Origin of the sequence: Mastigocoleus testarum BC008 (assembly GCF_001456025.1) — a bacterium.
GTDB lineage: Bacteria > Cyanobacteriota > Cyanobacteriia > Cyanobacteriales > Nostocaceae > Mastigocoleus > Mastigocoleus testarum.
In genome coordinates, this window is the sequence record NZ_LMTZ01000094.1 from 57672 (window position 1) to 115342 (window position 57671).

The window sequence follows — 57671 nt, forward strand, 5'->3', positions numbered from 1 at the left end:
GTGCTGTACCTCCACCTTCCTTGCTCAAATCTGATAGAGTACTAGTCTTACGCTTGCATTTCAACTCACTATCGTTTAACAGCTGCAACACGAGTATAGCTAGATTTAATTGAAGATGACTCCGCATATCCAAAAGTTTTAAATTTGAAATCTTGAATTTGAAATCCTGAATTCGAAATATCCAAGTCAAAAATATGAACTTGGAATTGTGAACTTTAAAGCAATAACTTGAAATCGCGAACCTTACGAACTTGAAACTATCGATTTGACAGTGTGAACTTTAATTTTGCCCTTGGAATATTACAGCAGATTAAATGTGATTAGTACGACACAATTAAGCTTTGCTGCATCCAATCTCATTTCAAACTCCAAACAGATTCACTTCTTAGAGGCATAAGCCTCACTTAGAACTAACCCCAAAGATTTAATTTACTACTATTTAAGCATTATGCAGATAAAATTTTGGATAATCTATTAGGACAATCTATTAGTTTTATCAAAGTTTTGCATGTAGGAGTAATTCCTTACTTCTATCTAGGGGTTCCTTCAATCATCTCTCACGATCGCAAATAAGAGAGAATTTTTAAATTTTTTATTATTTTTATTTTGTTTGACTCGATCTGTTAGTAAAGTCATGGCTAGCTTTAGAGACAATAAATTCCCGAACTAAGTTTGTCTTCATTGTTCGAGTTTAATTATTTTACTCAAAACCTGTTAAAGAATGCCATCGAGTTTATTAGTTTAAATTACACTACTGCTTTTTCTTTTCAATTTAAATGTGTAACATCTTACATATAATAAAATTAATCTTAAAATATACAACTTAGCTGGTTTTTATTAATAGCTGATACACAAATATTTTCCTATAAGGAGTCCAAGGAAGGTATTCAGTTTTGAATAAATCTTAACTTCATTGAAATTTACGCGTATTTTTACTGATAAATTTAAGTCATAAAAGAAAATAAAAAATACTATTTTATCCCCAAAAAAGACCAAACGATTAAAGAAATATTATTAAATAGCAATGTAGTAGGCTGGCAATTAAATAGAATTTAAAAGAGCTGCCTCAACGATCGTAATTTGTTGGGCAACTCTTATGAATATGTACGACATCAAAAGCAGAGATACATTACTCCATAGCACAGGGCATCTTTGCTTAAGAATGTCACTTTTTTTTCAGATATCAATTGTACTGCTGAACTGCTAGCAAAATCATGTAATATGGTCTGTTTTGAGTTAAAAATGACTAATTTGGTCAAAAGTAAAACACAGATGCAATGGTATTTTTTCTTGAGCCTAAACAAATCATTTATAGTTAATTTACTGGCTATCTACAGAAAACAAGAAACAGCAAGCTGTACATAAAGGTAGATATTAGATATTAGGTATTAGGCAATAGCCAACAGACAAAAAGTCTATTGACCATCGATTTATAACTAATGACTAATAACAGAATCGCATTTAGCGTAATGTACCGTAGGTATTGCTTGGCGTTAGCCATTAAATAATAAATATTTTATGCTGTAGCTTCCATTGCTTCGCCAACTTCGCTATCATCTGAGTCCACTTGTCTCAAACGAATGTGTTTTTTACCTAGGGTGATTATAAATTCATCTCCAGGTTTGAGATTCATTTGTTTTGTATAAGCCGAACCTATTAATAAATTGCCATTAGACTGAACGCTAATTCTATAGCTAGCACTACGTCCCCCACGTCCATTAGCGCCAGCAGAAGTATCTAATTGAATACCTTCAGCATCAATTAGAGCATTTAAGAATTTCATCATATTGACGCGTTCTATACCATTTTTAGTAACGGTATAGTAGCCACACTCTTTAGCTTTTTCTTCTTTACTTAGGTTTTCTAGTTCTTTGACTTTCTTGAGAAGTTCTTCACCAACTAGAGGTTCAATCTTTTTCTGTTTAGCCATCAACTTAGGTCGAAAATGAATTGTTTAACCGGTGGAATCGATTTTATTTTAGCTGACATTTTGCTTTGCGGGAACAATATCCTTTAACTTTTTATATCAGCTTAGCCAAGTATATTACATTCATCGATGTAAATGTTGCATAATTATTAATATTCACCTTAAAAATCTATTTTATATGCTCTCAATCACAATAAATATATATAGTTTGTAAATTACTAGCGGATTGTTATTGTTTAAGATTCCTAAAGTAACTGATTATAGCTAACTCGCATATATTTAATAGTTAAGAGATTATGAATGGTTTTTATATGCTTATTCCAAACTAATAGTAGTAATTGACATAAAGAAAAACAAAGCTTGCCCCAATGAAACTTACCACTAAAGGACACTACAGTGTCAAAGCATTGTTAGATTTAAGCTTGCAGCCAGATAATCGTCTAGTATCTACTAGAGAAATTGCTAAACGACAAGATATTCCTGCTCCATATCTGGAAAAATTATTAATAGAAATGCGTCGTGCGGGTTTAGTTAAATCTATTCGTGGAGCCCATGGTGGATATCAATTAGCACGACAACCAGCAAAAATATCATTGGGGGAAATTTTAGAAGCGGTGGGTGAAACCGTAGAACCTCTACCTAATCATCAAGCTTCTCCCGGACAACCGGAAGATTGGGTAACATTTAGTCTTTGGCAAAGATTGCATGAAAAACTCAAAGAAGCTCTATATAGTATTACCCTTGCTGACCTTTATTACGATGCTCGTAGTTGGCAAGCTTCCCTGGGTGAAGAAGCTAGTTTTGTGGTTTAGTTATTTGTAATTTGTCATTAGTCATTCATCACTATTGATTATGAGATGACAATAAAAAACTATCTTCGTAGCTTCTGCTAGGAAGGTAGATAAAACCAAGGGCAAAATACAAATGACTTCTATTCCTGTTTTAATTTTTGCTGCTAGCTTAGATTACTTAATTGGCGATCCCGAAAGTTGGCTACACCCAGTACAAGTTATCGGATGGCTAATTTCCTACTTGACTAAATTTTCCTTAAAAATATCTTGCGATCGCTCTGCAATCCAGCGTTTATTAGGAAGTATCCTTGGCATTATTATTATTTTCGGTAGTGGTATTATTTCCTGGTTAGTAATTGAAACTGCAGCTTCAATACATCTACTTTTAGGAATAACTTTACAAATTATTCTCCTTGCTAGTTGTTTTGCTCTTAAAAGTTTAAGAGCTGCTTGTGATAATGTTGTTCAACCTTTAATAATTGGAAACATTTCTCAAGCTCGCTCAAACTTGAGCAAGTATGTTGGTAGGGACACAGACAATCTTAGTGAATCAGAAATTTTACGTGCCGTCTTAGAAACAGTAACAGAAAATGCTACCGATGGAGTAATGGCTCCGTTATTTTATGCAATTATTGGTTGTTTTGTACCATTTATCGGTCCAGTTCCTTTTGCTGTAGCATATAAAGCCAGCAGTACCCTGGATTCAATGGTGGGTTATCGGGAAGCCCCATATACTCATATCGGATGGTTCAGTGCCCGTTTGGAAGATTATCTCACCTGGATTCCTTGTCGGTTAACGGTAATCACCTTAGCTTTACTTTCACGCAAGCCTCAAAGGGTCTGGCAAATTTGTTGTCAAGATGCAGTTAAAGACCCCAGCCCTAACTCGGGTTGGAGTGAGTGTGCTTATGCTGCGATTTTAGGGGTGCAAATGGGTGGGACAAATTGGTACCGTGGTGTAGCCAAGCATAAACCACTTTTAGGAAAATCAATTTATCCAATCACGACTGATTCTTTGGCTCAAGCTCTACAAATTACTCGTTTTTGCTTTTTGCTTTGGTTGGGGGGAGGGACATCTCTACTCTTTTTTGCTCTAGGTAAGTAATGATTAAAGTAAAAACTAGGAGTTACTGATTTTACTAAGAAAGAAAAACTCAGAATAAATAGCTTATACCAGCAATAAAGGAAGATATCGGCTTCTTAAAGCCATTAGGAATATAATATGGTATCTCCGGTAAATTACAGATGAGAAATAGGATTACATTACGCTGTTCCTAATCTCTTCCAATTAAGGGAAGACGAACCTAAAGCTGTAATAGGAGAATTAGGGGTAATTGAGCATAATTCATATAAATTTAAACTCATTTTTATATTCCAACCCACTTTGCTTTGATTCCCAATTTGAAAATCTGTATAATTAATGACTCAGTGGTATCGGCCTATGGATACGTCAGTTAAAGTTGTAGAAATTCTTTCCGCCGAAGAAGTTCGTCGTACCCTAACACGTTTAGCGTCTGAAGTTGTAGAAAGAACGCGCGATCTATCGCAACTTGTATTGCTTGGTATTCACTCTAGAGGCGTTCCCCTGGCGCGAGCTTTAGCAAGAAATATAGAGGTGCTTGAAGGAGTTGCACCCTATGTTGGAGCGATAGATATTACTTTTTATCGGGATGACCTTGACAAAATTAGTTTGCGAACACCAGCAAAAACTAATATTCCCATCGATTTGACAGGGAAAACGGTTCTGCTGGTAGACGATGTAATTTTCAAAGGTAGAACAGCCCGAGCAGCCTTAAATGCAGTTAATGAATATGGTAGACCGGAAACGATTAGATTAGCAGTTTTGGTAGACCGGGGTCATCGAGAAGTTCCAATTCATCCGGACTTTATTGGCAAACAACTACCCACAGCAAAAGAAGAAATCGTCAAAGTTTACTTGCAAGATTACGATGGACGCGATGCTGTAGAGTTGATGGAAGATTGAATTAAATTCAGTTAACAGTTGATGGTTAGTGAGTTTGTAGAGACGCGTTAACGCAGTGTGACCGTAAGGTCATAATATCGCGTCTTTAGCTGTATGGTAACTATCACTTACATGACAATATAAGAATTTTGAACTGTAATCTTTTTGATAATCGATAACCCATTCCTTAGTATGCTGTTAGTGTCAGCATATAAAAATACGTTGCAAATTTAATAAAAGCTGTAGCTATCCATTATTGGGTATAAACGCTGTGTTCGACCTTCAGTCTATCCGGCAATTTTATCAACTCCACAAGGAATTCATTGATAATCTAATCTCCGGTGCTTTGCCTGCGATCACACCCTTGATTATTGGTTTTATATGGTGGTTGAAATGGCGACACCGCCAGCGTCGTATTCCTCCGGATATTTTTGCATTTGAAGTAATTAAACCCAAAAGTCCAGATCTGAAAAAGCGAATTTTGGGTGGTGATGATAAAGATGTTTTAGCCGACCGTAACATCCCCTATCAACAAAGGGTAGCAAATTGCAACGTTCGTAGAGAATTACAGCAGCAGCTAGAAGAGCATCGCTGGGTATTAATTTTAGGACGTACCGGAATCGGTAAAACACGGGAAGCAATAGAGTTAGCAAATAATCTTAACCAATTAGGTTGGACGGTACTTTACCTTAAGCCAGGTGAATGGCTAGATATTCCGGCGCGGATGCCCACAGAAATTGGCACTGATCGCAAGTTACTGTTTATACTTGACGATCTAAACCGGAAAATGCATCGCAGTCACCAAGAAATATCCCCAGAAGCAGAGAAAAGTCCGGTAGAAAAGTTTTATGTACCGTTACAAGAACGATTGCTACAAGCTTTGAAAAAATATGAGAGTTTCTGCGGTCAAGAAGAAGTAAGGGTAATTGCTACAGCACGAAATGAGAAACAGTCACAGTTTAAGGAAGAAGCAAGTCCTTGGGAACAACTGCAATGGGATAAATACCCTAAACTCTGGCAACGGTTTAAAAGTTATGAATTACCAATTCCAGAAGATGATGCCATTATTGGGGTGCTTGCAGATGTAGTTAACAATATAGACATTTCTGCAAAACCTGAACAGTATCCTGAATTAGCAAAGCGTAACGATGCCACTTTCAGAAATGTAGTGGAAAATTTGCGTAGGTTAAAAAGCGATCGTTTACCTTTGAATCCAAACACTTACCGAGAAAGCTTAGGAAAGACTTGGGAAAAACGTTATCAGGAAGCAGTGAGGAGGTACCCCGCTAGTCACCATATTTATGATGCGGTGGACTTGATACAGCAATTTGGCATTTTACTAGAACGTTTTACCGTAGGACCGACTGCACAAATGTTAGCGGGTGGAAATTTTTGGCAGAGGTTGCGGCGTTTGTGGCGAATTCGCCAAGCAATTAATTTTTTGGTTGATGCTGAACGTATTCTCACACCCCGTGAGGGACAAATTGAAGGAAAGGGTAAGCAAATAGAAGTAGGGGAATATATTCAGTTTTTACTGAATTTTTTATTGAAACTAACAAAAAGACCATCAGTTTCAGGGGACATACTAATTTCGTTATATAGTTTTGGTAGTAAACTTTCGGAATCAAATCGCCACAAAGAAGCCCTAATTTGTTTCAATAGACTGATAGATTTTAGACCAGAACTAGATTTTATTTGGGTAGATCGAGGAAATGAGTTGGCTGAACTGAAACGATATGAAGAAGCTATTGTTTCATTCGAAAAAGCCATAGAAATTAAACCTGATTACTATTTCGCTTGGTTGAAGCGGGGTTATACGCTGTTTTGGCTAGAAAAATACGAAGATGCCGTTGTTTCCTATGAAAAAGCTTTAGAAATAGATCCTGAGGGAATTTTAGCCTGGTTTCCCAGGGGTGTAGCATTAGCACAATTAGGGCAATATGCAGATGCTATTGCTTCGTTTGATAAAACCATAGAAATCAAATCCGACTACTTAATCTGGTATTTTCGGGGTTCGGCATTGTTAAATCTGGGAAAATATCATCAAGCAGTTGTTTCATTTGACGAAGCCTTAAAATTACAATCAGAGGACAAAAATACTTGGTATTTACGGGGTAAGGCACTGTTAAATTTAGAACATTGTCATGACGCAATTATTTCATTTGACGAAGTCCTAAAATTGCAATCAGATCACGCAAGTGCTTGGTATTTTCGGGGTAAGGCACTGTTAAATTTAGAACATTATCATGACGCAATTATCTCATTTGACGAAGTTCTAAAATTACAGTCAGACGACGAAAATACTTGGTGTTTGAGGAGTTTGGCACTATTTAATTTAGAAAGATATGATGAAGCGGTTGCTTCTTTTGACAAAACCTTAGAAATCAAATCCAGCTTCTCAAGCTGGTATTTTCGGGGTTCAGCACTGTTACATTTGAGAAGATATCATCAAGCGGTTGCTTCATTTGACGAAGCCCTAAAATTAAAGTTAGATGACGGAAATACCTGGTATTCCCGGAGTTTGGCACTATTTAATTTAGAAAGATATGATGAAGCTGTTGCTTCCTTCGATAAAACCATAGAAATAAAATCCGACTTCTCAAGCTGGTATTTTCGGGGTTCAGCGCTGTTAAGTTTGGAAAAATACGAGCAAGCGGTTGCTTCATTTGACGAAGCCCTAAAATTACAACCTAGTGAAGAAGGCGCTTGGTACTTGCGCGGTAAAGCACTATCAAATTTAGAACAATATGACAAAGCATTTGCATCCTTTAATAAAGCCATAGAAATTAACCCTGATAATGCAGAAACCTGGTATTTGCAAGGGGTAACATTGGGTATGTTGGGGAGATTAGATGAAGCGATCGCATCTTTCGATAAAGTCATAGAAATAAACCCTGATAATACACAAATCTGGTTCTTTCGAGGTGTATTCCTGTACGACTTAGCAAAATATGAACAAGCAATTGCTTCCTTTGACAAAGCCATAGAAACCAGTCCTGATAATGGGGAAGTTTGGCATTTACGGGGTAAAGCATTTAGTCGTTTGGAGAAATACAAAGACGCTATCGCCTCGTTAGACAAAACCATAGAAATTGAACCCAATAACCCAGAATTCTGGTATGACCGAAGTGCGACCTTGGGTAACTTAGCAAGATATGGTGAAGCGATCGCATCTTGCGATCGAGCATTAGAAATACAGCCCGATAATGCGCAATTCTGGTACTACCAAGGTGCGTTGCTATACGGTTTGGCAAGATATGAACAGGCTAATACTTCCTTTGATAAAGGTCTAGAAATTAACCCTCACAGTGCAGAAGTTTGGCATCTACGAGGTAAAACGCTGATTATTTTGCAAAAATACGATCTGGCGATTAGTTCATTTGAAAAAGCTGTAGAAATTAATCCCGATGATGCAGATTCTTGGTATTTTCGGGGTTTGGTAATGAGTCTTTTGGAAAAATATGAAGATGCTATAGCTTCTTTTAACAAAGCCATAAAAATCAAACCTGACAAACAAGAATTCTTATATTGCCGGGGTGTCGCGCTGCACAATTCATCAAAATATGAACAAGCAATAGTTTCATTTGACAAAGTGATTGAAATTAATCCAGATAATCCAGGTGCTTGGTATTTCCGATGTGAGGCTTTGGTCTGTTTAGAAAGACATGAAGAAGCGATCGCATCTTGCAAACGAGCTTTAGAAATCCAGCCTGATGATGCATTGCTATGGTACTATCAGGCTTTCTTATTTTATGAGTTGATAAAATATGATGAAGCCGTCACATCTTGTGATCGAGCAATAGAAATCAATTCAAATTGTGCAGAAGTTTGGCAATTGCGGGGTGACGCACTCAGTAATTTGGAAAGATACGAACTAGCGATCGCTTCCTTTGAGAAAGCAATAGAAATTAACCCTGATGATGCAGAAACTTGGAACAGTCGAGGTAATGCACTTTATGATTTAGGAAAATTAGATGATGCAGTTGCTTCGTACAATAAAACTTTAAAAATTCAATATGATTTTTATGAAGCCTGGTATAATCGGGGTCTTGCGCTACAAAATTTAGGCAAATTAGAAGAAGCAGTTTTTTCCTTCGATAAAGTGCTTCAATTCATACTTGATGATTCCGAAATTTGGTATAACCGGGGGGTTGCACTCCAAAAGTTAGCAAAATTAGATCCTGCAATTGCCTGTTACGACAAAGCTATTCAAATAACACCTGATTTCTATGAAGCTTGGTACAATCGTGGTGTTGCATTACACAGTTTGGCCAAATTAGATCCCGCAATTGCTTCCTATTACAGAACTGTTCAAATAAAACCAGATTTTCAAGATGCTTGGTACAACCGTGGTCATGCACTACATAGTTTGGGAAGATTAAATGGTGCAATTGCCTCTTTCGACAAAGCCATTGAAATTCAATCTAATGACCATAAAACTTGGTATAACCGGGGTCTTGCACTACAAAATCTATCTGTCTCATTATTTTTCCAAATTGGTATAAGTAAGCAATTTCCAGTGAGATGGCTTCTCAGAAGAAGAGAATTTTACAAGTAGAGAAAAGGACGTTCTTCACGCCCTTTGCGAACAAACGGATATAAACAAATACTATTCGCCAGCACAGGATAAACTTTATCCTTCGTTAGTACAGCAACTCAAAGCGCGATCGTGACTTTGTCCTGCATCGTTGTCAAGCACAACAAAGACCTCCCACTTGTTCCCATCAGGGTCTTTCACCCACATTTTGTCCTGTACCGCATAGCAACAAGTTGTCTGTTTTTCTACCTTAGTCTCTAATCCAATTCGATCGAAACGGCGAATAGCTTCATCTACTGCTGCTTTTGATTTTACTTGAATCCCAAAATGCTCAACAGCAAGTCGTTCTTGGGAAATATTTTTGACCCTGTTCAATGTCAGATTAACTGATGGTTCTGAAGGTTCAAATTTCACATAATTGGAACGTATTTTGCTGGGATTGACACCTAAAAGAGTTTGGTAAAAAAGCTGGGACCGTTCAAGGTCGGTAACAGCAATACCAATATGAATGCGACGCTCACCTAAAAAGTTAACAGCAGATTGATTATTCATCATTTGGCTCCATTGGTTGATGTTTTTTTATTTCAACCCTATGGACGGAGAGTTTATTGAAAAGACGCAAACAAGAAAATCAAAACATACCATTGAATCAACAACTGGAGCAATTAGCCGACTTAGATTCGAAATCAACTAGATTACCTCGAACATCGAGTTGATAATGGCAACATTCTTGAAATAGTTCTCTGAGCATATGTCGAGCGCGTTGTACTCGTGATTTGATCGCTGAATGAGATAATTGCAGTTCAACAGCTAGTGCTTTTTGAGACATACCTTGTAAATCAACAGCTTCTATTGCATCTCGATACTTGGGAGGAAGCTGTTGGAGAAAAGGATGAATACACTTAGTCAATTCCCTTCTGACTTGTTCATACTGCTCTGATTCTTCATCCGTAAATATAGCTTTTTCTACAATTTCCTGATGTGAAGTATCTCTATGGGACTTGCGATAGTAATCAGTTAATGTGTTACGTGCTATTTGAAATAGCCATGCTGAAAATTTGTCTGCTTCTTTTAAAGTATTTAGCTTTTGATAAGTTTTAATTAAAATTTCTTGAAGTAAATCATCTACATCAGAAGGATTCTTTACTTTCGAAAGTAAGAAATTACGCAGCTGATGGCGGTATTCTTGCCAAAGTTGTTTAAATTCCATAACCGCTACTAAAAATCAAATCTATTTCAGATATTTCTTCCCTTAATTTTATTTACCTAAATTTTCTAGTCGATCGCCAAATATTCAACGTACTACCGGGCTAGCATGGTGATGCACCAAATACCACTTACCACCGAGTAGTTCAAATACATTGGTTGCTAGTGATTTAGCTTCCATTTTTTTTCCATTTACTACCTGCATAACATTCTCAGTGAGAACAATATAAGCAATGTTTTCTCGAACTTCTGTTGAATGAATATCCGTATTTATCTCAATATATGCAGTATTTTGAAATATTTTCTCCCAAGATTTACTAATATCCTTCCATCCTCGCAACACATTCCAACCTGGATGAACACAAATACTCCCAGTACCCTGGGACCAAACCGAACTCATGGTCTTAATATCTTTTTTCTCAAATGCTCGATAAAAAGCTGTATTTGTAGCGAACAATTCAGAATGGTCGGTCATAATTTTTGATGGGGATTGGGGATAGCACTGCGTGCCGCCGCAAGCGGCATATGGGGACTGGGTAATAATTATCCAAAACTGATAACTGTTAACTGTTAACTGTTAACTGTTAACTGTTAACTGATAACTAACCCATTTTCACGTTACCAATAGTTTGCAACAATTGTTTAGCGGTGTAAGGTTTGGCAAGAAAAGCTTGGACGCCGATATCAGTTACAGCATTGAGTTTTTCGGTTGTAGCCAGTCCGCTAACAGCAATGATTTTGACCGTGGGATTAATTTTTTGCAAAGTACGAATAGTTGTAATTCCATCCATTGACGGCATAATCATATCAGTAAGAACAATTGAAATTTCATCGCGATGTTCTGCATACAACGCAATAGCTTCAATTCCATCTTTAGCAGTAATGGCTTTATAGTTGTGAGTTTCCAAAGATGTTTTGGTCACATTACGAATTGAATCTTCATCATCAACAACTAAAATTAACTCGCCATTACCATGGGGAAATTCCAAGTCTGCTTCTTCCTGATACTCCTTAATTTGCTGCGCTGGTAAATATATTTTAAATTGACTCCCGCGACCAACCTCACTAAATACTTGGATAAAACCTCCATGGCTTTTGACTATACCAAGTACAGTAGAAAGTCCAAGCCCCGTACCTTTACCCAATTCTTTTGTAGTGAAAAATGGTTCAAATATGCGATCGAGAATTTCTGAACGAATACCTACTCCAGTATCAGTAATATTAATTACTATATAGCTGCCTTCGCGGGCATCAAGATCCATGTGAGCATAGTTTTCATCAACAACCATATTTTCGGCTGCGATACTCAATTTACCACCATTGGGCATGGCATCGCGGGCATTAACACACAAGTTCATTAGTACTTGATGTAGTTGGGTTGTATCGCCAGAAACCGTCCACAAATTTTGTGGAATGTAAGTGGAAACTTCTATTGATTTGGGAAAAGTTTCTCTGACCACTTGTTTAATTTCCCAAATTAAATGTCTGATTTGTAAGATTCTGCGATCGCCTTCAATTCCCCGAGTAAATGAAAGCACTTGTTTAACTAAGTTAGCACCGCGTTTGGAATTATTAATTAGTATTGGTAATAGCTTTTTACTGCGTTCGTCTTTAAGTTGTAATTCTAGTAACTGAGCAGTCATTAAAATCGGCGCTAGAACGTTATTTAAATCGTGAGCAATACCGCTAGCCAAGGTGCCAATACTTTCCAGTCTTTGAGCACGTAAAAATTGTGATTCTAGTAACTTTTTCTGGGTGACATCGGTATTTACAACTAGGATAGTTTGTGATTCATGGTCGAATTCTCTGACTAAAGTCCAACGACTTTCAACAATAAGATTTTTACCAGATTTTGTTGTTTGGTGTAATTCCCCTTCCCAAGCACCTTTTTCAATTAAAGTATTTTGGGCTGCTTCGATTTGCTGTAAATTTTTTTCATGCCACAACTGCGATATCGTTTTCCCAATTGCTTTTTCTCTCGAATATCCATAAAGATACTCTGCTGCTTTGTTCCAAAATAAAATTTTACGTTCCAGATCGCAAACAAAAATTGCATCGGTTGCTATATCTAGCAATGCTGCTTGGGCGCGGATTTTTTGCTCAGTTTGCTTGCGTTCGATCGCATAACGTATAGAACGTTCTAATAAGGGTGCATTTATCTGGCTTTTTTCCAAGTAATCTGCCGCACCGGCTTTCATCGCTTCAATATCTATTTCTCGATCGCCTTTACCTGTAAGTAAAATAATAGGAGCACTACAACCCATCTCTTGGGCTTCGCGCAATAGGTCTAGCCCGTTGCTAGTACCCAAGCGATAATCTATAAGGTAAACATCAAATTCGTTATTTTTTATAGCAGTTTTAGCAGCTTGATAATTGTCAACCCATTCCACAGAACAATAATCTGACTGGAATTCGCCAAACCAGTCACGAATTAAAATGTAATCGTCCTCATCATCATCTAATAATAGAACTTTGATCGGGGTGTTGTTCATATTGTTCGTCTCTCACTGCTTATAGTGGCAGTTTTACAGTTTCAAACCAGTACTTCCCTATAGTTTTCATTACTTCGACTAAAGAAGAAAAAGTCATCGGCTTGATAATAAACGAATTAGCACCCAAATCATAACTCCGATGGATATCTTCTTCAGCTTTTGACGTGGTTAGAACAATAATGGGGATTGAGCGTAACTGGGAATCTGCTTTGATTTCTCGCAATGCTTCTCGACCATCTTTTTTCGGCATATTTAAATCCAGAAAAATTAAATCTGGACGAGGTGCAAGTTTTTTATCAGTATATTGACCCCGATTATACAAATAGTCCATTAGCTCTTCACCATCTTTCACTATACGTGCTGCATTTGCTAGTCGGCTTTCTGCTAATGCTTCTTGCGTCAACATACAATCATCGTCATCATCATCAGCGATCAAAATTATGAAGCTTGTTTGCCGACCCTTCACTCTGCATTTTCTCCTTTAGATTATGTCTGTAATTAATAAATTATTAAATTGCAACAAAAAAAGACAATGAAAAACTTCCCCAAGGGCTGGGGTATGAGAGGATTTTTGATAAATATAAAATTAAGCTTAAATATTGAAGGGCTAACAGTAGCAATTAATTAACCAGAAGTTATTTAACAATATCAGTCAGTTTAATGATATCAAGCAAATGTTAAATAATATCAACGACTATCGATAACCATATAAAAATATCCATACCAGAAAGACAAAGCAGGTATATTTTAGCTGAAAGTCGTTGCCATATCGTAAAAGCAAAAGGTTATTGGGAGTAGTCTGTTATTTTCAGTTAACCCTCTACTTTTATTGTAGCTTCAATACACTTAGTAATTTAAACTACTAAACAATGTCATTGTAAGTGCTTGTACTAATGCCGAAAATGAGTAATCTTGATTCTTTCGGTCTGTTTATTATCTCTCCCTAGGCAGAATTAAATTACCATTTTTTTATGTCATTTTAAAAGTCATCGGAGATATTAAGAGTAGCTTTTCACTCTATCAAAGTTCTATGCAAACCGTAAAAAAGATTGATTTTTTCATTTTTTTTGCTGCTTTGTGTTTAGATAACTTTCACGAACTTAAACAAGGAAATTATTAATATTTTTTCTTAGTTTGTGCAGACATATTTAAAAATATGAAAAAATGAAAATTTTTTAGTACTTTAGTTTTATTCGCCATCGTTGAAAAAGAAGAAGAGGAGCAGTTTTGATGTTAAATAGAAAGAATTATTTGCGACAGTTTACCGTACCCACGAGCGTTTGTGCGGTTGCACTCTCCGCTTTACTTATCGGAGCTTGTAATAATACTAACCCCGAAGCTAACGCGCCGAATGAAACAACTGCATCTGAGCAAACTAATACTACGGCGTCTGAGGTTGTCAATAAAACCGATGAGTTGATAGGCAAAACTGTAACCATTCGTAGCGAACCTGTAAAGAAAATTTCCCCAGCCACATTTACAGTTTCTGACAACCAGTTTTTTAGCGGCGAAACAATATTAGTCGTCAATGCTTCTGGAGAGACTGCAACTCTCCCAGAAGATACTGAACTTCAGATTACCGGCGAGGTTGGGAAATTTGTAGCTGCTGATATTGAAAGAAAATATAACCTGAAGTTAGATCCGCAACTTTACGTGGACTACGAAAGTAAGCCAGCAATAATTGCCCAGTCAATCGCACAAGCTCCTAAACCAGGTGAGATTACCAATAATCCAAGTCAGTATTATAACAAAATACTTGCTGTCCCCGGCGAAATCGAGGATGTGAAAAGTGATAATACTTTTACTTTAGATGAGGATCGCTTGATTGGTGGTAGCGACTTGCTGGTTCTAGTTGCCGATTCGAAGAAAGCTACAGTTAAAGATGGGGAAACAGTAGTCGCGACAGGGGTTTTGCGTCCGTTTATAGTTGCAGAGTTAGAGAAAGAGTACGAATTTACTTGGGATGCTGGTTTAAAGCAAAAATTAGAAGCAGAATTTAGAGATAAACCAGTACTAGTTGCGACATCCGTATACCCTTCAGCTCTACCCGAGGAGAAAAAATAAGCGAAGTAAATACTATTTGTCCATTGGCTAAGTCTGTTCTTTAAAACTTATGGGTTCCCACTAGAGGAACCCTATTTAGTTAGCTGTTATGTTTATACCCATTTAGCAAACGATCTTAAATTTAAAGAAAAAATTACTAACGAAACAATTAATAGGAACATTAAAAATTATTAGATAACTGGCTTTAAAAATAAGCTCAAATCCTCGATTACGACGGTTAATTAATTACCGTATTTACCAACATATTTATGTTATTTCAGCTACTGATGGGTAACTAAAATTATTTAACCCAAGCTGGAGTTATATAAATTACCTTCAAATTTTGAATAAATTTAAATCAGGAGAGAAAATGTCAATCCCTTTGAAATCAGCTTCTCCCCCCAGCAAACAAAAATTTGCCGGTGTATTTCGCATGCTCGGTCGAATTAGTTTTTGGGCTCATATACTTCTTGGTGGTGCTGCTGGAATTATTATTTTGCTAGTGATGTTGAGTCGTAATTTCAGCAACGCAAACAATTCTTATATTGGGTTCGGAATATTTCTGGCAATTTGTAGTATTTTGGCTGTCGGTTTTCGGATTTATTGGGCTTATCGCTATACACGTTTGGCTAGACTTCTGGAGTCGTCCGATAGGAGTGTTCATCCTCAAAAAGCAGAGGTGATCGAAGTTCTCAGAATTGGTTTATACGTCAGTCTAGCGGGACTCTTTATTGCTTTTTTAGCTACCGAACAAACTGTAATTGCTGTTTTGGCTAAATCTCTGGCTCGACCTGAAGGAGTCACAATTTACGAAGCAAGAATTGGTGTCAGACCGATAGATTTATTTCTTATACTTGCAAACGTCAATATTATGGGAGCTCATTTTCTTGGAAGCGTTAACTCTTTAGGATTACTTGATTGGTTAGATTCTTAAACTATTCAAACAGAGTATAAAGACTTTAGCAACCGCCATTAGCAGGAAACTGGATAGCACAAAAATGTTAAACTGTAGAGCAATTTACTTGAGTTAGATTGTAATTTTTACTGCATTTTCCTACTAAGAAACGGTTACTTTTGTTTGAATATTATGAAAACAGATGAAAATTTAGCAACAACCAACGACGCATCTATTAGAGAAGATTTATCTTTAACAAAAGAGCAGTATCGTAAAAAGATGCAACGTCGCAAAGAAGTACAAGACCAGCGTATGGCGCAAGCTGTACCTGAAAAAGGATTAATTATTGTTAATACCGGCAACGGAAAAGGCAAAACTACAGCAGCTTTAGGAATGATACTACGTTCCCTAGGCCATGGTTACAAAGTAGCCATTATTCAATTTATTAAAGGGGGTTGGGAGCCAGCGGAGAAGAAAGTATTCGGTCCTTGGGAAGAACAAATTCGATTCCACGCGATGGGAGAAGGTTTTACTTGGGAAACTCAAGATCGCGACCGCGACATCGAAAAAGCCCTTGCTGCTTGGCAAAAAGCAAGGGAATATATCCGCAATCCGGAATTCAAATTGGTGTTGTTGGACGAAATTAATATTGCTATTAAACTTGGTTATTTGAGAGTTGATGAAATTTTAACGGGATTAGAAGAAAAGCCAGATAACAGTCATGTAATTTTAACCGGTAGGGGAGCCCCACAAGCCTTAATCGAACGCGCCGATTTAGTAACGGAAATGAATTTAATTAAACACCCATTCCGAGACCAGGGCGTAAAAGCCCAACCTGGGATTGAATATTAGATGGTGACGGGTAATGGGTAGTGGGTACTTTTTAGATAATTCAATATAAAAATATTAGAAAATTTGTTCAATAATCCCATTCCATTACCATTGATTTTTGATTTATGTGAAAAAGGGTCTAAAAAAAGGACTTAAAAAAATAGAGTTGGAAATAATGAGGAATTGACAAAATATTAAAGCGAAATCTCAAAGATTTAGAAAAGAGAAGAGGCAACAATTTTTTTGGTTCATCCCCAAACTGCAATACAAACTAACTAATATTTGGAAAATAACAGCAAATTCGAATAACAGTATTGTTGGCGATTTGCCCACTGATACTTATCTCATAACTTTTACAATCGGAATAAATTAGAAGCATTTGTCATCCCTAATCAGGGAGATACTGGAGTTGGTTTGAGGTTTCTCGCCCTGTAAAATGTTTCTAAACTATCGCGATCACCGACAAAACGCCAATGCCAAGGTTCATAACTTACACCTTGTGAATTATTCAGAGGAAAAGATAACTCAAAATTATATTTTGCTGCGTTGGCTTCTAACCATTTATAAGCTCTAGTATTTTCAAACTTAGTACTGAGATTAGTTGCTGGAACAGCTCCATCCCCGATATCAATCGCATAACCAGTATGATGTTCGCTATGTCCAGGAGGAGCGCTTACAGCAGCCCGTTCAGACGGAGTTTGATTGCGACGCGCCGCAGTACCGAAGAATAGGGGATCTTGATCTTTTTCGGAGCGAAAACCAGAAAGTGGAGCTAAAATCACCCCTTGAGCCCGGGCTGCAGCTGCCATTTCTTTAAATCTCTTAGCAGCAGATGTGCGCATTTTAATTCGTCCGTCGGCAGAAATTGGCATCAATTCCGACGGTGGTGCTTCTGGGTAAGAAAAATGTCCTAGAATCGCATCACTATTTGTTTCGTCTTCGGGATTTTCATCCTCAACAGGTGGAGTAACTTCGGATTCTACAACTGTTTGAGGATTTCTGTTATTTTCTACGAGAAAAAACCAGACACCACTAACGGTAGCCAGCAGCAAAAAACCCACAAACGAACTGATTATCAAAAACGGCGTGAGACGTATTTTTGAAGTCTGCTCTGGATTATCGCGCAATGCTGCCGGAATATCCCCGTCCATTCCAAGCGATGAATTTTCTGGCTCTTCTGGAAACCCAGCATTATTCAAGGGTCTACTCCTGCTTTTAAGTATCTTCATAAAAGATTGTAAACTTGAGAGTAAGAGACACAATAGGTGCCATTTTACATCTTGACTCCCAGAAATACTGATTTTGAATAATCTCCTAGTACTATACTTTAGGCTAATAATATTAGTCCTCGTAGGATTTACCTTAGGACGTAAACTTCCAGTTAAAGTTACGAGGTATTTGGGTCAAGTACTCTTCTGGGTAGGTGTACCTATAAGTATTGTAGCTTTTTTGAGAAAAGCAGAATTATCTGGAGAAGTATGGATTGCCCCGATAATTGCCTATTTAGCTGTTTTTTTGGGGATAATCTTAGTTTTAATTGCTCTAAAAACAAAAAAATGTTTCACTCAAACTCCTCTACAGAAATCAACTGTTGGGAGCTTTATATTAACTAGTATAGTTGGAAACACCGGTTACTTAGGATTTCCAGTGACTTTAAGTTTAGTTGGTGATTCTTACTTTGCCTGGGCATTATTTTATGATTTGCTAGGAAATTTCTTTGCTGCTTACGGTTTGGGAGTACTAATTGGGGCCCGTTTTAGCGATCGTATTCAAGAAAATTGGCAGATTGTAAAGGCAATATTAATTAATCCTGCTTTGTGGAGTTTTGGTTTTGGTTTAGCGTTTCGAGAGTTAGCAATTCCTGACTTTTTTGCCGCCCTTCTAGACATATCAGCTATGATTGCCATAAGTTTATCTCTAGTATTAATTGGAATGCGACTAAGTCAGTTAAATTCCTGGGATAATCTACCTTTGGTTACCACGAGCTTAACTATCAAAATGCTGCTAATACCTTTAATCTTAGGTAGCGCCTTACCAATATTTGGTATTAGCGGTCAAGCAGCAAAAGTGATAGTTTTGCAAATGGCAATGCCACCAGCTTTTGCAACATTGGTAATAGCTGAAACTTTTAATCTCGATCCCAATCTCTGCGTAAGTACGTTAACATTAGGGTCTATATTGTTGTTGGTAACCTTACCAATGTGGTTGTGGCTATTTTGAGTAAATGGGTATTGCTTGGCAATATTTCCCGTTTAGGGTTTGGGAACAAGGATTTCTCCCGGTTTTGAGTTAGTTTTTTCAACTAATTCTGCCGGATTTATAAATTCATAACCCTCAAAAGGTTGATGAATCCAAGGATTATCTAAGAGATAATCAACGTAGTAGTCAGGCGTGAAAACCGAGCAATCTTTATACCAAATTACGGCTGTTCGAATTTCTACAATCGGAGATTCACTATTACTATGCAGCCAGGGTATAGTTTCTCGGAGCGTAACTCCGGAATCTACTAGATCGTCGACCAATAATATTTGGGAACCCAACTCTTTACTAGCCATAGTTAAATGGTTAGAAAATATCAGTTGACCCCTTTGTTGTTTGCCACAATCACTATAGGAAGATGTTGCCAATATTGCCAATGGTTGTTGGTATATACGGGAGAGAATATCTCCAACTCTTAGTCCCCCCCTAGCGAGGCAGACAATTTGATTGAATTTCCAACCGGACTGGTAAATTTGAACAGCTAGTTGTTCAATTTTTTGATGGTAATCTGACCAAGATACGTAAAGGTCTGACATGGGGAGAAAATCAAAAATTACAAGTTCAGAAACTACAAGTTAAAAACTAAAAGTTCAACAATTAAAAATTAAAAAAGCCGAACAAAACTATACATCTTAATATGAGCGTACGACATTATGAGCTATTATGCTTCTGATAGTTTTATTGAAAATGATTCTGAACCAGAGAGTAAGATAAATTTCGCGACAAAATTAGCCTTTGGTACCGGAGATTTAGGAACAGCCATTACAAGCATGATTTTGATTTCCTATTTGTCTCCATTTTTGACAGATGTTGCTGGTTTAAATCCCATACTTGCAGGTCGAACCCAACTGGTGGGTAAAATTTGGGATGCAGTGAATGACCCGATGGTGGGTTTTGCTAGCGATCGCACTCAAAGTAAGGAGGGAAGGCGCTACCCGTGGATGATTTGGGGAGCAATTCCTTTTGGAGTATTCTTTTTTCTGCAGTGGATAGTACCCGATCTTAATCAGTGGGGTTTATTTTGGTACTACACTATAATTTCAATTTTATTTAACGCTTTCTACACAATTGTCAACTTGCCTTACACTGCTTTAACAGCAGAATTGACTGAAGACTATAACGAACGGACTAGCCTCAATAGCTTCCGATTTGCTTTCTCTATTGGTGGCAGTATCGTAGCTCTAGTAATCGCTTTAATTCTGTCTGGTATTTTTCCCAATAACAGTAATCAACAATACATGTTTTTGGGCGGTATTTGCGCATTGTTATCTATAATACCACTATATTTGTGCGTTTGGGGAACAAAAAAACAAGCTCAACGTATTGCCAAACAAAATGCCAATTTAGAAAAGCCAGTTTCCCTGTCTTTTGGAGAACAAATAAAAATAGTTTTACACAATCGCCCCTTCTTATTCGTACTAGGTATTTATTTATGTTCTTGGATGGCAGTACAGTTGACTGCTAGTATTATCCCCTACTTTGTCAGCAACTGGATGCGTCTGGAGAAAATTCATGTAACCTTAGTGCTGCTAGCAGTGCAAGGAACAGCTATGGTTATGCTGTTTTTTTGGAGTTCCATTAGTCAACGTATTGGCAAAAAAGCAGTTTATTTTCTGGGAACTATTTTCTGGATAATTGCCCAAATTGGATTATTTTTTCTTCAACCCGGTCAAGTTGGATTGATGTACGCTCTAGCCGTAATTGCTGGGTTAGGAATTTCTGTAGCTTATTTAATCCCATGGTCAATGCTACCAGATGTAATTGAACTGGACGAATTGAGAACGGGACAACGGCGAGAAGGAGTTTTTTATAGTTTTGTTGTCTTTGTACAAAAAATTTGTTTGGGTATTGCCATTAGTGTTGTTTTACAAAGATTGGGGACAGCAGGTTATATTAAACCCACTTTAGATGTACCTTTACCAATTCAACCTGATTCCGTATTAGAGGTAATTCGTGTATCCATAGGACCTCTACCAGCAATAGTGTTAGTTGCTGGCTTGATATTAGCTTATTTTTACCCTATTACTCGTGAGAAACACGCCCAAATGTTACTGGAATTACGAGAACGGAGAATTAGAAAAAGAAATGCTAACGTCTAGTTCATGGGAATGCATTTTTGAGATCTAGTTTTTGTTACTTGAAAACAATTTTAGTGCCTATTTCATAAATTCATGACATTGACTGACAATCCGGACTATTGGGAAAATCGTTATCAAGAAAACAATACACCTTGGGATTTAGGACAAGCCGCTCCAGCTTTTATAAGTCTGCTCCACTCTGAAAATCCACCAGAACCAGGACGTGCAGCAGTTTTAGGTTGTGGGCGGGGGTACGACGTTTTAATATTTGCCGAGCGCGGCTTTGATGTGATTGGATTTGATTTTTCTGCTTCAGCGATTGAGGATGCCCAAATAATCGCTGATACAGCAGGTACTTCAGCAAGGTTTATGCAAAGAGATATATTCGACCTGTCTGCAGAGTTTGAAAATTATTTTGACTATGTCATAGAACATACCTGCTTTTGTGCGATCAACCCTCAAAAGCGTTTCGATTACGTAAACGTTGTCAATTCTATTTTGAAGCCAGAAGGGGAAATGATAGCGGTGTTTTTTACCCACAATCGCCCCGGAGGACCGCCCTATGGAATTGCTCCTGCTCAAATCAAGCAATACATGCATCGCAGTTTTGAAACTATTTCTTTGCGTCCGGTAATTAATTCTGTTCCCAAGCGGATTGATGAAGAATATCTCGGTAGATTTCGACCGATCCAGTCAAGTGAAACATTTGGGGAAAATTAGAATACGTGTAACAAAATTCATTAGCGGTCACATTTGCAGATAGTAGTTTTGGCTAGTGTAATGATAGTGGACAAATAATTTTTTGTGTAATATCTTGCTTTATTCTAAAATCATCTTTTGAATTACGATAAAGCAAATTAACTGCACAAGTATTGCATAACTTTAACGTAAATATAGTCAAATATAGACATATATCACATAGTTTTTGACTGATTGGCTAAAAATGATCATATCCTCATACAAATAGCTATAATGTTTATTGTCAAATATCCTTTCCCCGATGCTAAGCAAAGACAGGAAATTTGGCGGCGCATTTTCCCCAAGATATACCAACTCAAGATCTGAATTTTGCCAAACTGGCAAGATTAAATGTGGCTGGTGGTAATATTCGCAACATTGCTTTGAATGCAGCTTTTATTGCCGCTGATTTTGGCGAGCCAGTGATGATGAAGCATATTAAGATTGCAACTCAAAGTGAGTGAGTACGTACGCAAAATTAGAAATGACCCTTACAGATTCAGAAATCAAAGGCTGGGTATGAGCAAAAAAATGTAATCGAATAATGGGTTTTCTTTTTTCTTCTCGACCGCTATAAACGATCGTCAACACCTACAACGCGATGTTCATATAAAGTAAAGATAAGTATCAAAAATTAAAAATAAAATGACATCTTTAAGTTTAGAAGAAATTTCTGCTCAATTGGAAAGCTCCAATTTACGCGATCGTATGGTAGCACTGGCAAACTTGCGCGACGTACCAGCAGAAGATGCTGTACCTTTAATTAAAAAGGTTTTGGACGATGAATCGATTCAAGTAAGAGCAATGGCTGTATTTGCTTTGGGTTTGAAACCCACTGACGAATCCTATGATATGCTGATCGAAGTTTTGTCATCCGAAGCAGATTATAGTGTCCGTGCAGATGCTGCAGGAGCATTAGGGTATCTAGGTGATATTAGAGCATTCGAACATCTATCCCGCGTGTTTTATGAAGACACCAATTGGTTAGTACGCTTCAGCGCAGCAGTTTCCTTAGGAAATTTAAAAGATATTCGTGCTCGCGAACTACTCATTCAAGCATTAGATAGCGATCGAGTCGTCATGCAACAAGCAGCGATCGCAGCTTTGGGGGAAATTAAAGCGGTAGATGCTTTGGAGCACATTCTTCGTTTTGCTCAGTCAGAAGATTGGTTAGTAAGACAGCGTTTAGCAGAAGCTTTGGGTCATTTACCTTCTCCCAAAAGTGTGTCTGCTTTGAAATACTTAGAAAAAGATAGTCATCCTCATGTCAGAGAAGCTGCGGCAATTTCCCTGAAACTATTAGAAGAAGCAGATAAATCTGGAGAAAGCACAAGTCACAATTAAGACTTAACAAGGAACAAAATTTAGAAGAAACTCTTGATTTTGAAAGAAATTCTTTCTTTTCTTTCCAAGTCTGATATGGCGTAAGTACAATTTTTTGTCTGATTCACAAACAATATAGGATTTACCCACAGAGCTATATTTTCTCGATTTTTATTTGCTAGCCAGAAATTTTTCCCATTGTGACTATGTAAAAAAATACTCCTACTAAATTATTGGATTGATAGAGTGGTATTTTTGGGAGAAAATTAATTAATCTTCCTTCTGTAGGCAATTATTCAGTTAATTATCGAGTTTAAATATCCTGTATCAAAGCAGTTCGCATAAGGTGATTGGTTCATGAATATTGAAGAATTTTTTGATTTAAGTGTTGGTAAATGGTTTGCTCATCGCAGCAGTCACAATTTAAATGCTCAGGAATCCCAAGATGGTAAATCTGATGTTTTTATTGAAAAGCTAGCGACATCAGATCCAGAAGTTATAAGATTATGCGAACAACATCAAGTTTTATCTAGTCCTAATACTTTTGGCGTCAAAATTAACTGGAACGATACCACTAAATTAAATCAAAAAGATACTGGTTCTACAATTTTGGCATTTGTACCCGATGAGAAGAATAACAGTGAAGGAAAATTATTAAGTCACTCTAAAACTGGGGATAGACCGGTAGTTGGACGTTACCTTATGGGTAGTGATGAAGCTTTAAGTTTAACTATCCACAATGGAGCAATTTCAACTGAAGAGCGAATTTGGTTTGTCCATAAAAACGTCCGAATGCGCGTAAGTAGAGTACAAAATTCCCTAGGTTTAAATATCGCTACCTTCACTTCAGAAATTCGTATGGGTGGTACTCCCCCAGATGCAGAAATCTCTCAAAAGGCAAAGTTAGCATTTTCATAGACTAAAAGAAATATCCTACTCTGCATCATAAGTATTTATATCCCTATGAAATCATCGGAAAGGGTTTAATTTGGACGGTTAAAACCGTCCATTAGCAAAGACTGAAAGTTAATCTGCTGTTTTATAAACACTTAAAACAGATATCGATAAGATTAATCTACTTGGTTGGTCCCATTCCTTTTTTAGTACTCTTTGTCCTTGTTTTCTTTGCATCTAGCAACTTTTTGATTCTAGTTTCTATCTCATTTGCTGTAGTTTGTACTAAAGCTTCGATCTGAGATTGATAATTTTCAATTTCTGTTAACTTATCGCTCAATGTCTGCAAATTTTGCAGTGTTTCATCCGGAATGCTATGGGTATTTTGACTACCCAAGTTTGCAATCATCTCCTGGGAATTATGACTAGTTTCCTGTAGTTTCGCCAACATATTTTCCAGTTCGGAATTTTTTCCCTCAAGAGCTTCTACCTGGCTAACTAATTTGGTGACAGTTTCTAGCCTTTCTTCTAACAATTGTAGTTTTTCTGATTGTCCTTCAATGTTACTTTTCAGGATATTACTGATCACTTCTTCTCGGTCAGAGTTAGCACTAATGGAAGCTTGATGAGCAACTTGTAAGTTGTCGAATTCTGATTTCAAACTTGTATTACTTTGAATTAAAGCCTCAATTTGGGTTTTCAAACTTTCATAGGATGAGTTTAAACTTGTATTTGCTTGGGTAATTTCTCGTTCTAATTTTTGACTTGATTCATTTAGAACTGTAATTTTTTCAAGTAATTTACTGTTTTCAATTTTATCTTTATTGATATTTTTTTGAATTCTTGTTAACAGAACCAAAATTACTACGATTATTAATCCTAAAACTCCAGTAGAAATTAGTGGTAAAATCTCTCTTACTTCATAACCAGAAAAAATACTTAAGTATTCTTGCATAATCACCAATATTAATACTTAAAACAAGTATCATAGTAGCGCGTACAAATTAATCTGTAGAGGTAAAACTTTACTATTTCAATAGAACTTATAATCTTAGCAAAATATTTTGAAAACCTAATATTTTAATATTTAGTATCATAAAATTCAATTTTTTCTTATTCAGAAAGCCCTGAATAAATATTATTAGGACTTACGCACTCGTTACTTTAGGGCTCAGCAAAGCGCACCATAGGTATTGCGAGTCCCTTCGGGGCTTACTTCCATTTATTTGGGATGGACCGCACCTACCGTGAATACTATTTCAGAGCCGGAAACGTTTTACTAAGCTCGCGTTAAAATGAATGTAATTACGTTGTCATTACGTAATTCCTGATTATGTTCTCAAATTACTTTTAGTTTTTATTTAATGATTGGAAAAATATGATTTGCTTTTATAGTTATTTATTATTAGTTTGCTTTTATCATTGAAAGGCTTGATATTTGCTGTTTTTCTCAAGCCACACCATGGTCTAAATTTGACAGTCTAAATTTGCAAATAATTTGCTAGAAATTGGGGAAATGGTAAAACAATTAAAATTAGTAATACTAATGTTAGTAATCCCCAAAAATCACGCATGTTATCCAAATCAGTTACATCATCCAAAGCAGGCTCTTCAATTAAAGGCATAAATAGCAAAATTAATGCCCATAAGAAAAATTCTGGTTGTCTCCAAGCCAAGGAGCGAAGAATAAGTAATAAACGGGCAAATTGACCTATAACTATTGATGTTCGTTGTCCAAAAATGGCATGAGCGATGTGACCTCCATCCAACTGTCCTACTGGAATTAAATTTAGTGCTGTAACAATCAATCCTAAAAATCCTGCAACAGCTATGGGGTGTAAATCTATCGCTGATGTTATTGTTAGGCTGCTTCCTAAAGCTAACTTAGCAAATAATCCCAATAAGATTGAATCGCGGGGGTTCAGAGCATCAAAATTAAAAAGTCCAGCATTTTCCCCAAAAGGAACTACCGAAGAATTCACTAATCCCCACAAAAGTATGGGAATAGTTACAATAAATCCAGCAATAGGTCCAGCAATACTTACATCAAATAAAGCTTTGCGGTTGGGAACTGGACCGCGCATTTGAATGAATGCCCCAAAAGTTCCTAAGAAAAGAGGCATCGGGATAAAGTAAGGTAAAGTAGTACGAATTTTGTACCAACGAGCAGCGAAATAGTGACCTAGTTCGTGAGTACCCAAAATAGTCATTAACCCCAAAGCATAAGGTAATCCTCCAAATAAAGTGGGTTCGCCGGCAATTCTTCCTCCCACTAAATTAGTAGTCACTAAAGTCGCCAAGAGCAATAACAGAGCCATCCCCGGTCTAGTCAATTTTTCCGGTTTGCCAGAAACATTTTTAGCAGCTTGAGTGTTGGGGACTAAAACAAAGATTGGTTTACCGTTAAGACCTTCTTGGAAAATCAGCAAGAAGCGATCATCAAATTCAGCTTCGATTTTAGCTTTTATCTGTTGGTAAGCCTTAGTTGGATCGGTTCTCAACTGACCCCGACAAATAATTGCTTGGGGTCGATACTCAATATTTTGAACGTAGTATATAGACCAGGGAAAACATTTCCGCAACTGGGTCTCTTCTAATCTCTCAATAGGACGCACTGGTGTTATTTGGGCGGTAGAGTTTGTTGCTACTCGTTTTTCTGCTGATTCCTGAGATTGATTTTGGTCATTGCTCGGAGGTATACGCCCCCACCGAAATAAAAGCCAGTATAACAAAGTACTGACAACGAAATAACAAACTAATATTTCTGGCAGCGATGTATTTGTTGTTGTTGATATTGCACTTAAAATTACTGCGGGTAACATTAATGCCACCCATAATAGCCAGACCGGTGTTCTGGTTACCCTAGCAACACTTTGTCGCATCACCAGATAAGTAAATAATCCGAATAAAAACAGAAATAAGATAAACGAAAATGTCATTTGAAATTGGGTTGTTTTGAAAAGGTGATAAAGAAAAAAATTTTGACTAATAAAATCTATCTGTAGTAAAAGGTTTACTATCGACAGAAACACAAACCTCTATTTTCTTTTGTTCGATCTTTAATGGCAGCATCAATTGATATTTAGATTGATATTTTAAAAGTTATGATGTATTGCTACCAGCAAATTTGTTTGCAATTTAATTCCACAAGTTGAACTTTACCAGTTAATTTTTTTCACAATTCAATCTTTTTCACAAGTTAATTTTACTTATGCCTCCCTTATCTCAAGAGTCCAGTCAAATCTCAAAATCACCACAAGCTGTTTTCGACAACATTTTTGCTTTTTCACCTAACAGGGACACTTTGGGTGGGACTTCTTATCTCATTTTAGAAAAAGGCGGCAATATTCTTGTCGATTGTCCCGCAGCAGATAAGGGGAATGAAGATTTTTTACGTTCTCATGGAGGTATCCGCTGGTTTTTTATCACTCATCGCGGTGCAATTGGTAAAGCTGCTCAAATTCAATCAAATTTTGAGTGCGAGGTGATTATTCAAGAACAAGAGGCTTATTTACTACCATCTGTGAATTTAACTACATTTTCTCAAGAATTAACGATTAATTCCCAGGTTAGGATAATTTGGACCCCAGGTCATTCTCCAGGTTCTTCTTGCCTGTATTATAAAGACTTTGGTGGCGTACTGTTTTCCGGGCGTCATTTACTCCCCAACCAGCAAGGAAAACCAGTTCCCTTGCGTAATAGCAAAACTTTTCATTGGCCCAGACAGTTAAAAAGCGTTCAAGCCCTACAAACAAGTTTTACATCTTCTACTCTTCAATATATCTTGCCGGGCGCGAATACTGGTTATCTTCGAGGTAAGCGAATTATAGGTAATGCTTACCCCGAATTAGCGAACTTGGATATTTCTGACTTGCTTTTAAAGCAGGCGGTTGTATAAAAACTTATTTTTACCGGGAGACAAATGATTTTCCCCAAAAAATAATTCTTCCCCTAGTAAAACTTAGTGGTTTCCTAAGTGTAGAAGGGAAGAATTGTGGTAGATTGAATCGAATTTTTTATTGAACCTAAGACAACTCTCAAAGAGTTAGAATACTTGCTGCATGTTATCAAAGCCAAAATATTAATTGGCAGATAACCAGAATAACCCCGTTTCTCACTTTAAAATTTTTACTCGCTAAAAATTTTGATTAAATCTAAGCTGCTCCTGCGATCGTTAACTGTTTAGTCAATAATTTTACTGCTGCTTGATATTGAACATCTGCTGGGGTTCCTACTTGTTCGCGAGAGATTTGCTTTGACTCAATTTTTTCATCCGGCTCGATTCCAAGCTTGTTAATATCCCGATGATTGGGGGTTTCATATTTGGCGATTGTTACCGCCATACCCGAACCATCAGATAATTCAAATAAAGATTGAATTAAACCTTTACCAAAAGTGGTTTCGCCGACTAATTGAGCACGACCATTATCTTGAAGCGCACCTGCTAAAATTTCGCTTGCACTTGCAGTTCCTTTATTTACTAGAACTACTAAGGGGTCATCAGTTAATGCTGGTCCAAAAGCATCAAAGCTACCCAAAATTCCTTGTCGATTGACTGTGTAAACAATTGTACCAGAATCTAACCACTCACGAGCTACATCAATACCGGCTTGTAACAATCCTCCAGGGTTATTCCGTAAGTCGAGGATATAGGCATCGGCTCCCTCATTTTCCAAACTAGAAATAGCTGTAGCGAGTTCAGCAGAAGCATTAGCATTAAATTGAGTGAGACGAATATAACCGATTGGCAATCCATCAGGTGATGATTTTAATTTTGCGATGACTGGATTGAGTTCGATGCGATCGCGCACCAAACTAATTTCTTGGGCTTGTTCCCCATCTCTCTCCACTAATAAAGTTACTACCGAGCCAATGGGACCGCGCATCTTGGCAGCAGCTTCATCTAAAGTCAAGTCTTTTGTTGACATTCCTTCAATTTCGAGGATGCGGTCGCGAGATTTAATCCCGGCTTTATCTGCGGGCGAATCAGCGATAGGAGCAACAACCTCGATCTCCCCAGTATCAGGATGTAGGGCAATTTGCAGTCCTACACCAGTCAACTCCCCAGAAGTGTTATATATCATACTTCGATATTGCGCTGGGTTTAAAAAACGGGTAAAAGGATCGTTAAGACTCGCTAACATTTGCCCGATTGTCTGATAAACTTCTTCTCGATCTGGAAAAGATTTGTGAAGAGCTTTTCTTCTTACCGATGCCCAATTTTGATGATTGAATGTATGGTCCAAGTAAGATCTATTTACTATCCGCCAAGCTTCTGATACTAATCTTTGTTCCTCGCTTAAAGCTGTCGCTGGTTGACAAAAGCTACAAAAAGCGAGCAAAAACGCCAACAGCAGCGATAATCCAGCCCGAAAAACTTGTTTGTGCATGAACCCCATTTTTCTTACAACTCTTAACCCAATTTTGACCCATTAAAAGGGTAAACACCTTTTTGTGATGCAATCTATCTCTCGATTATGTTACTTTTTTTATAGAAATGACGCATAATTTTTAATTAAGTTGTTTCTTCAACTAGTTGACAATTTGCATTGTTCTCTGAAAATTTCAGGCTTTGCCCATAACGTTGCCAGTTCTGGCTGCTGGTGCGAAGTCAGCAATAAATTCTCTTTTTATGTAAGTATGAGAGTGTGAAAGAATTCTTAATACTTTCACATTTTCTCAGCCAATCAGTCAAAAAACTGATAACTAAAATCCCAATAAACTTAAATATTGGGAGATCTATCAACCGCATTTTTATTTCGGGAAACCAAGATTGTATGGCCAACGTTTACGACTGGTTTGAAGAGCGCTTAGAAATTCAAGCGCTTGCTGATGATGTAACCAGCAAATATGTACCTCCCCACGTCAATATTTTTTATTGTCTAGGTGGAATTACCTTAACGTGTTTTTTAATCCAGTTTGCCACTGGATTTGCAATGACTTTCTATTACAAGCCAACTGTGACAGAAGCCTATACTTCCGTACAGTACATCATGACGGACGTTAATTTTGGTTGGCTAATCCGCTCCATCCACCGCTGGTCTGCCAGCATGATGGTGTTGATGATGATTTTGCACGTATTTCGTGTTTATCTGACTGGTGGTTTCAAAAAGCCCCGTGAATTAACTTGGGTAAGTGGTGTAGTCCTAGCCGTAATCACCGTTTCTTTTGGTGTTACCGGTTATTCACTACCTTGGGACCAAGTTGGCTACTGGGCGGTGAAGATTGTAAGTGGCGTACCAGAAGCTATTCCCGTAGTAGGAACTCTAATTGCTGACCTGTTACGTGGTGGTTCTAGTGTTGGTCAAGCAACTCTAACCCGTTACTATAGTGCCCATACCTTTGTACTGCCCTGGCTGATTGCAGTATTTATGCTGATCCACTTCTTAATGATCCGCAAACAAGGTATCTCTGGTCCTTTGTAATTTTCACTTTCAGCGGTTCGGTAACATTTAGCAATAATTTTCAGTTTCAATCAAAAGACAATTGTTTTACACTTGTGACAACAAACTCTCACAACAGTAATAACCTTTGTCCACAGTCAAACTGTAGATGTCACCGAAAATTTGGCGAAAATCATCCAAGGTACTACTGAGTACTTTGAAATGTTAGCGAAGTTTGCGAATGAAGTTTCTCCCCAACATCATTGATGAGGAAAATAACTTTATCCGGATGCTTCTTTACGCCAAGGCTGTGGTGAAAGCTAACGAACCGAGACTTCTGTGACTAAACCTTAGTAGGAGAGCACGTTACTAAAGATGGCAACTGTAAAAAAACCCGATCTGAGCGATCCTAGTTTAAGAGCCAAACTGGCGAAAGGCATGGGCCATAATTACTATGGCGAACCTGCATGGCCGAACGATCTACTATATGTGTTTCCCATAGTAATTATGGGTTCTTTTGCCTGTGTAGTAGCTTTGGCAGTACTAGACCCAGCAATGACAGGAGAGCCAGCAAATCCTTTCGCTACACCTTTGGAAATTTTACCGGAATGGTATTTATACCCGGTATTCCAAATTTTGCGCTCCGTTCCTAACAAACTTTTAGGAGTACTGTTGATGGCTGCGGTACCCTTAGGTCTAATTCTCGTTCCATTTATTGAGGGCGTGAATAAGTTCCAAAATCCATTCCGTCGCCCAGTAGCAACCACAGTGTTCCTATTTGGAACCCTAGTTACTCTGTGGTTAGGTATTGGCGCAACCTTCCCAATTGATAAATCTTTCACCTTTGGGCTGTTCTAAATTCAGTCTTTATGGTATAAAAGTTTGACGCCTGTAAGTTTCAAAAGCATATACAAAATACACATATGCTTTTGAAACATTTTAACAGGCGTCAATTTTAATAATTTAGGATGCATTTATTCTGAATTTAGATTTTGGATTTAAATAACTTTCCAAAATATGAAATCGATAGGTTAAAACAGGATCAAACCTTCTTTACCATTTATATTTTAATTGCGGTCAATGCTTAGCATAGTGCAGCAAGACCATCTAACTGTAAAAAGTGAACTTAAGTATCTCAACCAAGTACAACAATGGTTTGAAGATTTTTGTTTGCAAAATCTATTAAAACTTGGTTGGTCAGAAAGCCAGTTGTATCGCCTTAATCTTGCTTTAGCAGAAGGCTTTACTAATGCAGTTCGTCATGCCCATCATGCCTTACCACCAGAAACAAAAATTGATATCGATCTTTGCTTATGGGCCGATAGGTTGGAGATCAAAATATGGGATCACGGAAAACCTTTTAATCCAGATGCTATTGCCGAACCAGAACCTGGCACTTTACAGGTGGGTGGGTATGGTTGGTTCCTTCTTAGACGCTTAGTGGATCGCGTTGCATACGAACGCGGTACAGATGGCAGAAATTGCTTGCTAATCGTCAAGTATGGTTTAGCGGAATGATATTGTGTCTAAATTACAATGCCAAATAACCGTGTAATTAGAATTAGATCGGAGTCAATAAATTAATTTGTCATCGCTTAGCATGAATGATGATAAGAATGAGTACTTGCCTAAAGTAAGTTGCAAGAAATTAAAATTAAACTTACTGAATTATTAATCTACAAACTATAGCACTGCGCAATTAGGTTGGACATTCATAAATGCTCAAACCGATAGTAATCCTATTTGACTTGCGAACAGATAAATTATCTAGAGATATGCGACGTGTTCCCCTACGGTAATGTTAACGGGACTTAAACAAAAAACAGGCAGGAGAAAGCCTCAAATCCAGTCATGACAAAAGATTAACTTCAAAGCCCTTGCGTATCACTCTTAGCGTGGCGTGGCGCTGGCTAAAAGCAAATATATTAAGAAAGCAACTGATTGGCGTAAAAACATTGATTTATAAGGCTTTGAGGATGTTTTTCGAGCAAAAAAACGTCTAAGTCCCGTTAGTGTTTTATTATCGGTTGCTATATTTTCTTTTTATACATAATCCGCAATGAAAGGCTGGAGAATAGCTATCAATATTTTCTTTGTCTTTTTCTCATAATCAAAAACTAAGACCGCAATAATACTATTACTTAAGTGTATTAAAAAAAAAACTTAATCTAGTGAAGTCAGCATTCGAGTTCAATATTTGTTCTTGTTAAAATTTGGCATTAGCAATTGGATACTTCAATTATTTGAAGTTATTTTGAAAAAATAAATTGCAAAAACCTCAAAATTATAGGTTTTGGAATTTAGCAATGTCCTGACCTTATCACCTAGTAGAACATATTTACTATCAATTAAATCCACAGGAAAGTACTAAAACTGATTTGGAAATTAATATAAAAAACTGTAATGACACCAGTGTAGAGAATATAAAAAGATATGTTAGCTAGTAAAGTAGAAAAAACTTTAAGAAATTATCGAAAGCAAGCTGCTAAATTTACTAACTCCGACCCCAAACATTTATTTATATTTTTAGAAATTTTCCAGCGCGAAGGTGGTATTCAATCTTATGTTAAAGATATATTCAGGGCTTACACTAGTGTAAATACGGGGTATCATGCAGATGTATTTTTACTGCGAGATGATTCTACATGTCCCAATCCTTATAAATCTGAAAATTTAAAATTTTATTATTTTAACAGTCGATATCCTCAAATCGGAAGATTAAAAATCACTACGGCTTTACTTCAATATCTATTAAAACAACGACCTCAACATGTTTTTTGCGGTCATATTAACTTAGCAGTATTAGTTCAAAGCCTTTGCCAGCCATTGAGTATTCCCTATACAGTTTTGACCTATGGTAAAGAAGTATGGGAACCCCTCCCTAAACGATCGCAATCTGCTTTAGCAAGCGCTGCAAAAATTTGGACAATTAGTCGCTATAGTCGTGACAACATCTGTAGTGCAAATGATATCGATCCGTCAAAAATACAAATGGTCCCTTGCGCAATTGATCCAGAAAAATTTACGCCCGGTGTCAAGGATCCAAAACTACTTGATAAATATGGTTTGCGCAATAACAAAGTATTAACTACTGTTGCGCGACTATGGTCTGGAGATATTTACAAAGGTGTGGATGTCACCATTAGAGCTTTACCCCGGATATTAAAAGTATTTCCAGAAGTAAAATATTTAGTCATTGGTCGTGGTGACGATCAAGAAAGACTAGCTAAGCTAGCTCAAGATTTGGGTGTTGCAGATCGAGTGGTATTTGCAGGTTTTGTTCCCACAGAAGAATTAATAGAGCATTATCGACTCGCAGATGCTTATGTTATGCCTTCCCAAGAAGGTTTTGGTATTGTTTATCTGGAAGCAATGGCTTGTGGAATACCGGTAATTTCTGGCGATGCCGATGGTTCTGCCGATCCATTGCAAAATGGTAGACTGGGATGGCAAGTCCCCCATCGCGACCCTAATGCAGTTGCTGCAGCTTGTATAGAACTTTTACAAGGAAAGGATCGACGCTCTCAAGGTCAATGGTTACGGGAAGAAGCGATCGCAAATTTTGGTATTACTGCTTTTCAAAAGCATCTGCAATTGCAGCTTTTCCCTAAATCTTCAGTCGAAGTTAAGTAAATATTTATTATCTGGTTATAAGGCAAATTACTTAGATATTCTGATTTTCTTACAATTTGAGATGATTAAAAATCATCAAAAAATGTACTGACGGCGAGGAAATGGTTATGACTAACCCATAAAATCGTTATCCTAGAAGGAGAACAGAAAGATACTTAAAAAATGAGCTTTAAAACCTCACAGTTGAATTTTCAGAGCATCCGACCCTGGGTGACTCTTCTAGTCATTATTTGGTTACTGAGTGCTTTGGGCTTAGGTTGGTTAGTAAATTCTTTGTTGATTTTATTTGGATTTTTATTGCTAGCACCCGTCCTGGCTTTTTTTGGCTTGCGTTGGTGGTTACAACGCAGTTTAGTAACCGACAATTGTCCTGTTTGTTCCTACGAATTGACTAGCTTAAAGCAAACAGAGCTACAATGTCCCAACTGTGGCGAACAACTTGTTGTAGAAGAAGGACATTTTCAGCGTTTAACGCCGGAAGGTACCATTGATGTCAAAGCAGTAGAAGTTTCTACCCCATCCGAAGAATGAACAGTCGTGAATGATGAGAAAGCTTAGTAAGATCTATTCATCATTCATGCTTTATCGCTTGGGTGTTTTTTGTTGCGAGATTGATAGTGTATAGCTATACTCTCCTTGAGATATATCGCCGACGTGAAGCGAGTACCGACCAGGATTCCAGTAACCAGATATTTCTGGCTTATCCCCAGAATAATTATCTGCTAATACGCAGAAGCGCCCTCCAGGACCTTCAATTAATAGAGTTGGTTTTCCTGTGCCTTCAACTGTAAATCGTAAGTAAGGTAGCGATTCTGCGATTTGAATAATTTGATTGGGTTTTGCAGTAATGAAACCACAGTTACTATTCCGGTCGCCACCTGATTTACCATTGACAACTAATGGGTCTGGTTTCAGTTGAGAATCAAGTCTGATAACTTGTGCACTTGATGAATTTCTACTGATAAGATTTAAAATAGTAGATATGACTGCGATTAAAACTGCTGAATGAACCGGTTTATTCATGTTTTCATACTTTTAAATTTATTCGAATAGATTTATTTGAATAGGTTTGATAGAAGGATGTCTGGATGAGTAATCATAATTTGCAGACGAGATGAATAATTTGTAGTTCCAAAAAAGAATGTATAAAGTTTTATCTTTTTGGGAAAATAACTGGGAAAATAGGTATAGCAAATTTGAAATATAAATAATAGCAGTATTTTGATATTTCGATCGTATAGAACGAAAAATAATTGTAAAAATAACCAACTTTTCAAGACAAAGTTGTATATAAAACAAATAGTTTAAATAAAATCGCACAAACTATTACTATTAATTGTGGTCAGAATCCTGGTATTTGATGTCACAAATGTTTTATGTGAGGTGACTGGTATTAATGAATTCCAAACATGAAAACGATTTACAGTATCGCTTAGAAAAACTAGAAGCGGAAGTTAATTCTTCTTCAATCAACCCTTCCCCATTGCCAAAAATAGTTTCAACTGATTCTTCAGATCATAGATCGCCCGTGAAAAAATTCTTTGTTTGGTTTGGTTCTCTATCCAGAATCAAGAAAATAGGAGTTGTAAGTGTTTTAGTGGTATTTGGTTTTGCAATCTTAGAAGCAGCTTTAAAGTTAGTAGCTTCTGCAATCGCCTTTACGCTATTGGCGGTGCTAGCATACCTAGGATACAAATTTATTGTGCCGAACAATATTGAACGTAGGCAATAACACATCAAGATATTATTGAAAGGGAATCGTTTGATGGCAACTCCAGCTACAAGGAGAACTGGTAATCGTTCAAGTCACGGAATTGAGCAGGACAGTATAGGTACTTTCCCCCTAAAAACAAGACGTTTTTTGGCTTGGACGGCAGAAATTACCATAGTAGTTGTCAGTGGGTTAATACCTTTTGGTATTGGTGCGTACATCAATGCTAAAAGTGATATGAATCGAGTACCACTCAATCCTCCAGTGACGATCGCGCGCAGAGAAGTAGCACGTCCATTGGCTCTTCCTGTGAGTCTGGGTGTTACTAATGTCGCTTGGGGGACAAATGTTTTATGGACCTTAAGTTTAATCGCGCCTGTGGTTGTTTCTGGTTGGCAATTATATTTATTAGCCAAAACTGGTAGCACTACTCCGAAGCGCTGGTTTGCTGTCAAGGTCGTCAAACAAGATGGTGGCATCCCAGGTTTTCAAGCTGTATTTATGCGAGAATGTATTGGTAAATGGTGTTTACCGGTATCTGTTGCTTACTTATTGTGGCGAAACAGCTTGCTTTTCCCGAACCTAGGTGTTTTTACAATTTTGGTAAGTGTAATGATACTGGGGGAAAGTAGTGGCTTTCCTTGGCGCAAACAACGACAACGGGCACTACATGACAACATTGCAGGAACATATACTATAGACGCGCATCAATCCTTCACACCTGGGCTGCTAGATGATGACACTACTACTAAGTCTCAGTTGTTGGAAGAAGATGAAGAAGCAGCAATCGAGTCAATTGTGATTACACCAGAACCGAGAAAAAAAATTAGCCTCTGGCGACGGATGCGGCAAAATCCAAGCTTGACCTTATTTTTAGTGTCACTTATAAGTATATCTGCCGTATTAACAACACTTATATTAACTCAAGTTTATATCCAAGCTCAAAAAAATCGTCGCGCACATCTCAATGTTAATGCACGCCAGTTAGATATATTAAGAGAAAAATTAAACCCAGAATCAAATACTTCTTTAAGAGAACGCCAGCAGGCAATTTTAGCGCTGGGAAGTCTTAATGACCAACAAGCAACTAAATATTTAGTTAACTTACTGATTGAAGAAAACGAACCTATATTACTAAATAATATTAAACGTTCTCTGGAATTAATTGGACCGAAAGCCATACCCCACTTATTGCGCCAAAATCGATCTCTTGTTAAAGAATTAGATTCAGCAAATGGCGATAATTCGAACGTTCAAGAATCGCCAACAGTTAGCTTACACAATAACCAACAGGCTATTAATAGAATTTTAGCCGTTTATAACGGTCAAACAAATGGAATCGATTTAAATCGGGTTAATTTAGGTCAAAGTGGTTCGGGGAAAACTTCCTTCTTTAATCTTGTTTTAGATCGAGCCGATCTATGGGGAATCAACTTTAAATATGCAAATTTAAATCAAGCTAGTTTCCGAGGTAGTCGTTTTCGCGGTCCTGGGGAAGATCGTCGTTGGAATACTTTTGATGATTGGATAGCTAATTTTAGCGAAGCTGAATTGACAAAAGCAGATTTTAGTAATGCTAACCTCAGTCGCGTATTAATGAATCGTGCGGATCTTAGTCGTGCGAATCTCCAAGGGGCTAATTTATCTAGTGCTCGTTTGGTAGAAGCAAACCTGAGCAGTGCAAGATTACCAGGAGCAGACTTAAGACGTGCAGTGCTAGAAAATGCCAGTCTTACTGGGGCGGATTTAGGAGATGCAAAACTCAACGATGCGGATTTATTTTCAGCGCGTTTGGGTAGAGTAATTGCAACGGGAGCAAACTTTTCCTTCGCCAATTTAACAAAAACAGATTGGCAAGGGGCAGATTTATCATCCACAGATTTCCAGGGAGCAAATCTCAGTAATGCTAATCTAAGCGCAACTCGTTTAACTACTGCAAGATTACGAAACGTTAATTTACAAAATGCCAATTTGCGCAATGCTAATTTGCAGAATGCGGACTTGCGAGGAGCAAATCTAGTAGGAGCAGATTTTCAAGGAGCTATTTTGTACCCCCAGAGGCAAAATCCATCTGATGATTTTGTTCAAACACCGGTTACGGGTTCTGAATCAGCAGTTGTTAAGGGAGTTGACTTTAGTCAAGTGAAAAATAGTTTGAGTTCCAGACAATTGGCTTATATTTGTACCCAAGGTGGTCTTCATCCCCGGTGTCCGTAGGACATAAGTCAAAATTTAAAAGTCAAAAGTTATATCATGTCCGCTTAATTACTTACGAAAAAATATGTTTGTTTGTAGTAGCGCTTTAGCGTCATAGTAAATATATTGGCGCTAAAGCGCTACTACGAACCTTATCGCAAGTGTTTTACCGGACACGATATTAAACGCAGTGTGTCCCTAGGACATAAGTCATTAGCGCCTAGCGCAGCAAGCAGTAAGGACGGACCACCGTACCTAACTCAGGTAAAATTTTGACTTTTGCTGTGTTCACTTTACATGAATTATGGGAGTTAAATTTTCCGGGATTCCGGCTATGGCGATCGCATTACATCCGAGTTTGTAAGCAAAATCAATTGATTCTCCAGCGCCTAAGGCGCTATAGAAACCCACTGCAAATTCAATTGCGGCTTGATCTCCAACAGCTTGATTCATTCCAATTACGTAGGGAATATGTTGGGAAATTGCTGTTGCTTGTACTTCGGAATAACAAGCATTAAGAATCACGCATTCAACTTTCTGGTTAGATTTTGGGCTAAATAACTCGAATAATCCTGCCAGTGCTGCTGTAGATACGTACTGTAATTGTCCAGTTTGGTTTTGAAATGCTAAACCATCATCGCCACCACCATGACCGCAAAAATGAACAATATGTGGTTTAAAGTCTAATAAAGCTTGGGAAATATCTCGAACTCCCACCGCCCAACGTTGTTGTAAATCAAATTTTTCTCGCTTTCTTGCTCTTTGCAAGCCAGCATCAATTTCTCGTACTTCTTCATCTAATCGTAAATGTGAGGTAGTTTTGGGATTGGCAGCTAATACTAAAATTGTTTTGATATCAGTAGCAGTAGAATGAGGATGACCTAATGCAGTTCCTATCATATTTTCAAAACTAGCAAGCTGTTTTTGTTGTAGTCCAATTTCTTTATCTTTTAGTTCAATTTCTTTATTTTTTTCTGATAGCTGATTTAAATAATGTTGTTTCTGCTCTGCTGGAGACAAAGTTTTAAGATAATTATAAGTTTCAAAATATTGCTGGTTTAATTCAGATTTATCTGCTTCCGGTGCGACTTTGGCGCGGATTAAAAATTTGTCTGCTCCCCGTTTTTCCATTGCTACGAGTTCTAAATCTGCATCGGGGTTCTTTTCTGCTAATTCTTTAAAAGAAATAGCTATCGCTCTGGGGTCAACACCTTGATTATGATAAAGGTCGAGGGTGTCAACTATTGGTTTAATAAAATCCCCAAATTCTCCATCCCCAAATACTTCTTCCCTGTTATCAGGTTTGCGCCAAGGTTCCGGGTTATCATCGGTGGGGAGACGCATATAAACGTACTCACACCTGACACCACGAAAATTTGTGTGAGTAGTAATATTCCAATCCTCAATATACGCCCCGGTAAGTGTAGCGCCTGTAAAATCCGTTGCGTTTAATTGGGTTTGGACTAGCTTTGCTCTCGATAAATCGCTATCCTGCAAATTAGCTTTACTTAAATCAGCACCGATCAAACTAACATCTACTAAATCTGCTCCTTGCAGGTTAATTCCTCGCAAGTTTTGACGCTCGAAATTTTTCTGACGTCCATTTCCCGTAATTAGTACCTGACGGAGTTGAGGATACTTCAAATAAGTGTTACCTGGACGCGCATAGTCAAGTTTTTTAACATTTCTTAAACAAGTACGAGTCAAAGTAGCATTTCTAAAATCAGTATTTTTTAGTGTAGCGGAAGTAAAATTAGCATTAGTTAAATCGGCATTGCGAAAACTTGTACCCCCAAACGCCGCAAAAGCAATAGCAATATTACGGATAAAAGCATACTTTTCATCTCCTTTCATTGCTCGCCAACCAATGTAAGCACTAACTAGGGCTCCGGCGATAGCGACGGCTCCGGCTCCGGTGAGGGCGACGGCTCCGGTGAGGGCGAGGGTGAGGGCTCCGGTAAGGGCTCCGGTGAGGGCGACGGCGACGGCGATGACTCCGGCGACGGCGAGGGCTCCGGTGAGGGCGACGGCGACGGCGATGGCTCCGGCGACGGCGAGAGCGAGGGCGACGGCGAGGGCGACAGCTCCGGTTCCTACTCCGGCTCCGGCTCCGGTGAGGGCTCCCGCTCCGGCTCCGGTGAGGGCGACGGCGAGGGCTCCGGCGAGGGCGACGGCGAGGGCGACGGTTCCCGCTCCGGCTCCGGCTCCGGTGAGGGCTCCCGCTCCGAAAGCAAATTGTATTCCTCGGCGAACTGCAGCGACAAAGAAGATTATTGTTATTATTATCGTAAGCCAGCTAATTACTTGATTCTCTAAACTTTTATTATTAAACATGAATGATGCCAAGAAACCATTAAAGGCAAATAAAAATCCCGACAGACCTGCGAGCAATAACGAAACAAGCACCAAGAAAATCGCTTGACGTTTTTGTAACCCAGCCTTAGCGTGGCTAAAGTTTGCACCTTTTAAAACGGCATTGGTAAAGTTTGCGCCGCGAATATCTGCATGGCTAAAATCAGCGTTCGTCAGGTTTTGTCCTTTAAATGATTTTCCCCGTAGATTTCGACCAGAGTAATCTAAAGACATAAAAGCAAAATTTTTAAAATTTAAATAATTATTATTTAAATAATAATGTGAGTTGCTGGTTATAAATACACTCGGTTTTTAATTTTTTCCCCAACTTATTCAAAGTTTCCCTAATTGATTTAGATGCACAGTGGTCTGTCCCATTGGTTTTGAAGGATATACGTCTAATCCGCCAGATTTTCCATGTAGGGTTGACATTGGGAATGTTATTTAACCTACTATTTATCTATCTCAAATAACTTGCTTTCGGCACTCACACAATGGTAGCTTCAAAGACTATTGTAGGAGATGAACGGAATTGAATGAAGATGAAACGGTCGCTGTCTTTATTGACTGTTAGCTCAACTTTACTATCTTTTATTGCACCTTCTTTTATTGCACCTTACCAAGCAATTGCAACACCACCAAGGACACCAGATAAAACTGTTAATTGCGATGTTCTTGTTGTTGGTGGCGGACTTTCTGGGGTTGCGACAGCTTACGAAGGATTACTAGCAGGGAAAAGGGTTTGTCTCACTGAAATTACTGACTGGGTAGGAGGGCAAATTTCGGCTCAAGGTACCTCTGCATTGGACGAACGTCCCACTCAGCGAAGAAGGTTATTTTACTCACGAGGTTATCTAGAATTACGCAAACGAATCAAAGATAAATATGGCGGACTCAACCCTGGTGATTGCTGGGTAAGCGATTCTTGTTTTTTACCCCGTGATGGTCATAAAGTATTAAATAAAATGCTCAAAGACGCCGCCAGGGAGGGTCGGGGTAAATTAAGGTGGTTCCCAAATACGGTAATTAAAGACTTAGAAACCACTTCAGATGGAAAAATTATTAATGCTGCGATCGCAATTCAACATAAGCCAGCAAAAGGTGCAGCACCTCTGAATACTTCACCCCTGTCCCAAACAATTGAAGATGCTTATAACTACGATGATTCTTCTAAGTTTGCTAAAACAATTATTCGCTTCACTCCAAAACGAAAACAAAGCAATTCCCCCAATTGGTACATCGTTGATGCAAGTGAAACTGGGGAGATAGTTGGTTTAGCAGATGTTCCTTATCGTTTGGGAATTGATGAGCGTTCCTATTTAGAACCATCTTCTTCTAGTATCAGTAACGATCCTTACTGCACCCAAGGTTTTACCTACACTTTTGCAATGGAGGCGACTCAAAATGCCCAGAAGCATGATATGCCTCCATTTTACATGCAGTATTCCCCTTATTACAGTTATGAATTACAGCGACTCGCCAGTTTTCCCCTAGTATTTACCTATCGTCGCATTTGGAGCCCCCAACAAGGAGCACAAATGACATTTGGAGGGATTAATTTTAGTACTCCCACACCCGGCGATATCTCAATGCAAAACTGGACTTGGGGTAACGATTATCGTCCAGGGACTTCCCAAGATAACTTAATTTATACTCGCCAACAACTTCAAAGCTCCGGACAATTAGTACCTGGTGGTTGGAAAGGAGGATTGCGAACTGAAGCACTACGTAAAGCTGAGGAAATCTCTTTAGGTTATTTTTATTGGTTAGTAGCGGGAACTACAGACTCCCAACTTGGTGAAGGTGTGAAAAAACCTCATCCCAACCATCGTTTTCTTTCTGGTTTAAATTCTCCCATGGGAACTGCTCATGGTTTGTCCAAATATCCTTATATGCGGGAAGGAAGACGAATTATTGGACGCCCGAGTTGGGGACATTCCAAAGGTTTTATGATTTGGGAAATTGATATTTCTCGCCGTGATTACAACGATGAATATTACCGTAAAACCCTTTCACCTAGCACCTATCGCAGCCTTAGAACTGCATTAGCAGGATTGGAAACTACTTCTGTGATTCTTGGAAGAAAAGATCCAAGTAGTGTCGCAAGAAGAACCCGTTCTACTATTTTTCCCGATGCAATTGGTATTGGTCACTATGCAATTGACTTTCATCCTTGTATGACCAAAAGTCCCCCTGAAGCAGCTGGAAATACAGAACGTAAGGGTGAACGTCGGGGTGCAGGACAAGCTTACCCATTCCAAATTGCTTTACGGGCAATGATTCCTCAAAAAATTGATAACTTGTTAGTAGCTGGCAAAAGTATTGCTACTAGTCATATTGCAGCTGCAGCTTATAGGGTTCATTCCTTTGAATGGTCTGCTGGTGCTGCTGCAGGTACAACTGCTGCTTTTGCACTCAAAAATAATATTGCACCTTATCAATTGGTAGATGAATTACCAAAAATTGAACCGAAACTGATTGAATTGCAACGTCTTTTAAATCAAAATAATAATCCGACTGCGTTCCCGGATACTTCAATTTTTAACGAAAAATGGGATGATTGGCGGTAGTAATAGTTGTCGATTGTCGGTTGAAGTTGAATTTAATAGGTGACTGTTGACTATTAGTTGGTGGTTTTTTCCAAAATTATTTTTTCTTTGGTGCGGTACAAATTCTTGAACTAACTGATTTAATTCACTCAAAATCAGCAGAATTCAATAGTTTGTATTTTTTCCATTAAAAAATAGACTTATGACATTGAAACGAAAGTTGTTATACTTTGGAAAACTTGTTAAACTCAACCGACAATTTAAGTCCACAAAAAGATGACATTAGCCATCAAATATATAGTGGACTTTAGACTAAACTATTTACTTGTGTTGTATTAGATTTGTTGGCTAACTGTTTTATGGTGAAAAGACTTTCTGCAGTGGTTTATGGAATGGGGACGGCTCCAACGATTGCTCCTGAAAGATCTGGTCAAGTCACCCAGAAGCCTTACCCCAATTATAAGGTTATTGTTTTGAATGATGACTTCAATACATTTGACCATGTGGCTCAATGTTTAATGAAGTATATTCCGGCTATGACTAGCGATCGGGCTTGGGAACTGACTAATCAGGTGCATTATGAAGGACAAGCAATTGTATGGATAGGACCGCAGGAACCGGCGGAACTTTATCATCAGCAATTACGCAGAGCTGGTTTAACTATGGCACCTTTGGAAGCCGCTTAGAATCCTATGAGCAAACCCACGGATGGTAGACTTGTCTGGAATCATTCCACCCATCTCCACGGTCTTATTCCCATCCTCGAAAGATTATGTAAACATGATGGAATTCAAACTGTGACTCCTGGAGAAATTAGGCGTGTTAAGGGTCATGCTCCTAAAATGCTCTTGCGAGTATCTGTTCCCATCCGGGGTGGCTTTAAAGCGATCGCGCGGCAAGGAAAAACTGTGCAAGAGGTGTTTATAGTTACAACTTTAGATAAAGGTGAATTAGAAAATGCCATTGCGATCGCTATGCGACATTGAAAGTTGCTTATGGGTAATTGGTAATTGGTAATTGGTAATTGATGTTCAACCTAGCCTATATTTTATGTTGCGCGAGGTAGAAATTATTGCTTTCTTCTTTTTTATCGCACTACGTAATAAGGTTAGAATATTGGTAAGTCATGTTTGTCGTAGACGCATCAAAGCTATGAGTTGTAAGCTTATGACTCATGTGTAATGCTACATTTTCTGATACGGAGTTTTTTTGCTCGTCTATTCTTCGATTTGATGATGTACTGCGAATCTGTGTAGGGGTAAACTGACAATACAAGAAAAAGTTAAGAAGTATGACAGAGCAGTCGTAATTCGTAAAGTTGTCACTATTATTTCTGATTCGGGTAAAAATAATTTTTCAATTCCAAAAGCAAAACAGTAGACAAGCCAATAAGAAAAACTCATTCTAAACAGAATAACTTCTGTGTCTTCAGAACTTTCTGCTTCTGATTTATTTTCCCAAAGTATTAATAAACCTACGATACAAGCAACAAAGGAAATAGCAACAAAAAATTCATGAATGATAGGACTTGCCAAACACATTTTTGATTATCCCAATGTTTTCTATTAAAAATCAGTGTATATTACCGAGATTTTTAACTTCAAAATATATTTACAAACTTACATAGAAAAATTAGTTAACTGTAAACAATTACAAATATTAATAAAGTTTTATTTCACCTAGTACCATTAAATTGAAAATATTATGAGACTTGGAAGTAAGTAATATCATAGTGTTCAAGTGATTCAGCGATGAAGTCACTCGTACTTTCTGCAAATTTTTTACAAAATCTTAAGATTAAAAATGGGTTCATAAGTGTGATATGTCCTCAGCGAGGATCTGTTTTTTGCTGTTAACTAAGATGAAGTAGCCTAACAGTTTCTAGCTTTTGATAATTTGCGATATTTCTTGATGTAAGTGAGTCACTGTATGTGCAATAGTGATTTGAAAATAGTAAAAAATAAATGAAAATCGATAGGATAGACCATCTTGTCTTAACAGTGGCAAATATTCAAATAACTTGTGACTTTTACACTCAAGTATTAGGAATGGAAGTTGAAAAATTTGCTAATAGGAGATTCGCGCTAAAATTTGGCAATCAAAAACTAAATTTGCACCAATTAAATCAAGAATTTAAACCACACGCAATAAAACCAACTCCAGGTTCAGTAGATTTATGTTTAATAGTCAGCAATTCTATGTCAGATGTCATTAATCATCTGCAAAAGAACAAAGTAGAAATTATTGAAGGTCCAGTGAAGAGAACTGGAGCAACAGGAGTCATAGCATCTGTTTACATTCGGGACCCAGATCTAAATTTAATAGAGCTTTCTAGTTATGACATTTGAATAACTAAAACTCAATAGAATTAAATTTTATGTATCGTAAATATCTCTACAGGTTCTCTTAATTTAACTTGTAATAAAATTGTTATTTATAGAGCATATAAAATACAAAATCATTTTGATATTTTTTTATAAATTTAATTACTTGAATAAATTATCGGTTATTAATACAAGCACAGTGAAACTTCTGTATGTACAAAAGCAATTATGAATTTACATAACATAATAATAACCCATATCATGTATAAATTGAAAGTTATCTATCTTTATGTTTATTTTTTAGTTTGAAGTAATATATATAACTTTAATTATATTTCATAGGTTTTAGTATCTAATTCACTACTTTTTTATTCCAATCGTTATTTGCGTAATATATTTTTTATGAAATTAATACGATAATTTGGAATAGTTGTAAATCAATGGAGTATGACTCAATATATGTCTGCTATTAAAACAGATGGTAGCACAAAAAGAGTCAGAGATTTATTATTTGTTATTGGGTCGACATTTGTTGCAGTTTTTGTTGCTATTTATTTAATTTTATCTTATCAAGATAATCTGTACTCGGGAATAAGTATTAAATATCTACTCCACACATTAGCGGCTACTACAATTATTTTTGGAGGTATTATAGTTGGTATTAGTGGTTTCTATATTTTATTGATATTGCTGTCTGAAGATAAAAATATTTTAGGAAAATCCACTCTTTCTAAATTTAATATAAATAAAAATATTGAATTTGAGTGTAAATGTGTTGAGTCTGACTTAGAAAAAAATATTTCTCGTTTCTCTAGTGCAATTGAACATTTGGGTCACGAACAAATAGAAACGAGATTAGGAGCTATTTATGCATTAGAAAAAATTACTCAAGATTCTGATGATGATACTTGGACAATATTAGAAACTCTTGCAGCTTTTATCAGAGAAAATGCTCCCATAATAGAGTTAGATGAAGTTATTGAGGAGTTTTCATTTTCTAGTATACCTACAGATATTCAAGCTGCTTTAACTGTAATTGGACGGATTAATTTAGAAACAAATCTAGAAAATCACAGAATAGATTTGCGCAACACCGATTTAAGAGGTGCAGACCTTACAGAAGCTAGTTTGCAATACATAGATTTTACAGGGGCTAATCTGCAAGGAGTAATGTTTTATGGAGCAAATCTTTCCGGTGCGCATCTCACAGCTGCGAACCTTTCAGAAGCAGTTTTGTACGAAACTAATTTGCAAGAAGTCAGTCTCTATGAAGCTAATTTAACAGGAGCGATCGCTAGAAAAGCAAATTTACAGCAAGCTATACTTCATAAGGCTAACTTAGAAAAGGCTTTACTTTACGAAGCTAATTTGCAGGACGCAACACTTTACGAAGCAAACTTACAAGAAGCTATGCTTTACGAAGCCAATTTAAGAGAAGCTAACTTGGAAGATACCAATCTTTATCGAGCGAATTTGATTGGTGCGAATTTGCGATCGTGTAAGTTGATTGGAGCTTATTTAGAAGGAACAATACTTAGTACTGCTGATATTACTGAAGCTAATCTTTTTGAAGCAAATCTACTTGAAGCCAATTTTTGTGAAGCTAATCTCAGCTATGCAAATCTGGTTGGGACTAATTTAAAAAAAGCAAAACTTGACGAAGCAAATCTTTCTGGTACGGACTTAACGAGAGCTGAAAATATAGAACAAGCACAAATAGAATCAGCATTTGGAAATAGCGATACTATTCTCCCAGAATATTTAGAAAGACCAAATTGGGAAGAAAAAAATGAATAATAAGTAATAAGTAATAAGTAATGAGTAATAAGTAATAAGTAATGAGTAATAAGTAATAAGTAATAAGTAATGAGTAATAAGTAATGTTAGCGCAGCTAGCGTCAGCGTACCGTAGGTATTGCGCACAGTAATGAGTAATGGGTAATTGGTAATGGGTAATGGGTAATTGGTAATTGGTAATGGGTAATGGGTAATTGGTAATTTTTACTCTTAATTCCTGACTCCTGACTCCTGACTCCTGACTCCTGATTCCTGACTCCTGACTCCTGACTCCTGACTTCTGACTCCTGACTCCTGCTCGCTGTAAGCGCGGTCTGTCCTGACTTCTGACTCCTGATTCCTGACTCCTGACTGGTAACTGAAATTATTCGATAAATATTTCTACTGAATCTCCCAATTCTATTTGCAGTTGTAATTGAGCATTACCGCTATTCACTGCAATTTCTACCCAACCATGGCTACCAACTAAAGAAATTGCTTCTCCAACCATTACATCTGTATAAGTATCAAACCCTTTGATGACTTTTTCAGCCACACTTATACTCCAGCTTTTACCTTCCAGGTAATTTCCAGGAATATTAGTTACTGAATTACCAAAATAGTCTATGTATTGAATACAACCTAAAAACCCATTTTTCGTGCTACTACATTTAGGTAATTCCAACTGGATTAAACTTGCTGGATCGATTTCTTCTCCGAGTTGCTTTAGGGGAACTCCACTTGCAAGATGTGCGCCCACGGGTGCGAAAATATCTCTACCATGAAAAGTATTACTGATTTGCGATCTAACAGTAGTACGCCAGTACTTTGGATTTGTAAGTTCTACAGCTTTGTATATTCCACTTTGGTTGATTACTCCACTTAATAAACCGTTGTCCGGAGCTACAAAAAATCCTTCAGCAATTTCTACAGCTATTGCTCGTCTTTTTCCTCCGACTCCCGGATCTACCACTGCTACATGAACTGTTCCTTTAGGAAAATAACGATAAGCATTCATCAAACAAAATCTACCAGCAGCTATGTTTTGTGGTGGTATGTGGTGAGTTATGTCTATTACTCGTAAACTTGGACCGATCTGGGCGATCGCTCCTTTCATGACACCAACATACTCATCACGAAGACCAAAGTCACTCAGCAAAGTTATAAGTGATTGTTGCATATGCGATAAAACTCGAACATGCGAGAATTTTCAGAAATATAATACTTGGCTCGAAATAAAAAACAATAAATAGCAAGTAATAAAAATAATAAGTAATAATAATAAGCTGACTATTTTGATTAAAAATTTGAAATCAAGTAACTATACCAACTTGCTTGGGTTTCATTTTCTTTTTTCTCAGGAACCAGTAAACGCCAAGTTTTACCTTCTTTCTGTAGTTGTAAGTAGACATTAAATGATTTCTGAGCTTGAGTAATTTCCCGTTCTGGTAACTTGAAAATCAGATCGTATGTCCCACTCAGCTTATAAGTCGGTAAATTATCTAGCTTAAACAGTTTTCTTTGATCGATATGGAGATGATTGATATCAAATCCCCGAGTATCTAAATTCAATTTTTCACTGAGTTGCTCTTGGGTATGTTCCAAATTAAATCCGATCGCTTTTTGCACTAAATCGGCGCTTGGTCCAATAGAAGTATTATTACAAGCGGTTAATAGCAGTGTTAGTAAACAAATAATTAGCCCCCGTATCATTTATATTAACCCTCAAACTAAAGATACATATCAAAAATACATAACAGTTTTATTTGAGCATAATTTTACTTGTAATGAACTACGCGTTGCCGCCTACGGCTGTTCACGCATTAGCGTGCGGGCAAGCAACACGTTTCTGACGCTTCATTTGAGCGACTTGCTTGTTAGCGGAGCGTGACCTTCGGTCATAGCTTCCGCACCAAGTAGAGGTCTTCTCATCTACGTCTGTAGAGGCACGTTCCATACCCCTGTCTTGGAAAATTGCTCCACTTGGGGAAACCCCAAGACCGCATTTTCCGCTTGCATAATTAAGCATCACCATTGCAGCCGCTACGTCCCTGTCGCAACGATATCCACATTTCTTGCCCCGCACTTCGTGAACGCAATGGTGTTCTCGCTCAGACAATGTTTTCTTTTTCTGATGACCGCAATTAGGACAAGTTTGAGATGGTTTTACTTTTCTGGTTGGGATTTCCACGTAAAACCCTCCGGCTTCGGTAACTTTATACTCGATCAAATCTTTTAAGTTACCAATACCAACATCGAGCAAAGACCTATTTAAACCAGACTTTTGACGTTTATTCTTGCCTTTTGACTTGCGGGTCATCCCTTTAAGACTTAGCTTTTCAGTTGCTACCAGGCTATTACAGCTAACTATCTGTGTAGAAACTTTGTGTTGCCAATCTTGTCTTTGACGAGCTACTTTTGACTGTATTTTAGCTACAGCTTTATTTGCTTTTTTCCACCGACGAGAAGCTTTAACTTTTTTCTTAAAGTTTGGAGAACGCTTACGACGACTGGTTTTAGCAATTTTATTGATTTTATTCTGAGCAGTTTTAACAAATAAGCGGATTACTCACTACGTCACCATTAGAGTCAGCGATTGCGTGGTGAGTACCAAAATCTAAACCAATTGCATCTTTATCAGTCTGATATCGGGTAGGTGTGCAACCAACAGTGATTGAAGCGTACCATTTACCTTGCTTAAAAATAATTGTACAAGTTTTAGGTGTCCCCCAATCACGCGCTTGACCACGCATTTTGATGTTACCCAGGTTAGTGATTTTCAGATAACCATTCTTCCCGTTGGTACAAGCTTTCCAACCAGATTTACAAGGATAAGTCCATCCTTTATATCTACGGCTGGCTTTAAATTTTGGATATCCCGATTTAAGTTTAAAAAATCGTTTGAATGCAAAATCAACACGTTTAACAGTGTCTTGCAATGCATGACTACCAAGTTCTTTATACTCTTCCCACTGCTCTTTGAATTCTGGTAAACAATTTTGCTGATCGTAATAATCAACAGACTTACCAAATTTTTTATAAGAAGTCCTACGATTCTCAACGCAAGCGTTATACAGGTCTTTGTGTAACCTACGCCAGTAATGCATCTTATCGTTTTGAGTTTTTGACGGATAAAGTCTAAAAGTAATTCGTTTGGTAGCCATAACACTCGACCTGTATGTTACTCTTACATAGTAGCAAATTGAAAGCATATCGACAACTATGAAACAAGTAACTACGCGAATATCAGACAGGGAGTACGAGCATTTAACGAAATTTTGCCAACTAACAGAAAGAACACAATCAGATGTAATCCGTGAAGTTATCAGGAGATTGTCAATCAAAGGGGCATTGAACCCCCTTGATTGACGCGCTATCCTTCCCCATTCCGCTGTGCTGAGAATGGGGACTGCCGCGAAATACGTTCAAGATTTCATTGGGATTAGGGACTTCCAATAATAAAAATAACACTCAGGGCACACGTCGGTGCGCCCCTACAATCAAAAAATAATCTTAAATAGATTTTTCTATTTCTGCTTGCTATTTACTTTATCAACCCAAATAAAACAAAACCAAAATTCCCACCAATGAGGTTAATACACCCAAAATTGCTCTTGGACTGACTCTTTCACCCATTCCAATTGCGATCGGGATAATAAATATTGGACTTGTTTGTAATAATGTTGAAGCAATTCCAACTGCAGTGAATTTAATCGCGACTTGCTGTAACCATATCCCCAAATAGGTTCCACAAAAAACTGCAAAAAACACAACCGCCAAAATTCGCGGTGATTTCCAATAGGGAGTTGTTAATGTTGTTCTGTTTCGGGAATTCCGAGCTTGCAAATATAACCAAGGAAACAAAACTATCACACCAGCACTCAATCGTAGTAAAGCAGCCCATAATGGACTAATACTAATATCTTCATTACTTAATGCAATACGAGAAAATACTGCTCCAATTGCATTTGCTAAGGCTGCTACAAACCCCAAAGTAATACCTTTACGCAAATTAATTTCTGTTCTTTGTTGTGATTCGTCCAAAATATCGTCACTAGATTGTGTCGTACGCTCTGTAACAACCCAAGCTACTCCGATAACGGTTAAAACGATCCCAAACCAAGCAATTATTTTTAAATTTTCGCCCAAAAAAATCAGCGCCAATATTGCTGTTATTGGTGGGGAAAGTGTTTGCATTAGCAACGTACGACGTGCTCCCAATGCATTCATTGCACTCAGAAAAGCTGTATCTCCTAAACCTATACCGATCGCACCACTAAGTAACAATAACCAGAAGGGAAGAAGAGGAATATTAGTAAGAAATTCATTCCTCCACAAAATTGTAACTACAAACAGGATTATAGAAACAATTCCTTTTATTAAGTTGATTTGTAATGCGGGTATGCGCTCTCCTAAACGACTATAAATCGCCGAAGCTACAGCCCACAGACAGGCTGCAACTATTGCTGCGAATTCACCTTTCAAACTTCAGCTAAATGAATTAAGATTCTATAAAAAATAATATCTAATACTTTTATATTGGTCAAATTATCCCATAATAATAATATAAAAATGAATAATTAATTAGCACTCAATCGGTTTATCTGCTAATGTTTGAATTTCAAAAAAAAATAGTACTCATAGCCATCAAGTGCTAGTTATAAATAATATTTTTTTTAGCACTCACAAGCTTTAATTGCTAATTTTTATGTCACTCTAAATTAGGGATAATAGAGAAAAATAAATAAATTTGAGTGCAAAAAAAATAGTTTATCTCGCAACAAAAAAGATAAATATTTAGGAGTCGCAGCATGAAATACAGTTTTGATATTGTCGGAGTTTCGTCAATATTGCACTTTTTTCATCATCAACAACAATCTTGGGACAATTCGGATCCTCAAGGGGTGGAATATGTAGGGAGTCACATTTGCTCTTTGGATGCAGTTCTAGAGTCTGTAGAACCTGTATTACCAAAATGGGGCTGGAATAAGGATGAAGTAGTTACGACGGTAATAAAATTTTGGATGAATAACTCTGAAACTATTAATTATTGGAAATCGCGATTAACTGATGCAGGAACAAATAATTTACTTGTAGCTAGGGTTGCAGATACTGAGGCTTTACGTGCAGAACTGGATTCGCTTCTAAATAAGGAATAATAATTCTCATCTCACATTAAAAGAATATGGCTCAATATATCCTATGGAGATTGGCTTAAAAAGGCTATTTGGAAAGTAGCATTATTAATTCTGTAGTTATTTTTATGTTCTCTCCATGAAAAAAGGGGTATTAAATACCCCTGTTTTGCAATAATTATCATTTTATGAATGTTCACTCGGATGGGGAAACATATGCTTGGGGTTGACTGCTTTCATTCGAATCAATACTTACAGGACCAGAACCAAAGTAGTAAATAAACAACATTCCACCAATCAAGCCAATATTCTTGAGGAAGCTATTAAGTTCTGATGGATCTGCAACGGGATTATGGAAAACTAAACTTGCAGGGATTAAAAATACAATCAGTAAAATTGCTCCCCAACGTGCTTTAAAACCAAACAATATGGAAAGTCCACCTACTAAAAGACAAAAGATACTACCTGCAAGCAAGAGAGGAGCTACAGGTAATCCTCGTTCAGTCATCATTTTGGTTAGTCCTGCAAAACCAAATATGTGACCTACTCCAGAATTCAGAAAAATTGCTGCGAGGAAAGCTCGACCAAGTAGGGGAAGGTATTTTTTGAAACCCATAGTGCACACCTAGTTTAGATAACAAGTTTTGCAATATTTTGCAACATTTTGCAATATTCAAATGTAGGGAAAATCTAAATGCAAAGAAATTTTAAAGTGAAAACAGTATTCGATTAAGTAAAATTATTTATTTTTTATAAATCTTATTTTCCTAGATAGATTTTTTTAAGATCAATTTTTTTTGGATTTTTTAATCTTTATTGTTACAAGTGGTATTATTAATTGCTATTCTGGACGCACCTTCTCCCTCGAAATAGCACTTGAGCCAATTGAATAAGACTCCCATGCGGTTACGAATTCCAGGAAGATAGAAAAGATGTACGTAAAGCCACATCCACCAAGCTAGGAAACCTGTGAAAGTAAACTTTCCTATTTTTCCAACTCCCCCATGACGACCAACAATCGCCAAGCGCCCTTTGTTATAATATGCAAACTTCTGAGGTGATTTACCGATTAATTCCCGCACAATATTGTTTGCTGCGGTTCTACCTTGTTGAATAGCTTCTTGTGCTACGCCATTAAAATCTTGTCCTTGTGATTCTACATATGATAGATCGCCAACTGCGTATACATTTGGATATTGGCTAATTTGCAAAGTCGGTTTGACAATAACTTTTTCTCTATCGGCAGTTTCTATACTTTGTCTAATAATAGGTGTTGCTGCAAGAACACCTGCTGTCCAAATTACTGTATTAGTAAATAAAGTGTTTCCATCTTCTAAATGTACAGCCTCTTGAGTAACTTTGCAGACTTTAGAATTAAAGTTAACTTTTACTCCGCAGTTGCGTAAAAATCTTGCAGCGTATTTCCCTAAATGTTGGGGATAGCTGGTTAATAAATCTTCTCCTGATTGCAGAAGTATTACTCTGGCTTGTTTAGGGTTGAGACAAAGATAGTCTTTTCTTAAGGTGCTATCGAGTAATTCTTTTAATGCACCAGCTAACTCAACTCCCGTTGGTCCTCCACCTACAATTACAAAGGTTAATAGTCGCTGACGTTTTTCTATATCAATAGTTTTAGCTGCTTCTTCAAATTTACTAAATATCCAATTCCGCAGTGCGATCGCTTCTGGTAAAGTCCTCATGGATAGGGAATATTCCTGCGCACCAGGTACGCCAAAATAACTTGTTTGAGTACCTGTTGCAATTACTAAATAGTCATAATTAATCCCCACACCTTTGTGATGGATAATCTGACGCTCAAAGTCAATTTTTTCGACTTCTGTTTGTACGAAACGTACCTGAGGAAAATTCCGAAACAAGCGTCGCAATGGATAAACTACCTGATGAGGATAGAGTACAGCAGTCGCTACTTGATAAAGCATGGGAATGAAGGTGTGATAATTATGACGATCTATCAGTAATACATCAACACCGTTTTTTGCTAGAGTTTTGGCTGCTTCTACCCCTGCAAAACCAGCACCGACGATCGCCACCCTTCTCGCTCTTTCAGATGCGCCCATGTGTTATCTTCCTCAGTACCAGCAGTCTAGCTCGTAAGCGGTTTTGTAACATTTTCTATACAAATATTAACTACCCGATCAGGCAATTACTATGAATTGTAAAAAAATCTGACTTCGGACTTAATTTTTCAGGACTACATTCAGTAAAATATAGATGATTTGATACTATAAAATTATACTATTTGTTTCCTACGTGAGTTAGATTTTTAAACTCTGCACTCATAAAATAATATAATTATAGCTAAATTTTATATAATTATAATTAATGGCGTTAATGGCGTTTAGTATTAAACATTCTTTTGATTCGATTCAAATCATAGTCAAGAACTTTGCCATTGGTATAGAGTTGGTGTCCTACAAATAACAAGGTTGATGAGATTAAAATTGCGAGTAAATTTACCGGAGCAGGAAAATTATTCGTAAATAACATAATGACAATTCCGATCGCAATTGGAAGCCATCCCCAATTACGATTAATTCTATTTTGTAGTAGTAAAACGACTCCGGAAATTAATAGAAGTAAGCTGGGAATACTGACAAGAATACCAATCCTAATATTGGAAGAAATAATGATTATTCCGGCTACCATCATAGCTAAACCAATAAATTTCATCTTTGGATCTACTGATGACAAAAATGATGTTGCAGGAGGTTTGGACTGAATTATGGTTGAACTCGGAGCAATATTCTCTGGCTGATACTGCTGTTTATATTGGAAGATAAATGTTACTTTATTTTCTCGGCAAAGGTCTATTCTGTCCCCGAGTCTCAGGGGATAAATTTTATTGGGCTCAAGGGGAACATTATTGAGAAATGTGCCATTAGCGCTACCAAGGTCTTCTAAATAGTAGGTATTACCCTGGATTTTAATTGCAGCATGAATTCTTGATACTACGTCTGCGTGTGCTATTTTAGAAAGGTTAATTTCCGGGATAAATTCTTCGTTAACTCTACCAATACGGATAATATTTCGATCTGGTACTAGATCGAAGGAAGTATAAGATTGAAGATGAAAAAGTTCTAAATTTAAACTGAGTGTTTTGAAAATTTTACGCTTGCTCATGATTGACTTTAATCATTAGAACTGGTTTGAACACTACATTTTATATAACTAAAGTTTTTTCTTATAGTAAATATTGATTTTGGAATAACATGATAGATAAACTTCAACCAAGTTCAATTAGGTTTTTAGCAATCAGGTTTTTGGGTAAAACAGTATAGTTTTATACATATTTCATGGAACTATATAAGGCAAAATTTTACAGCAAAAACAAAATTATCTACCAAATTATCTTAGTTATTGGAACAGTTATTTGTTAGTAGTCTATCGGTTTAAGACGATATACATCTTCTCCTTCTGATAACTCAGCATGATATGCTAACACTACAATAATTCACACCGTCTATACACTTAAAAAGTAAGCGGGTTTAGAAATTAAATTTGAGTTTTTGGATAATACAAAAATTGCGTAAAATTATTGAAGTTTCAAGTATTACTTAAAACTCAATTATTACATCTGGCCGTTATTTACGATGTTATTTGCCACTTTGTGACGATCGCAAGCACTGGGAATTGACCTTTCTTTTCTCTTTTAAAAAATTAAGGCATCAAGTATATGATACTTTCAATTGACACTAAACGCTCGCGATCGCAAGCGGTTTTTTTTAACTTTAAATTCAATATAAGTTGGTAGAAGTCCCCAAATATAAATTTTTGTTAAGTTGGGGAAGTGAAGAATTTTCAATTTTGCTGGGTAAATGTAAATGGAACTAAAGGTAGAGTTAATCTTGACCTGAAAATCAAATGAGGTGCAATAGTCAATGGATGATTGTGATTGGTTGTCGGGTCTATATTATTCAAGTTATTATGAAGCGCTCCGGACTACATGGGAATAGATTTAGCATGGGAATAAATTTAGCGAGCGAGTCGAAACATATGGCGCGATTAATTATTTTTAAGTAGTCCTAATTAGCTAGACGCGATCGTGTAGTTTTTCGCTACTATCACTATAGTACTTGTAATTACTTCAAACTTCTGTGTCTGTATGAAGTTCAATATTCCAAGCTCTTAAGGAATTTTACCAACAGAACAAAGATATCATTGACAACTTAATTTTTAGTGGTTTACCAAATATCGTATTACCATTTTTCCCTTTTGCTTGGTGGTTGAAATGGCGACACAGACAGCGCAAAATTCCACCCGTTCTGTTTCCATTTGAGGTGATCGACCCGCAGAGCGATAATTTGAATAAACGTATTCTTGGTAACAAGGATGACAATCCTTTGGCTGACCGAAATATTAAATATCAGCAACGAGAGCATGACCTTCATGTGACTACAAAATAAAAGGAACTGCTCCAAGAACACCGTTGGGTATTAATTTTAGGTAAGTCGGGGTTGGAAAAACACGAGAAGCAATCCCATCCTATGACCGACTTTTACTAACGTAACGCTGCGCTAACGGAGGATGTTGAAGGAAGACGGAAGAGGGAAGATGTCAATAAGCGCGTTTTCCATAAACGCAGTGTAAGCCCGCACTTGCGTGATGTGCGTAGCCAAAAAATCTTCCATCAAGCATTGCTGACGCAACGCTACGCTAACCGACCCCGAAAGGATGCAAGCCCCGTCCTTCCAGGACCCAGAAGGTTAGAGCCTACGGCGTCGGCGAAGCCTCTGACTAACGTCACGCTATAGCTTCGCTACCTACGGATCCGCTAAGGGAGGAGTACAAGCAACTTCGGCAACATAAAACCTTCTTCCTTCTTCCTTCTTCCCTCTTCCTTCGCTGTGACAAAGACAGTAGAAATTAAACCTGATAAGCACCAAGCTTGGTACATTCGCGTGATTGCATATGCTGATTTGAATAATATCGAACTGGCGCTTCAAAATTTACAAACTGCGATTAATTTAAATCCAGAATACCAAGAAACGCAGAAACTGATGCTGGTTTCGATGTTATTCGTGAAAATAAGGAGTTTAAGAGGTTGGTAATGGATAACGGGGAATAGGTCAGAAGAAACAAGAAAAAATTTACTGATTTTTTTAAGCACATTCCCAGCAATTATAAACAAAAATCACCAAACTATTTTTATATATGAATAATCTGCAGACTTGATTATACAAGTTGTGAATAGATTTTAATTCGCATATATTTTTAAATCAAATAATATCTAACTTTTACTAAATTTATACATTACAAAGTTATCTCAAACCCTTGAATATATGAGCTAATAACCAAAACTTACCTTATTTTGTTATAATTTTTTGAACTAAAAATATATGGTATTTAGTCAACAAATATCACAAAATATTTAGTAAAAAATTTATCAATAAATTTAGCAATAATTTTTCTGTGCCATATTATAGCGTTACGTAATTAGGTTAGGACGTCTATGAATGCTACAAGCTATATGTAGCCAGCTTTTAACTTTTAACTTGCGCGTAGCGCTATACGTATCAATAATATGACCTAATATCGAACAGTATTAATCGGAACTATAGATATTAATTATTAACCATTTGTCAGAGATATAAAGTTATTAATATGAGCGCTATTG

The 57671-nt window shown here is 37.3% G+C and carries 51 protein-coding genes (1 of these 51 only partly in view); 29 read left to right on the top strand and 22 right to left on the bottom strand.

Annotation, left to right across the window (positions count from 1 at the left end; all coding sequences use genetic code 11):
• Positions 1–1516: 1516 nt before the first annotated feature.
• Complete coding sequence (locus BC008_RS19400; RefSeq protein WP_027843923.1) at positions 1517–1930, bottom strand: AbrB family transcriptional regulator; 414 nt, start codon at positions 1928–1930, stop codon at positions 1517–1519.
• Between the two features lie 365 nt (positions 1931–2295).
• Here BC008_RS19400 and BC008_RS19405 point away from each other — a divergent pair, with 365 nt between their 5' ends.
• The 4 genes from BC008_RS19405 (at position 2296) to BC008_RS19420 (ending at position 9239) form a co-directional block, all read left to right on the top strand.
• A complete protein-coding gene (locus BC008_RS19405; protein WP_027843922.1) occupies positions 2296–2739 on the top strand; it encodes an Rrf2 family transcriptional regulator in 444 nt (147 codons plus the stop codon).
• A 112-nt stretch (positions 2740–2851) separates the two neighbouring features.
• Positions 2852–3823, top strand: a complete 972-nt coding sequence (cbiB, locus tag BC008_RS19410; protein WP_027843921.1) for an adenosylcobinamide-phosphate synthase CbiB — start codon at positions 2852–2854, stop codon at positions 3821–3823.
• A gap of 336 nt (positions 3824–4159) precedes the next feature.
• On the top strand, positions 4160–4702 hold the full coding sequence (gene pyrR, locus BC008_RS19415) for a bifunctional pyr operon transcriptional regulator/uracil phosphoribosyltransferase PyrR (RefSeq protein ID WP_027843920.1): 543 nt from the start codon (positions 4160–4162) through the stop codon (positions 4700–4702).
• A gap of 250 nt (positions 4703–4952) precedes the next feature.
• Positions 4953–9239 (top strand): tetratricopeptide repeat protein, encoded by a 4287-nt coding sequence (locus tag BC008_RS19420; RefSeq protein WP_058183765.1) that lies wholly within the window; start codon positions 4953–4955, stop codon positions 9237–9239.
• Positions 9240–9314: 75 nt separating this feature from the next.
• On the opposite strand, the gene BC008_RS19425 is transcribed toward BC008_RS19420, so the two are convergent.
• The 5 genes from BC008_RS19425 to BC008_RS19445 all read right to left on the bottom strand — a co-directional run bounded on the left by BC008_RS19425 (position 9315) and on the right by BC008_RS19445 (position 13382).
• Positions 9315–9773 carry an ArsI/CadI family heavy metal resistance metalloenzyme gene (locus tag BC008_RS19425; RefSeq protein WP_201026145.1) on the bottom strand — a complete coding sequence of 153 codons (459 nt, stop codon included), beginning with the start codon at positions 9771–9773 and terminating at the stop codon, positions 9315–9317.
• A gap of 94 nt (positions 9774–9867) precedes the next feature.
• On the bottom strand, positions 9868–10428 hold the full coding sequence (gene sigZ, locus BC008_RS19430; protein ID WP_027842900.1) for an RNA polymerase sigma factor SigZ: 561 nt from the start codon (positions 10426–10428) through the stop codon (positions 9868–9870).
• Positions 10429–10512: 84 nt separating this feature from the next.
• Positions 10513–10899, bottom strand: a complete 387-nt coding sequence (locus BC008_RS19435; RefSeq protein WP_027842899.1) for a nuclear transport factor 2 family protein — start codon at positions 10897–10899, stop codon at positions 10513–10515.
• A gap of 127 nt (positions 10900–11026) precedes the next feature.
• On the bottom strand, positions 11027–12916 hold the full coding sequence (locus BC008_RS19440; protein WP_027842898.1) for a hybrid sensor histidine kinase/response regulator: 1890 nt from the start codon (positions 12914–12916) through the stop codon (positions 11027–11029).
• A 19-nt stretch (positions 12917–12935) separates the two neighbouring features.
• The gene (locus BC008_RS19445; protein WP_027842897.1) at positions 12936–13382 is read right to left on the bottom strand and encodes a response regulator; all 447 of its coding nucleotides are present in this window, start codon (positions 13380–13382) and stop codon (positions 12936–12938) included.
• A gap of 764 nt (positions 13383–14146) precedes the next feature.
• On the opposite strand from BC008_RS19445, the gene BC008_RS19450 reads away from it, so the two are divergent.
• The 3 genes from BC008_RS19450 to cobO all read left to right on the top strand — a co-directional run bounded on the left by BC008_RS19450 (position 14147) and on the right by cobO (position 16706).
• Positions 14147–14980, top strand: coding sequence for a hypothetical protein (locus BC008_RS19450; protein WP_036265224.1), 834 nt, complete (start codon positions 14147–14149; stop codon positions 14978–14980).
• A gap of 349 nt (positions 14981–15329) precedes the next feature.
• Positions 15330–15893 (top strand): DUF3611 family protein, encoded by a 564-nt coding sequence (locus BC008_RS19455; protein WP_027842895.1) that lies wholly within the window; start codon positions 15330–15332, stop codon positions 15891–15893.
• Between the two features lie 153 nt (positions 15894–16046).
• Entirely contained in the window at positions 16047–16706 is a 660-nt protein-coding gene (gene cobO / locus BC008_RS19460) for a cob(I)yrinic acid a,c-diamide adenosyltransferase (protein WP_027842894.1), read from the top strand.
• A gap of 371 nt (positions 16707–17077) precedes the next feature.
• Here the strand turns inward: cobO and BC008_RS19465 are convergent, their stop codons facing one another.
• The gene (locus BC008_RS19465) at positions 17078–17884 is read right to left on the bottom strand and encodes a M15 family metallopeptidase (RefSeq protein ID WP_027842893.1); all 807 of its coding nucleotides are present in this window, start codon (positions 17882–17884) and stop codon (positions 17078–17080) included.
• Positions 17885–17987: 103 nt separating this feature from the next.
• Between BC008_RS19465 and BC008_RS19470 the strand changes: the two genes are divergently transcribed.
• Positions 17988–18905, top strand: coding sequence for an AEC family transporter (locus BC008_RS19470; protein ID WP_027842892.1), 918 nt, complete (start codon positions 17988–17990; stop codon positions 18903–18905).
• A gap of 32 nt (positions 18906–18937) precedes the next feature.
• On the opposite strand, the gene BC008_RS19475 is transcribed toward BC008_RS19470, so the two are convergent.
• Positions 18938–19480 carry a phosphoribosyltransferase gene (locus tag BC008_RS19475; protein ID WP_027842891.1) on the bottom strand — a complete coding sequence of 181 codons (543 nt, stop codon included), beginning with the start codon at positions 19478–19480 and terminating at the stop codon, positions 18938–18940.
• Between the two features lie 117 nt (positions 19481–19597).
• Between BC008_RS19475 and BC008_RS19480 the strand changes: the two genes are divergently transcribed.
• The 5 genes from BC008_RS19480 (at position 19598) to BC008_RS19500 (ending at position 24001) form a co-directional block, all read left to right on the top strand.
• A complete protein-coding gene (locus BC008_RS19480) occupies positions 19598–21043 on the top strand; it encodes an MFS transporter (protein ID WP_027842890.1) in 1446 nt (481 codons plus the stop codon).
• Between the two features lie 72 nt (positions 21044–21115).
• A complete protein-coding gene (locus BC008_RS19485) occupies positions 21116–21742 on the top strand; it encodes a methyltransferase domain-containing protein (protein WP_027842889.1) in 627 nt (208 codons plus the stop codon).
• A 302-nt stretch (positions 21743–22044) separates the two neighbouring features.
• Entirely contained in the window at positions 22045–22224 is a 180-nt protein-coding gene (locus BC008_RS19490; RefSeq protein WP_027842888.1) for a hypothetical protein, read from the top strand.
• Between the two features lie 181 nt (positions 22225–22405).
• A complete protein-coding gene (locus tag BC008_RS19495) occupies positions 22406–23104 on the top strand; it encodes a HEAT repeat domain-containing protein (protein WP_027842887.1) in 699 nt (232 codons plus the stop codon).
• Positions 23105–23440: 336 nt separating this feature from the next.
• Positions 23441–24001: a phycobiliprotein lyase gene (locus BC008_RS19500; protein ID WP_027842886.1), complete on the top strand. Its 561-nt coding sequence runs from the start codon at positions 23441–23443 to the stop codon at positions 23999–24001.
• A 157-nt stretch (positions 24002–24158) separates the two neighbouring features.
• Here BC008_RS19500 and BC008_RS19505 read toward each other — a convergent pair whose 3' ends face one another.
• Positions 24159–24932, bottom strand: a complete 774-nt coding sequence (locus tag BC008_RS19505) for a hypothetical protein (RefSeq protein ID WP_027842885.1) — start codon at positions 24930–24932, stop codon at positions 24159–24161.
• A gap of 526 nt (positions 24933–25458) precedes the next feature.
• Entirely contained in the window at positions 25459–26916 is a 1458-nt protein-coding gene (locus BC008_RS19510) for a site-2 protease family protein (protein WP_027842884.1), read from the bottom strand.
• A gap of 272 nt (positions 26917–27188) precedes the next feature.
• Between BC008_RS19510 and BC008_RS19515 the strand changes: the two genes are divergently transcribed.
• Positions 27189–27875, top strand: coding sequence for an MBL fold metallo-hydrolase (locus BC008_RS19515; protein ID WP_027842883.1), 687 nt, complete (start codon positions 27189–27191; stop codon positions 27873–27875).
• 256 nt (positions 27876–28131) lie between these two features.
• Here the strand turns inward: BC008_RS19515 and ctpA are convergent, their stop codons facing one another.
• Positions 28132–29376, bottom strand: a complete 1245-nt coding sequence (gene ctpA, locus BC008_RS19520; protein ID WP_027842882.1) for a carboxyl-terminal processing protease CtpA — start codon at positions 29374–29376, stop codon at positions 28132–28134.
• 378 nt (positions 29377–29754) lie between these two features.
• Between ctpA and petB the strand changes: the two genes are divergently transcribed.
• The 5 genes from petB to BC008_RS19545 all read left to right on the top strand — a co-directional run bounded on the left by petB (position 29755) and on the right by BC008_RS19545 (position 34524).
• Positions 29755–30402 carry a cytochrome b6 gene (gene petB, locus BC008_RS19525; RefSeq protein WP_027842881.1) on the top strand — a complete coding sequence of 216 codons (648 nt, stop codon included), beginning with the start codon at positions 29755–29757 and terminating at the stop codon, positions 30400–30402.
• Positions 30403–30735: 333 nt separating this feature from the next.
• Positions 30736–31218: a cytochrome b6-f complex subunit IV gene (gene petD, locus BC008_RS19530; protein ID WP_027842880.1), complete on the top strand. Its 483-nt coding sequence runs from the start codon at positions 30736–30738 to the stop codon at positions 31216–31218.
• Positions 31219–31440: 222 nt separating this feature from the next.
• Entirely contained in the window at positions 31441–31878 is a 438-nt protein-coding gene (locus BC008_RS19535) for an ATP-binding protein (RefSeq protein WP_027842879.1), read from the top strand.
• 915 nt (positions 31879–32793) lie between these two features.
• A complete protein-coding gene (locus tag BC008_RS19540; protein WP_058183766.1) occupies positions 32794–33993 on the top strand; it encodes a glycosyltransferase family 4 protein in 1200 nt (399 codons plus the stop codon).
• A gap of 162 nt (positions 33994–34155) precedes the next feature.
• A complete protein-coding gene (locus BC008_RS19545) occupies positions 34156–34524 on the top strand; it encodes a hypothetical protein (protein WP_058183767.1) in 369 nt (122 codons plus the stop codon).
• A gap of 51 nt (positions 34525–34575) precedes the next feature.
• Here BC008_RS19545 and BC008_RS19550 read toward each other — a convergent pair whose 3' ends face one another.
• Entirely contained in the window at positions 34576–35016 is a 441-nt protein-coding gene (locus BC008_RS19550; RefSeq protein ID WP_058183768.1) for a hypothetical protein, read from the bottom strand.
• A gap of 373 nt (positions 35017–35389) precedes the next feature.
• Here BC008_RS19550 and BC008_RS19555 point away from each other — a divergent pair, with 373 nt between their 5' ends.
• Both BC008_RS19555 and BC008_RS19560 read left to right on the top strand, forming a co-directional pair.
• Positions 35390–35725 carry a hypothetical protein gene (locus BC008_RS19555; protein ID WP_027842878.1) on the top strand — a complete coding sequence of 112 codons (336 nt, stop codon included), beginning with the start codon at positions 35390–35392 and terminating at the stop codon, positions 35723–35725.
• A gap of 33 nt (positions 35726–35758) precedes the next feature.
• The gene (locus BC008_RS19560) at positions 35759–37921 is read left to right on the top strand and encodes a pentapeptide repeat-containing protein (RefSeq protein ID WP_027842877.1); all 2163 of its coding nucleotides are present in this window, start codon (positions 35759–35761) and stop codon (positions 37919–37921) included.
• Between the two features lie 267 nt (positions 37922–38188).
• On the opposite strand, the gene BC008_RS19565 is transcribed toward BC008_RS19560, so the two are convergent.
• Entirely contained in the window at positions 38189–40486 is a 2298-nt protein-coding gene (locus tag BC008_RS19565) for a pentapeptide repeat-containing protein (RefSeq protein WP_027845745.1), read from the bottom strand.
• A 308-nt stretch (positions 40487–40794) separates the two neighbouring features.
• Between BC008_RS19565 and BC008_RS19570 the strand changes: the two genes are divergently transcribed.
• From BC008_RS19570 to BC008_RS19580, 3 genes are all read left to right on the top strand, one after another.
• Complete coding sequence (locus tag BC008_RS19570) at positions 40795–42822, top strand: FAD-dependent oxidoreductase (protein WP_153009618.1); 2028 nt, start codon at positions 40795–40797, stop codon at positions 42820–42822.
• 338 nt (positions 42823–43160) lie between these two features.
• Positions 43161–43487, top strand: a complete 327-nt coding sequence (clpS, locus tag BC008_RS19575; RefSeq protein WP_027845747.1) for an ATP-dependent Clp protease adapter ClpS — start codon at positions 43161–43163, stop codon at positions 43485–43487.
• Positions 43488–43493: 6 nt separating this feature from the next.
• Positions 43494–43787 carry a DUF2103 domain-containing protein gene (locus BC008_RS19580; protein ID WP_027845748.1) on the top strand — a complete coding sequence of 98 codons (294 nt, stop codon included), beginning with the start codon at positions 43494–43496 and terminating at the stop codon, positions 43785–43787.
• A gap of 231 nt (positions 43788–44018) precedes the next feature.
• Here the strand turns inward: BC008_RS19580 and BC008_RS19585 are convergent, their stop codons facing one another.
• Positions 44019–44342 carry a hypothetical protein gene (locus BC008_RS19585; RefSeq protein WP_058183769.1) on the bottom strand — a complete coding sequence of 108 codons (324 nt, stop codon included), beginning with the start codon at positions 44340–44342 and terminating at the stop codon, positions 44019–44021.
• Positions 44343–44765: 423 nt separating this feature from the next.
• On the opposite strand from BC008_RS19585, the gene BC008_RS19590 reads away from it, so the two are divergent.
• A complete protein-coding gene (locus tag BC008_RS19590) occupies positions 44766–45149 on the top strand; it encodes a VOC family protein (protein WP_027845749.1) in 384 nt (127 codons plus the stop codon).
• A 435-nt stretch (positions 45150–45584) separates the two neighbouring features.
• The gene (locus tag BC008_RS19595; RefSeq protein ID WP_027845750.1) at positions 45585–46922 is read left to right on the top strand and encodes a pentapeptide repeat-containing protein; all 1338 of its coding nucleotides are present in this window, start codon (positions 45585–45587) and stop codon (positions 46920–46922) included.
• Between the two features lie 364 nt (positions 46923–47286).
• Here the strand turns inward: BC008_RS19595 and BC008_RS19600 are convergent, their stop codons facing one another.
• From BC008_RS19600 to BC008_RS19615, 5 genes are all read right to left on the bottom strand, one after another.
• The gene (locus BC008_RS19600) at positions 47287–48081 is read right to left on the bottom strand and encodes an SAM hydrolase/SAM-dependent halogenase family protein (RefSeq protein ID WP_027847033.1); all 795 of its coding nucleotides are present in this window, start codon (positions 48079–48081) and stop codon (positions 47287–47289) included.
• 119 nt (positions 48082–48200) lie between these two features.
• Positions 48201–48614: a hypothetical protein gene (locus tag BC008_RS19605; protein WP_027847034.1), complete on the bottom strand. Its 414-nt coding sequence runs from the start codon at positions 48612–48614 to the stop codon at positions 48201–48203.
• A 103-nt stretch (positions 48615–48717) separates the two neighbouring features.
• The gene (locus BC008_RS52125) at positions 48718–49467 is read right to left on the bottom strand and encodes an RNA-guided endonuclease InsQ/TnpB family protein (RefSeq protein ID WP_321170084.1); all 750 of its coding nucleotides are present in this window, start codon (positions 49465–49467) and stop codon (positions 48718–48720) included.
• Positions 49451–50065 carry an RNA-guided endonuclease InsQ/TnpB family protein gene (locus BC008_RS52130; RefSeq protein ID WP_268768232.1) on the bottom strand — a complete coding sequence of 205 codons (615 nt, stop codon included), beginning with the start codon at positions 50063–50065 and terminating at the stop codon, positions 49451–49453. The genes BC008_RS52125 and BC008_RS52130 overlap by 17 nt, the downstream gene beginning before the upstream one ends.
• 388 nt (positions 50066–50453) lie before the next feature.
• Positions 50454–51386: a DMT family transporter gene (locus BC008_RS19615; protein ID WP_027846191.1), complete on the bottom strand. Its 933-nt coding sequence runs from the start codon at positions 51384–51386 to the stop codon at positions 50454–50456.
• A gap of 326 nt (positions 51387–51712) precedes the next feature.
• Between BC008_RS19615 and BC008_RS19620 the strand changes: the two genes are divergently transcribed.
• Entirely contained in the window at positions 51713–52060 is a 348-nt protein-coding gene (locus BC008_RS19620) for a hypothetical protein (protein WP_027846190.1), read from the top strand.
• Positions 52061–52232: 172 nt separating this feature from the next.
• Here the strand turns inward: BC008_RS19620 and BC008_RS19625 are convergent, their stop codons facing one another.
• From BC008_RS19625 to BC008_RS19635, 3 genes are all read right to left on the bottom strand, one after another.
• Positions 52233–52652: a DoxX family protein gene (locus BC008_RS19625; protein ID WP_027846189.1), complete on the bottom strand. Its 420-nt coding sequence runs from the start codon at positions 52650–52652 to the stop codon at positions 52233–52235.
• A 190-nt stretch (positions 52653–52842) separates the two neighbouring features.
• Positions 52843–54114, bottom strand: coding sequence for an NAD(P)/FAD-dependent oxidoreductase (locus tag BC008_RS19630; RefSeq protein WP_027846188.1), 1272 nt, complete (start codon positions 54112–54114; stop codon positions 52843–52845).
• A gap of 271 nt (positions 54115–54385) precedes the next feature.
• Entirely contained in the window at positions 54386–55177 is a 792-nt protein-coding gene (locus BC008_RS19635) for an FHA domain-containing protein (RefSeq protein WP_027846187.1), read from the bottom strand.
• 1724 nt (positions 55178–56901) lie between these two features.
• Between BC008_RS19635 and BC008_RS48465 the strand changes: the two genes are divergently transcribed.
• Both BC008_RS48465 and BC008_RS19640 read left to right on the top strand, forming a co-directional pair.
• A complete protein-coding gene (locus tag BC008_RS48465; protein ID WP_235595891.1) occupies positions 56902–57105 on the top strand; it encodes a TPR end-of-group domain-containing protein in 204 nt (67 codons plus the stop codon).
• A 553-nt stretch (positions 57106–57658) separates the two neighbouring features.
• Positions 57659–57671, top strand: the 5' portion of a protein-coding gene (locus BC008_RS19640) for a right-handed parallel beta-helix repeat-containing protein (protein WP_058183770.1). It continues 1829 nt past the right edge of the window; the window shows 13 of its 1842 coding nt (coding positions 1–13); the start codon lies at positions 57659–57661; its stop codon lies off the right edge, out of view.

Coding starts and splice junctions, on each gene's coding strand:
- BC008_RS19560 (WP_027842877.1), top strand. CDS start 35,759: ATGGCAACTCCAGCTACAAGGAGAACTGGTAATCGTTCAAGTCACGGA.
- sigZ (WP_027842900.1), bottom strand. CDS start 10,428: ATGGAATTTAAACAACTTTGGCAAGAATACCGCCATCAGCTGCGTAAT.
- BC008_RS19550 (WP_058183768.1), bottom strand. CDS start 35,016: ATGAATAAACCGGTTCATTCAGCAGTTTTAATCGCAGTCATATCTACT.
- BC008_RS19630 (WP_027846188.1), bottom strand. CDS start 54,114: ATGGGCGCATCTGAAAGAGCGAGAAGGGTGGCGATCGTCGGTGCTGGT.
- BC008_RS19595 (WP_027845750.1), top strand. CDS start 45,585: ATGTCTGCTATTAAAACAGATGGTAGCACAAAAAGAGTCAGAGATTTA.
- BC008_RS19505 (WP_027842885.1), bottom strand. CDS start 24,932: ATGCAAGAATACTTAAGTATTTTTTCTGGTTATGAAGTAAGAGAGATT.
- BC008_RS19440 (WP_027842898.1), bottom strand. CDS start 12,916: ATGAACAACACCCCGATCAAAGTTCTATTATTAGATGATGATGAGGAC.
- BC008_RS19585 (WP_058183769.1), bottom strand. CDS start 44,342: ATGTGTTTGGCAAGTCCTATCATTCATGAATTTTTTGTTGCTATTTCC.
- ctpA (WP_027842882.1), bottom strand. CDS start 29,376: ATGGGGTTCATGCACAAACAAGTTTTTCGGGCTGGATTATCGCTGCTG.
- BC008_RS19570 (WP_153009618.1), top strand. CDS start 40,795: ATGAAACGGTCGCTGTCTTTATTGACTGTTAGCTCAACTTTACTATCT.
- petD (WP_027842880.1), top strand. CDS start 30,736: ATGGCAACTGTAAAAAAACCCGATCTGAGCGATCCTAGTTTAAGAGCC.
- BC008_RS19405 (WP_027843922.1), top strand. CDS start 2,296: ATGAAACTTACCACTAAAGGACACTACAGTGTCAAAGCATTGTTAGAT.
- BC008_RS19625 (WP_027846189.1), bottom strand. CDS start 52,652: ATGGGTTTCAAAAAATACCTTCCCCTACTTGGTCGAGCTTTCCTCGCA.
- BC008_RS19500 (WP_027842886.1), top strand. CDS start 23,441: ATGAATATTGAAGAATTTTTTGATTTAAGTGTTGGTAAATGGTTTGCT.
- BC008_RS19555 (WP_027842878.1), top strand. CDS start 35,390: ATGAATTCCAAACATGAAAACGATTTACAGTATCGCTTAGAAAAACTA.
- BC008_RS19565 (WP_027845745.1), bottom strand. CDS start 40,486: ATGTCTTTAGATTACTCTGGTCGAAATCTACGGGGAAAATCATTTAAA.
- BC008_RS19535 (WP_027842879.1), top strand. CDS start 31,441: ATGCTTAGCATAGTGCAGCAAGACCATCTAACTGTAAAAAGTGAACTT.
- BC008_RS19485 (WP_027842889.1), top strand. CDS start 21,116: ATGACATTGACTGACAATCCGGACTATTGGGAAAATCGTTATCAAGAA.
- BC008_RS19605 (WP_027847034.1), bottom strand. CDS start 48,614: ATGATACGGGGGCTAATTATTTGTTTACTAACACTGCTATTAACCGCT.
- cbiB (WP_027843921.1), top strand. CDS start 2,852: ATGACTTCTATTCCTGTTTTAATTTTTGCTGCTAGCTTAGATTACTTA.
- BC008_RS19510 (WP_027842884.1), bottom strand. CDS start 26,916: ATGACATTTTCGTTTATCTTATTTCTGTTTTTATTCGGATTATTTACT.
- BC008_RS19435 (WP_027842899.1), bottom strand. CDS start 10,899: ATGACCGACCATTCTGAATTGTTCGCTACAAATACAGCTTTTTATCGA.
- BC008_RS19475 (WP_027842891.1), bottom strand. CDS start 19,480: ATGTCAGACCTTTACGTATCTTGGTCAGATTACCATCAAAAAATTGAA.
- BC008_RS19480 (WP_027842890.1), top strand. CDS start 19,598: ATGAGCTATTATGCTTCTGATAGTTTTATTGAAAATGATTCTGAACCA.
- BC008_RS19635 (WP_027846187.1), bottom strand. CDS start 55,177: ATGAGCAAGCGTAAAATTTTCAAAACACTCAGTTTAAATTTAGAACTT.
- BC008_RS19540 (WP_058183766.1), top strand. CDS start 32,794: ATGTTAGCTAGTAAAGTAGAAAAAACTTTAAGAAATTATCGAAAGCAA.
- BC008_RS52130 (WP_268768232.1), bottom strand. CDS start 50,065: ATGGCTACCAAACGAATTACTTTTAGACTTTATCCGTCAAAAACTCAA.
- BC008_RS19400 (WP_027843923.1), bottom strand. CDS start 1,930: ATGGCTAAACAGAAAAAGATTGAACCTCTAGTTGGTGAAGAACTTCTC.
- clpS (WP_027845747.1), top strand. CDS start 43,161: ATGGTGAAAAGACTTTCTGCAGTGGTTTATGGAATGGGGACGGCTCCA.
- BC008_RS19545 (WP_058183767.1), top strand. CDS start 34,156: ATGAGCTTTAAAACCTCACAGTTGAATTTTCAGAGCATCCGACCCTGG.
- petB (WP_027842881.1), top strand. CDS start 29,755: ATGGCCAACGTTTACGACTGGTTTGAAGAGCGCTTAGAAATTCAAGCG.
- cobO (WP_027842894.1), top strand. CDS start 16,047: ATGAAAACAGATGAAAATTTAGCAACAACCAACGACGCATCTATTAGA.
- BC008_RS19620 (WP_027846190.1), top strand. CDS start 51,713: ATGAAATACAGTTTTGATATTGTCGGAGTTTCGTCAATATTGCACTTT.
- BC008_RS19425 (WP_201026145.1), bottom strand. CDS start 9,773: ATGATGAATAATCAATCTGCTGTTAACTTTTTAGGTGAGCGTCGCATT.
- pyrR (WP_027843920.1), top strand. CDS start 4,160: ATGGATACGTCAGTTAAAGTTGTAGAAATTCTTTCCGCCGAAGAAGTT.
- BC008_RS19495 (WP_027842887.1), top strand. CDS start 22,406: ATGACATCTTTAAGTTTAGAAGAAATTTCTGCTCAATTGGAAAGCTCC.
- BC008_RS19455 (WP_027842895.1), top strand. CDS start 15,330: ATGTCAATCCCTTTGAAATCAGCTTCTCCCCCCAGCAAACAAAAATTT.
- BC008_RS19515 (WP_027842883.1), top strand. CDS start 27,189: ATGCCTCCCTTATCTCAAGAGTCCAGTCAAATCTCAAAATCACCACAA.
- BC008_RS19580 (WP_027845748.1), top strand. CDS start 43,494: ATGAGCAAACCCACGGATGGTAGACTTGTCTGGAATCATTCCACCCAT.
- BC008_RS19590 (WP_027845749.1), top strand. CDS start 44,766: ATGAAAATCGATAGGATAGACCATCTTGTCTTAACAGTGGCAAATATT.
- BC008_RS19450 (WP_036265224.1), top strand. CDS start 14,147: ATGTTAAATAGAAAGAATTATTTGCGACAGTTTACCGTACCCACGAGC.
- BC008_RS19600 (WP_027847033.1), bottom strand. CDS start 48,081: ATGCAACAATCACTTATAACTTTGCTGAGTGACTTTGGTCTTCGTGAT.